The 56,305-nt window shown below is 72.2% G+C and carries 51 protein-coding genes, 3 pseudogenes and 1 riboswitch (2 of these 55 only partly in view); of the genes and pseudogenes, 28 read left to right on the top strand and 26 right to left on the bottom strand.

All coding sequences use genetic code 11. The features are described 5' to 3' along the window. From EWH70_RS28330 to EWH70_RS28315, 4 genes are all read right to left on the bottom strand, one after another. Positions 1–1,246, bottom strand: the 5' portion of a protein-coding gene (locus tag EWH70_RS28330; RefSeq protein WP_130478586.1) for an alpha/beta hydrolase. 143 nt of this gene lie to the left of the window's left edge; only the first 1,246 of its 1,389 coding nucleotides appear in the window; the start codon lies at positions 1,244–1,246; its stop codon lies off the left edge, out of view. Positions 1,247–1,316: 70 nt separating this feature from the next. Continuing rightward, positions 1,317–3,656: a PQQ-dependent sugar dehydrogenase gene (locus EWH70_RS28325; protein ID WP_240687278.1), complete on the bottom strand. Its 2,340-nt coding sequence runs from the start codon at positions 3,654–3,656 to the stop codon at positions 1,317–1,319. 234 nt (positions 3,657–3,890) lie between these two features. Further along, on the bottom strand, positions 3,891–5,006 hold the full coding sequence (locus EWH70_RS28320; protein ID WP_165436452.1) for a penicillin acylase family protein: 1,116 nt from the start codon (positions 5,004–5,006) through the stop codon (positions 3,891–3,893). 130 nt (positions 5,007–5,136) lie between these two features. Next, the gene (locus EWH70_RS28315; RefSeq protein WP_130478584.1) at positions 5,137–7,482 is read right to left on the bottom strand and encodes a penicillin acylase family protein; all 2,346 of its coding nucleotides are present in this window, start codon (positions 7,480–7,482) and stop codon (positions 5,137–5,139) included. Between the two features lie 130 nt (positions 7,483–7,612). Here EWH70_RS28315 and EWH70_RS28310 point away from each other — a divergent pair, with 130 nt between their 5' ends. From EWH70_RS28310 to EWH70_RS28295, 4 genes are read left to right on the top strand one after another with little or no spacing between them, the layout of a single operon-like run. After that, positions 7,613–8,200 carry an ArsR/SmtB family transcription factor gene (locus tag EWH70_RS28310; protein WP_205669292.1) on the top strand — a complete coding sequence of 196 codons (588 nt, stop codon included), beginning with the start codon at positions 7,613–7,615 and terminating at the stop codon, positions 8,198–8,200. A 4-nt stretch (positions 8,201–8,204) separates the two neighbouring features. Continuing rightward, complete coding sequence (locus EWH70_RS28305; RefSeq protein ID WP_130478583.1) at positions 8,205–8,939, top strand: SRPBCC family protein; 735 nt, start codon at positions 8,205–8,207, stop codon at positions 8,937–8,939. Between the two features lie 13 nt (positions 8,940–8,952). Next, complete coding sequence (locus EWH70_RS28300; protein WP_130478582.1) at positions 8,953–9,744, top strand: alpha/beta fold hydrolase; 792 nt, start codon at positions 8,953–8,955, stop codon at positions 9,742–9,744. 30 nt (positions 9,745–9,774) lie between these two features. After that, positions 9,775–10,773, top strand: a complete 999-nt coding sequence (locus tag EWH70_RS28295; protein WP_130478581.1) for a sigma-70 family RNA polymerase sigma factor — start codon at positions 9,775–9,777, stop codon at positions 10,771–10,773. A 127-nt stretch (positions 10,774–10,900) separates the two neighbouring features. Here the strand turns inward: EWH70_RS28295 and ligD are convergent, their stop codons facing one another. Both ligD and EWH70_RS28285 read right to left on the bottom strand, forming a co-directional pair. Further along, positions 10,901–11,902: a non-homologous end-joining DNA ligase gene (ligD, locus tag EWH70_RS28290; RefSeq protein WP_130478580.1), complete on the bottom strand. Its 1,002-nt coding sequence runs from the start codon at positions 11,900–11,902 to the stop codon at positions 10,901–10,903. After that, positions 11,899–12,987, bottom strand: coding sequence for an ATP-dependent DNA ligase (locus EWH70_RS28285; protein WP_205669291.1), 1,089 nt, complete (start codon positions 12,985–12,987; stop codon positions 11,899–11,901). The genes ligD and EWH70_RS28285 overlap by 4 nt, the downstream gene beginning before the upstream one ends. A gap of 84 nt (positions 12,988–13,071) precedes the next feature. Between EWH70_RS28285 and EWH70_RS28280 the strand changes: the two genes are divergently transcribed. Both EWH70_RS28280 and EWH70_RS28275 read left to right on the top strand, forming a co-directional pair. Beyond that, positions 13,072–14,136 (top strand): AraC family transcriptional regulator, encoded by a 1,065-nt coding sequence (locus tag EWH70_RS28280; RefSeq protein ID WP_130478579.1) that lies wholly within the window; start codon positions 13,072–13,074, stop codon positions 14,134–14,136. Between the two features lie 39 nt (positions 14,137–14,175). After that, positions 14,176–14,598: an SRPBCC family protein gene (locus EWH70_RS28275; protein WP_130478578.1), complete on the top strand. Its 423-nt coding sequence runs from the start codon at positions 14,176–14,178 to the stop codon at positions 14,596–14,598. Between the two features lie 43 nt (positions 14,599–14,641). Here the strand turns inward: EWH70_RS28275 and EWH70_RS36750 are convergent. After that, a pseudogene (locus EWH70_RS36750) lies at positions 14,642–15,004 on the bottom strand (SRPBCC domain-containing protein); the annotation flags it as partial. Positions 15,005–15,013: 9 nt separating this feature from the next. Continuing rightward, positions 15,014–15,322: pseudogene (locus EWH70_RS36745) on the bottom strand (ArsR/SmtB family transcription factor); the annotation flags it as partial. Between the two features lie 95 nt (positions 15,323–15,417). Here EWH70_RS36745 and EWH70_RS28265 point away from each other — a divergent pair. After that, positions 15,418–16,299 (top strand): metal-dependent hydrolase, encoded by an 882-nt coding sequence (locus EWH70_RS28265; RefSeq protein WP_130478577.1) that lies wholly within the window; start codon positions 15,418–15,420, stop codon positions 16,297–16,299. Then, a complete protein-coding gene (locus tag EWH70_RS28260; RefSeq protein WP_130478576.1) occupies positions 16,296–17,312 on the top strand; it encodes a PDR/VanB family oxidoreductase in 1,017 nt (338 codons plus the stop codon). The genes EWH70_RS28265 and EWH70_RS28260 overlap by 4 nt, the downstream gene beginning before the upstream one ends. A gap of 5 nt (positions 17,313–17,317) precedes the next feature. On the opposite strand, the gene EWH70_RS28255 is transcribed toward EWH70_RS28260, so the two are convergent. From EWH70_RS28255 to EWH70_RS28230, 6 genes are read right to left on the bottom strand one after another with little or no spacing between them, the layout of a single operon-like run. Then, positions 17,318–17,974, bottom strand: coding sequence for a class II aldolase/adducin family protein (locus EWH70_RS28255; RefSeq protein WP_130478575.1), 657 nt, complete (start codon positions 17,972–17,974; stop codon positions 17,318–17,320). Further along, complete coding sequence (locus EWH70_RS28250) at positions 17,974–19,431, bottom strand: FGGY-family carbohydrate kinase (protein ID WP_130478574.1); 1,458 nt, start codon at positions 19,429–19,431, stop codon at positions 17,974–17,976. Before EWH70_RS28250 ends, EWH70_RS28255 begins: the two co-directional genes overlap by 1 nt. A gap of 5 nt (positions 19,432–19,436) precedes the next feature. Beyond that, a complete protein-coding gene (locus tag EWH70_RS28245) occupies positions 19,437–20,468 on the bottom strand; it encodes a 2-hydroxyacid dehydrogenase (RefSeq protein ID WP_130478573.1) in 1,032 nt (343 codons plus the stop codon). Between the two features lie 37 nt (positions 20,469–20,505). After that, entirely contained in the window at positions 20,506–20,967 is a 462-nt protein-coding gene (locus tag EWH70_RS28240; RefSeq protein WP_130478572.1) for a ribose-5-phosphate isomerase, read from the bottom strand. Beyond that, positions 20,964–22,655 carry a dihydroxyacetone kinase family protein gene (locus EWH70_RS28235; RefSeq protein ID WP_130478571.1) on the bottom strand — a complete coding sequence of 564 codons (1,692 nt, stop codon included), beginning with the start codon at positions 22,653–22,655 and terminating at the stop codon, positions 20,964–20,966. The genes EWH70_RS28240 and EWH70_RS28235 overlap by 4 nt, the downstream gene beginning before the upstream one ends. Then, positions 22,652–23,332 (bottom strand): HAD family hydrolase, encoded by a 681-nt coding sequence (locus EWH70_RS28230; protein ID WP_130478570.1) that lies wholly within the window; start codon positions 23,330–23,332, stop codon positions 22,652–22,654. Before EWH70_RS28230 ends, EWH70_RS28235 begins: the two co-directional genes overlap by 4 nt. A gap of 81 nt (positions 23,333–23,413) precedes the next feature. Here EWH70_RS28230 and EWH70_RS28225 point away from each other — a divergent pair, with 81 nt between their 5' ends. From EWH70_RS28225 to EWH70_RS28210, 4 genes are all read left to right on the top strand, one after another. Beyond that, positions 23,414–24,025, top strand: a complete 612-nt coding sequence (locus EWH70_RS28225; protein ID WP_130478569.1) for a histidine phosphatase family protein — start codon at positions 23,414–23,416, stop codon at positions 24,023–24,025. A gap of 7 nt (positions 24,026–24,032) precedes the next feature. Next, entirely contained in the window at positions 24,033–24,815 is a 783-nt protein-coding gene (locus EWH70_RS28220) for a DeoR/GlpR family DNA-binding transcription regulator (protein ID WP_130478568.1), read from the top strand. A 572-nt stretch (positions 24,816–25,387) separates the two neighbouring features. Then, positions 25,388–26,686 carry an MFS transporter gene (locus tag EWH70_RS28215; RefSeq protein WP_240687276.1) on the top strand — a complete coding sequence of 433 codons (1,299 nt, stop codon included), beginning with the start codon at positions 25,388–25,390 and terminating at the stop codon, positions 26,684–26,686. Next, positions 26,683–28,122, top strand: a complete 1,440-nt coding sequence (locus EWH70_RS28210; RefSeq protein WP_130478566.1) for an FGGY-family carbohydrate kinase — start codon at positions 26,683–26,685, stop codon at positions 28,120–28,122. Before EWH70_RS28215 ends, EWH70_RS28210 begins: the two co-directional genes overlap by 4 nt. Here EWH70_RS28210 and EWH70_RS28205 read toward each other — a convergent pair. Then, complete coding sequence (locus EWH70_RS28205) at positions 28,116–28,505, bottom strand: hypothetical protein (RefSeq protein WP_130478565.1); 390 nt, start codon at positions 28,503–28,505, stop codon at positions 28,116–28,118. The two genes, EWH70_RS28210 and EWH70_RS28205, sit on opposite strands and share 7 nt — an antisense overlap. 29 nt (positions 28,506–28,534) lie before the next feature. Further along, positions 28,535–29,137: a hypothetical protein gene (locus EWH70_RS28200; protein ID WP_130478564.1), complete on the bottom strand. Its 603-nt coding sequence runs from the start codon at positions 29,135–29,137 to the stop codon at positions 28,535–28,537. A gap of 92 nt (positions 29,138–29,229) precedes the next feature. Between EWH70_RS28200 and EWH70_RS28195 the strand changes: the two genes are divergently transcribed. Further along, positions 29,230–30,216, top strand: a complete 987-nt coding sequence (locus EWH70_RS28195; protein WP_240687275.1) for a polyprenyl synthetase family protein — start codon at positions 29,230–29,232, stop codon at positions 30,214–30,216. Here EWH70_RS28195 and EWH70_RS28190 read toward each other — a convergent pair. Both EWH70_RS28190 and EWH70_RS28185 read right to left on the bottom strand, forming a co-directional pair. After that, entirely contained in the window at positions 30,200–31,225 is a 1,026-nt protein-coding gene (locus EWH70_RS28190) for a CobW family GTP-binding protein (RefSeq protein WP_165436451.1), read from the bottom strand. The genes EWH70_RS28195 and EWH70_RS28190 overlap by 17 nt on opposite strands. A gap of 5 nt (positions 31,226–31,230) precedes the next feature. After that, on the bottom strand, positions 31,231–34,092 hold the full coding sequence (locus EWH70_RS28185) for an AfsR/SARP family transcriptional regulator (protein WP_165436450.1): 2,862 nt from the start codon (positions 34,090–34,092) through the stop codon (positions 31,231–31,233). Positions 34,093–34,267: 175 nt separating this feature from the next. Here EWH70_RS28185 and EWH70_RS28180 point away from each other — a divergent pair, with 175 nt between their 5' ends. The 9 genes from EWH70_RS28180 (at position 34,268) to EWH70_RS28140 (ending at position 43,697) form a co-directional block, all read left to right on the top strand. Continuing rightward, positions 34,268–34,642, top strand: coding sequence for a hypothetical protein (locus EWH70_RS28180; protein ID WP_130478561.1), 375 nt, complete (start codon positions 34,268–34,270; stop codon positions 34,640–34,642). Positions 34,643–34,649: 7 nt separating this feature from the next. Further along, the gene (locus tag EWH70_RS28175; RefSeq protein WP_130478560.1) at positions 34,650–35,696 is read left to right on the top strand and encodes a hypothetical protein; all 1,047 of its coding nucleotides are present in this window, start codon (positions 34,650–34,652) and stop codon (positions 35,694–35,696) included. A 57-nt stretch (positions 35,697–35,753) separates the two neighbouring features. Next, positions 35,754–36,194 (top strand): MarR family winged helix-turn-helix transcriptional regulator, encoded by a 441-nt coding sequence (locus EWH70_RS28170; protein ID WP_130478559.1) that lies wholly within the window; start codon positions 35,754–35,756, stop codon positions 36,192–36,194. Between the two features lie 45 nt (positions 36,195–36,239). After that, positions 36,240–36,316: riboswitch (S-adenosyl-L-homocysteine riboswitch) on the top strand. A gap of 65 nt (positions 36,317–36,381) precedes the next feature. Further along, positions 36,382–37,842 carry an adenosylhomocysteinase gene (gene ahcY, locus EWH70_RS28165; protein ID WP_130478558.1) on the top strand — a complete coding sequence of 487 codons (1,461 nt, stop codon included), beginning with the start codon at positions 36,382–36,384 and terminating at the stop codon, positions 37,840–37,842. A gap of 747 nt (positions 37,843–38,589) precedes the next feature. Continuing rightward, entirely contained in the window at positions 38,590–38,871 is a 282-nt protein-coding gene (locus EWH70_RS28160) for a hypothetical protein (protein WP_130478557.1), read from the top strand. Further along, positions 38,858–40,312, top strand: a complete 1,455-nt coding sequence (locus EWH70_RS28155) for a sensor histidine kinase (protein ID WP_130478556.1) — start codon at positions 38,858–38,860, stop codon at positions 40,310–40,312. Before EWH70_RS28160 ends, EWH70_RS28155 begins: the two co-directional genes overlap by 14 nt. Further along, on the top strand, positions 40,309–40,968 hold the full coding sequence (locus EWH70_RS28150; protein ID WP_130478555.1) for a response regulator transcription factor: 660 nt from the start codon (positions 40,309–40,311) through the stop codon (positions 40,966–40,968). The genes EWH70_RS28155 and EWH70_RS28150 overlap by 4 nt, the downstream gene beginning before the upstream one ends. Positions 40,969–41,040: 72 nt before the next feature. After that, positions 41,041–42,516, top strand: a complete 1,476-nt coding sequence (locus tag EWH70_RS28145; RefSeq protein ID WP_130478554.1) for an SLC13 family permease — start codon at positions 41,041–41,043, stop codon at positions 42,514–42,516. A gap of 8 nt (positions 42,517–42,524) precedes the next feature. After that, positions 42,525–43,697, top strand: a complete 1,173-nt coding sequence (locus EWH70_RS28140; protein ID WP_130478553.1) for a glycerate kinase family protein — start codon at positions 42,525–42,527, stop codon at positions 43,695–43,697. A 13-nt stretch (positions 43,698–43,710) separates the two neighbouring features. Here EWH70_RS28140 and EWH70_RS28135 read toward each other — a convergent pair whose 3' ends face one another. The 3 genes from EWH70_RS28135 to EWH70_RS28125 all read right to left on the bottom strand — a co-directional run bounded on the left by EWH70_RS28135 (position 43,711) and on the right by EWH70_RS28125 (position 46,120). Further along, the gene (locus tag EWH70_RS28135) at positions 43,711–43,986 is read right to left on the bottom strand and encodes a hypothetical protein (RefSeq protein WP_130478552.1); all 276 of its coding nucleotides are present in this window, start codon (positions 43,984–43,986) and stop codon (positions 43,711–43,713) included. Between the two features lie 413 nt (positions 43,987–44,399). Then, a complete protein-coding gene (locus EWH70_RS28130; protein WP_130478551.1) occupies positions 44,400–45,542 on the bottom strand; it encodes a GDSL-type esterase/lipase family protein in 1,143 nt (380 codons plus the stop codon). After that, positions 45,539–46,120, bottom strand: coding sequence for a TetR/AcrR family transcriptional regulator (locus EWH70_RS28125; protein ID WP_130478550.1), 582 nt, complete (start codon positions 46,118–46,120; stop codon positions 45,539–45,541). The genes EWH70_RS28130 and EWH70_RS28125 overlap by 4 nt, the downstream gene beginning before the upstream one ends. 147 nt (positions 46,121–46,267) lie before the next feature. On the opposite strand from EWH70_RS28125, the pseudogene EWH70_RS28120 reads away from it, so the two are divergent. Beyond that, positions 46,268–47,107 (top strand): annotated as a pseudogene (locus EWH70_RS28120) (glycoside hydrolase family 16 protein); the annotation flags it as partial. Here the strand turns inward: EWH70_RS28120 and EWH70_RS28115 are convergent. The 4 genes from EWH70_RS28115 to EWH70_RS28100 all read right to left on the bottom strand — a co-directional run bounded on the left by EWH70_RS28115 (position 47,089) and on the right by EWH70_RS28100 (position 49,778). Further along, complete coding sequence (locus EWH70_RS28115) at positions 47,089–48,159, bottom strand: MFS transporter (RefSeq protein WP_338078619.1); 1,071 nt, start codon at positions 48,157–48,159, stop codon at positions 47,089–47,091. The pseudogene EWH70_RS28120 and the gene EWH70_RS28115 sit on opposite strands and share 19 nt — an antisense overlap. A gap of 157 nt (positions 48,160–48,316) precedes the next feature. Next, positions 48,317–48,562 carry an anti-sigma factor family protein gene (locus tag EWH70_RS28110; RefSeq protein ID WP_240687274.1) on the bottom strand — a complete coding sequence of 82 codons (246 nt, stop codon included), beginning with the start codon at positions 48,560–48,562 and terminating at the stop codon, positions 48,317–48,319. Then, on the bottom strand, positions 48,559–49,185 hold the full coding sequence (locus EWH70_RS28105) for an RNA polymerase sigma factor (RefSeq protein ID WP_240687273.1): 627 nt from the start codon (positions 49,183–49,185) through the stop codon (positions 48,559–48,561). The genes EWH70_RS28110 and EWH70_RS28105 overlap by 4 nt, the downstream gene beginning before the upstream one ends. Continuing rightward, on the bottom strand, positions 49,182–49,778 hold the full coding sequence (locus EWH70_RS28100) for a TetR/AcrR family transcriptional regulator (RefSeq protein WP_130478547.1): 597 nt from the start codon (positions 49,776–49,778) through the stop codon (positions 49,182–49,184). Before EWH70_RS28100 ends, EWH70_RS28105 begins: the two co-directional genes overlap by 4 nt. Before the next feature lie 56 nt (positions 49,779–49,834). On the opposite strand from EWH70_RS28100, the gene EWH70_RS28095 reads away from it, so the two are divergent. From EWH70_RS28095 to EWH70_RS28070, 5 genes are all read left to right on the top strand, one after another. After that, positions 49,835–50,446 (top strand): lysophospholipid acyltransferase family protein, encoded by a 612-nt coding sequence (locus EWH70_RS28095; protein ID WP_130478546.1) that lies wholly within the window; start codon positions 49,835–49,837, stop codon positions 50,444–50,446. 108 nt (positions 50,447–50,554) lie between these two features. Beyond that, positions 50,555–52,117 carry a chitinase gene (locus EWH70_RS28085; protein ID WP_240687272.1) on the top strand — a complete coding sequence of 521 codons (1,563 nt, stop codon included), beginning with the start codon at positions 50,555–50,557 and terminating at the stop codon, positions 52,115–52,117. Further along, positions 52,114–53,865 carry a chitinase gene (locus tag EWH70_RS28080; protein WP_130478545.1) on the top strand — a complete coding sequence of 584 codons (1,752 nt, stop codon included), beginning with the start codon at positions 52,114–52,116 and terminating at the stop codon, positions 53,863–53,865. Before EWH70_RS28085 ends, EWH70_RS28080 begins: the two co-directional genes overlap by 4 nt. A gap of 79 nt (positions 53,866–53,944) precedes the next feature. Continuing rightward, positions 53,945–54,841, top strand: coding sequence for an ABC transporter ATP-binding protein (locus EWH70_RS28075; RefSeq protein WP_130478544.1), 897 nt, complete (start codon positions 53,945–53,947; stop codon positions 54,839–54,841). Further along, on the top strand, positions 54,831–55,655 hold the full coding sequence (locus EWH70_RS28070; RefSeq protein ID WP_130478543.1) for an ABC transporter permease: 825 nt from the start codon (positions 54,831–54,833) through the stop codon (positions 55,653–55,655). The genes EWH70_RS28075 and EWH70_RS28070 overlap by 11 nt, the downstream gene beginning before the upstream one ends. A 1-nt stretch (position 55,656) precedes the next feature. Here the strand turns inward: EWH70_RS28070 and EWH70_RS28065 are convergent, their stop codons facing one another. Further along, positions 55,657–56,305, bottom strand: partial view of an NAD(P)H-binding protein gene (locus tag EWH70_RS28065; protein ID WP_130478542.1) — the 3' portion only. 194 nt of this gene lie beyond the right edge of the window; 649 of the gene's 843 nt are visible here — the last part of the coding sequence; its start codon lies off the right edge, out of view; it ends in the stop codon at positions 55,657–55,659.

Raw genomic sequence — 56,305 nt, 5'->3', positions numbered from 1 at the left:
GTGCCTCGCGCATCCTCAGCGCGCCGGCGTAGGGCGTGGCCTGGTCCCGCAGGTTCTGCACCAGCAGCACGTTCGACGGCCCCCGGTCGGTGATCCGGATCGGCTGGTGCGGCGGGTACGGCCAGAACGCGCACGGCGTGATGTTGGCAGGCATCCCCGCGGTCAGCGGGTACCGGGCGCGGTTGTCCGCGACGCCGCGCCGGTAGTCCTCGACCGGGCGGGGCCACGCGACGTCGTTGCAGATCGTGGCCGTCGCCACGGCGGCCAGGTTCTGCAGCGCCGCGGCCGGCGGCGGCTGTGGCGGCGCGGGCAGCGGCCCGCCGGAGGCGACCCGGACGAGCTGGCCCAGCCGGGGCAGGCCCGCGTCGGTGTTGAGCCCGCGCAAGGCCTCGCGCAACGTGTTGCCGGTGACCCATTCGCGCGGCGAACGGTCCAGTCGCGCGGCCGCGGACAGGAACAGCTCGCGGGCCGCGGCGGCGTCCGGCGCCATTCCCTGCGCGACGGCCCACCTGGCGAAGTCGGCGAACCGGTCCTCAGCGCCGACTGCGGTGTTGGCCAGCCAGCCGCGGGCCAGCCGGTCCGGGTCGGGATCGCCGAGGCTGTCCAGCACCACCCGGTCGGTCCGGCCCGGATAGCGGGTGGCGTAGGCGGCGCCGACGTAGGCGCCGTAGGAGATGCCCCAGTAGGAGATCCGCCGCTCCCCCAGCGCGGCGCGGATGCGGTCGAGGTCGTCGACCTCGGTCCGCGAGCTGATGCTGCGCACCAGGTCGCCGCCGTTGCCCGCACACGCCGCGGCGACCCGCCGTGCGGTGGCGACGTTGGCGGAGATGCCGCCGTCGGGAGCGGGCCACGGGTTGAGGCCACCGAGGTCGGCCAGCGACAGCTCGCAGCTCGCGAGCGTGCTGCCGCCCAGCCCGCGCGGGTCGAAGCTCACCACGTCGTAGACGTCGCGGACCTCCGGCGGCAGGTTCAGCGTGACCGGCCGGGCCACGCCGGTGTTGCCGGGCCCGCTGGGAATCAGCACCAGCGTGCCGCGCCGGTCGGCGGGCCGTCCCGCGGGCAGCCGGGACACCCGCAGCGACACCTGCGCGCCGTGCGGCCGGGCGTGGTCCAGCGGGACGGCGACCGACGTGCACTGAAGCGGCGCGGGGTCGCACGGTTCCCACACCGCCGCCGCATTCGCGGGTACGGCCGAACACAGGGACGCCGCGGTGGCCAGCACCGCGGCGAGGACTGGGATTCGCATGATGCCAGCCTGTCGTCGTTGCCCGGGCCGGCCCATGCGGCCTGCCCGAGCAACGACGGTGTGGTTGTCCCTACCCGTGTACCGACAGGTGGTACTGCGCGGCGATCTCGGCCTGGCTCGCGGCGCGGTCGAGGAACATCAGGTCGTCGTAACGGCAGTTGCAGGCGTTGCCCTCGCGGGTGTTCTGCGGGTAACTGCCGCCGATCTTGAAGCCCCTCGGGTTGGTCGGCGACGTGTAGTGCGGCCCCGGGGCCGACTTGACCTGCCACGGATCACCCGGCACGACGTAGAAACCGGGCACCGGCTGGCCGTTGCGGTACAACGCCATCGTGCCCTTGTCGAAGTCGAACGTGGCGGCGAGGAACACCCACTCGTTCTCCGGCAGCAGGGTACGCCAGTCGGCGTTCGCCGCGAACGTCTGCGACGCCCCGCCGTCCAGCCGCCTGCCCAGCGCAACCACCCGCAGCTGACCGTCCACTTCGATCAGTTCGAGCAGTGCGCGCACCGCGTGCCCGTTGGAGTCGCCGGAAAGCACACCGGCCAGCCCGACGGCGCCGTAGCGGTCGTCCGGATCGGCCGAACCGGAGTTGCGGGCCGGGTTGTCCGGGCCGAGCCGGAACCAGCCCATCACGGTCGTCTCGCGGACTCCGTTGAACGCGCCCAGTGTCGGTGTTCCCCCGGCGTCGTAGACACCGGCCTTCCAGTCGTCGTTGCCCGCCCGGTCCGGGTTGACCTGCCTGGTCTCCAGTGCCTGTCCGCCCCTCGGGTACGCCGCGCCGGGCACCCGCATCGCGGCACCGCCGTTGACCAGGTTCAGCTGCGTACCCGACCGGCCGAGGTCGCGTTCGCGGGCACGGTCGGCGGCGGGATGCGCGAAGTCGTAGTGCGCCACCAGGTCCGGCTCCAGGCTCGGGGTGACGGCCGAGGCCGCCGGGTCGACCGGCCGGACGCCGGTGACCCGCCAGATCTTGCCGTTGGCCTTCGACAGCACGTAAAGCTCGCCGGAGCTGTCGGTGCCGAACCGCAGGTCCACCCGGGCGTCCCCGGCCAGTTCCGGCATGCTGGTGCGTTTGCCGGACGAGTCGAAGATGGACACCTGGTGCAGCGGCGCCAGCCGTTTCGCGCCGCGGACCATCTGGCCGGACTCGGTGTAGAACACCCTGCCGTCCACCAGGTCCGCGAACAGGTACTTTCCTTGTAGCTCGGGCACCTTCGACCCGCGGTAGACGAACCCGCCCGCGATGGCGCGCCCGACGTCGCCCCGGCACTGCCAGGACGGCGGCGGATCGTGGTCGTAGGCCGCGACCGGGTAGGCGAAGCGGTTCTTGGCGTCGTCGGCGGGCAGCGACCACAGGTAGCAGCGGTCGGAACGCTTGTAGACGAACGCGCCCTCCCGCTGGCTCCAGCCGGAGTTGTCGCCCTCGCGCACGTCGTAGACGGCCTCGATGGCGTGCTCGCCGATGTGCCCGAGGTAGAGCCGCTGCCTGCCGCCGGTGTCCCAGCTGAACCGGTGCGGGTCGCGGTAGCCGTAGGAGAAGATTTCCCCGAGCACTCCCGGCCTGCCGTGGAACGGGTTGACCCGCGGCACGCCGTACTGCCCGCTCGCGCCGTCGGTCCCGGCCGGGTCGATGCGCAGCATCTTGCCCTGCGGGACCGCGAGGTTCTGCGGATCGGTGCTGCTCACCCCGCGTCCGCCGTCGCCGACGGCGAGGTAGAGCAGGCCGTAGTCCTCGTCGCCGGGGCGGGCGTTGGGGTTGAAGTCGATCTGCTGGATGGCGTGGGTGAACCCGGAGAACCCGATCCGCAGCATCTCGCGGTGGGTGCCCCGGAAGGTCGGTGCGGCCGGGTCGGCCGCGGTCCACTCGGTGACCACGCTGTGGATCACGGTGCCGGGTTGCGTCGGCAGGTGCGGCGGTTTCTCGGTCAGCGCCCGGCCGGTCTCGGTGTGGGTGGTGTAGAACTTGCCGTTGCGGGCGAACTCCGGATGGAACGTCACGAAACCGAACCCGCTGCCCAGGCCGCGGGTGGCCCAGAAGTCGGGCTCGAACGTGCCGCCGACGTCGAGATACGTCGTCGGCACCCCGTCACGCAGCAGGTAGAGCTTGCCGTTGAGGTCGGGAACGTAGAGCCGGCCCGAGCCGTCGGGCACCTCGCCGACGTAGTTGATCCGGGCCCAGCGCTGCAGGCGCTTGTCGTCGGGCGGTGGATCGGGCGCGGACCTGGGCATGGTGACCAGCTCGTCCAGCACCAGCCCGAAGCCGGCCGGGATGGCCTTCTCCGGGATCGGGTCGGGGAGCTGGACGTCCGGCGGCGGGGTGGCCGCGGCCCCTGCCGTGGCTGGGGCGACCACCACACCGGCGATCACCACCGCGGCGAGAGCGGCCCGCGAGCACCGTCTGCGTATCGACAACCTTGCTCACCACCTTGTGAGCGGGTGCGGTGGCAGGCACATCCACCACACCGGCGGACAGGACACGGCGGAAAGCGCTTTCTTGTAAGCGCTTTCCAGAGGTTACCCATCCGGCGTTTCGCGGGCAAGGCCCGTGTCCGGGTCAGGCCGGGCCCCCGCAGCCGTCAAAGCACGTGAAGGCCACCTTCACCACGTCTCACGTAATGAAGGTGGCCTTCACGTGCTTGGGGACGGTCAGGCGGGCAGCAGCGTGATCCGCTGCGCGGCGTTGCGTTCCACCTCGGCCCGGGAGTACACCAGCGGGAAGTACTGCCCGGTCCGCCACTTCTCGGCCAGCGCACGGTAGCCGGGGCTACGCGGGTCGCCCGACTGGCCGGGCGCGTTCACGACCCGGGAGGCGTCCCAGTTGCCCACGTCGAGCACCATCCGGAACGTCGCCCCGCCGACCTGCCGGTAGCTGTCGGTCAGGTAGTACGACAGGTCGACCGTGTGCCAGGACCCGCCCTTGGGGAACGGGCCGACGTTGAACGTCGGTTCCGAGCCGGACATCGGGTGCCAGAACAACGTGTGCTGCAGCGTGCCCCACTTCCACTTCGCGGGGTCGGCGCCGAGCTGCTGCTTCGTCGCGGCGAACGCCTCGCCGAGCGAGTCCAGCAGCAACTGGTCGCGGACCCTGGCGCCGTCCGGGCCGAACCACTTGACCGGGTTCTCCATGGCGTCGAGCAGCACCTGGTGGTCGGGGATGGGCAGCCACTCCAGGATCTCCTTCGGCGCCGCCGCGTACAGGAAGTAGCGGCCGAGCGGCCCGGTGAACCAGTTCTCGAACAGCGCCGCCTGGCCGGATTCCGGCCCCTCCACGTGGTTCCAGCCCTTCAGCACCTTCAGCGCGGCCGCCGTGTCGGGGTTGTCCGACGTCAGCGGTGCCAGCAGGGCCAGCAGGCGGCGGGCGGGGATGGACAGCTGGTCGTTCTGCAGCGCCGTGGGGTCGGCGACCGACGACTTGGGCTTGCTCCGCAGGACCTCGCTGATGCGCTGGTGCCGGGTCGGGTCGGCCCACTCGTGGCTGAGCTTGCGGTACAGCGGGTGATCGGCCGGGATGTTGAACTGGTTCGCGGTGGCGAGGAACCGGCCGGTTCCCTTACGCAGCCACAGATCCATCTGGAACAGCCGGTCCCGCGCCGCGTTGAACCCCTGCGCGAGGAACGCGTCGTTGGTGGTCAGCGCGTAGATGTGCGGCACGCCCCACTTGTCGACAACCAGCTGCACCGGCCGCTCCAGGCCCGCCACCCGGTGGACCGTCCGTGGTGTCTCCGGTGCCGCCGCGGCGGGCGCGGTGGCGAGTGCGAGCAACGAACTCAGGACGAGCAGGACCGCAACAGGCGCATTGGTTACCCCCAGATCGCAGGACCCCTTTTCTAGCAACCCGATCGGGTGACCTCCAAGGGTTCGCGACCACGGATTGTCCCGACAGTTTTTCTTGTCAGCGCGCGGGCAGCAGGATGATCCGCTGGGCCGCGTTGCGTTCCACCTCGGCCCGGGAGTACAGCAGCGGGAAGTACTGCCCGGTCCGCCACTTCTCGGCCAGCGCACGGTAGCCGGGGCTACGCGGGTCACCCGACTGGCCGGGCGCGTTGATCGCCAGCGAGGCGTCCCAGTTGCCCACGTCGAGCACCATGCGGAAGCTCGCCCCGGCGAACTGCCGGTAGCCGAAGGGCGGGTAGGGCAGGTAGTGCGAGATGTCGACGGTGTACCAGGAGCCGCCCCTGGGCAACGGGCCGACCCGCAACGCCGGATCCTGCCCCGCCAGCGGATGCCAGAACATCGTGTGCTGCAGTTCGCCCCACCGCCACGTCGCGGGATCGGCACCGAGCCGCTCCCTGGTCGCGCGGAACGCCTCGGCCAGCGAGCCGAGCAGCACGCCGTCCCGGATGCGGACGCCATCCGGCCCGAACCACGCCAGCGGGTTCTCCATCGCGTCCAGCAGCACCTGATGATCGGGCACCGGCACCAGCGGCAGGAGCTCCTTCGGTGCCGCCGCCCGGAGGAAGTGGTGGCCGAGCGGGCCGCTGAACCAGTTCTCGAACAACGCCGCCGGCCCGGACTCCGGGCCGGTCACGGCGTTCCAGCCGTTCAGTACAGCCAGCGCGGCGGCGGTGTCGGGATCGTCCGACGACAGCGGCGCCAGCAACGCCAGCAGGCGGCGGGCGGGGATGGACAGCTGGTCGTTCTGCAGCGCCGCCGAGTCGGCGACCGACGACTTCGGCCTGCTCCGCAGGACCTCGCTGATGCGCTGGTGCCGCGACGGATTGGACCACTCGTAGCTCAGTCCCCGGTGGTGGGGATGGTCCGGCGGGATGTTGAAGTCGTTTGCGGTGGCGAAGAACCCCTCGCGCGGGTCGACCGTGCGGGGCAGCTCGCGCTTGCTCACGAAGCCGTCCCATTCGTAGCGGCCGTCACCGGGGACGGGGTACAGCCCGTCGTAGCCCTTCCGCCGCGGCGCGAGCCCCGCCACCGCCCACGCGGTCGTCCCGCTGGTGTCGGCGTAGACGTGGTTGACCGTGGGGATGTTCCAGTTGTCCAGCGCCCGGTGGAACTGGCCGAAGTTCTTGGCCCGCAGGTAGCTCAGGCTGCCGTAGTACGGCGACCCGCCCGGCTCCAGCCACGCGGCGCGGACGGCGTACGCGCGGCCGGCGCCGGCCTTGATCACCGGACCGTGCCGGGTGAACCGCAGCGTCACCGGCCTGCTCGTCCCACCCGCGACCGGAACCTGCTCGGTGACCGTGCGGATGTCCTCCCAGCCGTCGCCGTAGCGGTAGCGGTCCGGGTCGGCCGGGTCGAGTTCGTAGACGTAGAGGTCCTCCTGGTCGACCTCGGACACGGTCAGCCCGAACGACGCGGTCCCGTTGTGCCCGATGGAAATGCCCGGCGCGAACGGTTCCCCCGCCCCGATGACGTCGAACTCCGGGCCGGACACGTGCGCCAGGTAACGCACCGACGGCGCGAACATGCCGCGGTGCGGGTCGTCGGCCAGGATCGGCCGCCCGGTGGTGGTCCGGCTCGGCGAGACGACCCAGTTGTTGCTGCCCTGCGGCGCCATCGCGCTGCCGGAGGGACCGCCCAGTACGTACGGCGGCGAGGTGGCCAACTCGAACACGGTGAGCAGGTCAGCCGGCAGCGAACAGGGATCCAGGCCCGCCGGGACGGCCGGCTGGTGTGCGGGTTGCAGGTGGACCCGGAACCGGTCGGCCGCCGGGCCGGCGGCGCAGGTGGTCCGGGACCGGGTCACCTCGTTGTGGAGGTTACGGCTCAGGCCGTGGGTACGGATCCGCACGACGTCCTCGGGCGTCCAGCGGGCCGGCCGGTAGTTCAGCTTCTGGAACTCGACCGGCAGCGCGCCCGGGTTCTGCTGGAGCCAGTCGAGGTAGGCGTTGACGCCCGTGGCGAACCGGGTCGCGGCCGCCCTGCCCTCCGGGCCGTAGGCGGCCCACTCCCGCTCCATGTCGCCGCGGTAGAGGAACAGCCGCGACGCCCGGTCCTGCTCGACGTAGCTCTCGCCGAACACCTCGGCGAGACGGCCGGTTCCCTTACGCAGCCACAGATCCAGCTGGAACAGCCGGTCCCGCGCCGCGTTGAACCCCTGCGCCAGGAACGCGTCGCCGGTGGTCAGCGCGTAGATGTGCGGCACGCCCCAGGTGTCGACCACCAGCCGCACCGGCCGCTCCAGGCCGGCCACCCGGTGGACCGTGGGCGACGCGGCCGAGGCGGGCGCGGTGGCGACCGCGGTCAGGGAACTCAGGACGAGCAGGAGCGTGACGAGCCGGCGCATGAGCACCCCCAGGTCGGAGAGCTCGTTTCTAGCAACCGTTTTGCCCGTTGTGCGAGGTCTCACTTCGGTGGACAGCACCGACAATTTTTTCTTTCTTGACAACTCATGTTTTCGGTGCGAAGGTTGTCGCATGTTCGACGTGACGGTGATCGAAGACGCGGCGGCCGCCGAGGTGTCCCTGGACCCGGTACGCGCCCGCCTGCTGGCCGAACTGGCCGAACCCGGCTCGGCCGCCATGCTGGCGTCGCGGGTGGATCTGCCCCGGCAGAAGGTCAACTACCACCTGCGCGCGCTGGAGCGGCACGGCCTCGTCGAACTCGTGGAGGAACGCCGCAAGGGCAACGTGACCGAACGGATCCTGCGGGCCACCGCGGGTTCCTACGTCATCTCCCCCAGCGCGCTCGGCCCGGTGCAGCCGGACCCCGACCGCGCGCCGGACCGGCTGTCCGCCCGGTGGTTGCTGGCCGTCGCGGCACGCATGGTCCGCGAGGTCGGCGCGCTGGTCACCGGCGCCACCAGGGCGGGCAAGCGGGTCTCCACCTTCGCCGTCGACGGCGAGGTCCGGTTCGCCTCAGCGGCCGACCGGTCCGCGTTCGCCGACGAGCTGGCCACCACCGTCACCCGGCTGATTTCCCAGTACCACGACGAGAACGCCGGGGGCGGGCGACCGCACCGCGTCGTGCTCGCCATCCACCCCATCACCCCGAAAGCAGACTGACCACATGGGACACAAGTTCGAGAACACCGACGAGTTCACCGTCGACGCCACGCCCGAGCAGGTGTGGGACGCCATCGCCACCGGGCCGGGCATCACGTCCTGGTTCATGGGCCGCAACGAGGTCTCCCCCGGGCCCGGCGGCAGCGTCAGCACCCTGTTCGGCCAGTACGCCCCGGTGCAGCCGATCACCGCGTGGGAGCCGGGAAAGCGGCTGGCCTACGGTGAGCAGCCCGACGAGGACGGCCGGTTCATCGCCTACGAGTTCCTCGTCGAGGGCCGCGACTCCGGCAGCACCGTCGTCCGGATGGTCACCTCCGGCTTCCTGCCCGGCGACGACTGGGCCGACGAGTTCGACATGATGTCCAAGGGCGGCGCGATGTTCTTCGCCACGCTGGCCACCTACCTGCGGCACTACGCGGGCCGCCGGGCCGCGGCGTTCACCGCGTTCGGCCCGCCGGCGCCCGACTGGGCCGCCACCCGCGACCGGCTGGCCACGGCACTCGGCCTGCCCGGCTGGCCCTCGGCGGGCGACGCGGTGCGCTTCGACGCCCCGGAAGGCCCGGTGGAGGGCACGGTCTACGCCGTCAACGACGACACCCTGGGCATCCGCACCCCGGACGCGATGTACCGGTTCATGAAGAGCTTCGGGCCGTCGATCCTGGCGATGCACCTGTTCTACACCGACGACCACGCCGGCGAGCCCGCCTGGCAGCAGTGGCTCACCACCCACCTGTCCTGAAGGAGACGCCCCGATGAAGACCACCACGTCCGCCGACGGCACGACGATCGCCTACGAGGTCACCGGCAGCGGCCCGCCGCTGGTCCTGGTGGACGGCGCGCTCTGCTACCGCGAGCAGGGCCCGGCCCGGGCACTGGCCAGGGAACTGGCCGGCCGGTTCACCGTCTACGCCTACGACAGACGCGGCCGCGGCGACAGCGGCACCGGCGAACTGACCGTGGAGCGTGAGGTCGAGGACCTGGAGGCCGTGGTCAAGGAAGCGGGTGGCGCGGTGTCGCTGTTCGGCTGTTCCTCCGGCGCGGTCCTGGCGCTGGAGGCCGCCGACCGCGGGGTGGCCGCCGACCGGCTGGCCCTGTACGAGGCGCCGTTCATCGTCGACGGCACCCACCCGCCCATGCCGGCCGGCTTCGTCGCCCGCGTCCGGTCCGAAGTGGACGCGGGCCGCGGCGGCGAGGCGGTGAAGATGTTCATGCGTTACGTCGGCGCGCCCGGCTTCTTCGTCGCGCTCATGCGGTTGTTCCCGGTGTGGCGCAAGCTCACCGCCGTCGCCCCGACACTGCTCGCCGACCTGGCGATGATCGAGCCGCACCAGAAGGGCGAGCCGCTGCCCGCGGGCCGGTGGAGCTCGGTCACCATGCCGGTGCTGGTGGCCGACGGCGGGAAGAGCCCGGAGTACATGCGCAACGCGCAGCGCGCCATCGCGGCCGTCCTGCCCGACGCGACGCATCGGACGGTGCCCGGCCAGACCCACATGGTGAAGGCGCCGGTACTGGCGCCGGTGGTCGCCGAGTTCCTGACGGCTTGATCTGTCGGTGGGGTGGCCTAGGCTCGGTCCATGACGACGAGCACGGTCGGCGAGGAGTTCCTGACCAGGGCGGATCCGTTCCGCGGTGAGCTGCTCGCGCACTGTTACCGGATGCTCGGATCGGTGCACGACGCCGAGGATCTGGTGCAGGAGACCTACGTGCGGGCGTGGCGGTCGTACGAGGCATTCGAGGGCCGGTCGTCACTGCGGACGTGGCTCTACCGCATTGCCACCAACGTGTGCCTGACCGCGCTGGAGAGCCGGGGCCGCCGCCCGCTGCCCTCCGGGCTGGGCGGCCCGTCCGAGCCGGGAATGCCGCTGGTCGAACAGCACGACGTCCCGTGGCTGGAGCCCGTACCGGACGCGCTGGTCGGCGACGCGGCCGACCCGGCCGCCGTGGTCACCGCGCGGGAGAGCGTCCGGCTGGCGCTGGTGGTGGCCTTGCAGCAGCTGCCGCCGAGGCAGCGGGCGGTGCTGATCCTGCGGGACGTGCTGGCCTGGCGGGCTGCCGAGGTCGCCGAGTTGCTGGAGACCACCGTCGCGTCGGTGAACAGCGCGCTGCAGCGGGCCAGGGGGCGGCTGGCCGAGCTGTCGGCCGCCGAGGACGGTGTGTCCGAACCGGACAGTCCGGAGCAGCGGGAGCTGCTGGACCGCTACGTCACGGCGATGGAGCGCAAGGACGTCGGCCGGATGGTCGCGTTGTTCACCGCCGACGCCGTCTGGGAGATGCCGCCGTTCACCGCCTGGTACTCCGGTCCGGAGCGGATCACCCGGCACCTGGAGGTCCAGTGCCCCGCCGGGCCGGACGACCAGCGGCTGCTGCCGGTCCGGGCCAACGGCCAGCCCGGGTTCGCGCTCTACCTGCGTGCGGCCGACGGTGTGTTCCGGCCGTTCACCCTGCAGGTGCTGACGGTCCGTGACGGCGTGATCGCCCGCGTGGTCAACTTCTTCGACCTGCGCCTGTTCAGCACGTTCGGCGTGCCCGACGCGCTGCCGCCCGGCACCCCCGCGCACGCCCCAAGCACGTGAAGGCCACCTCACCACCATCCGGACCACGGGCTACCCGCCCACGTGTCCGCGGCAAGCATGCCGTGAAGGGGGCACTCACGGCATCAGACGCCGTGAAGGCCCCCTTCACGGCATCGAGGAAGCCCGGCTAGGCACGCTTCGCGCGGCTGGGGGCGACGCGGGGCGGCTCGCCGGGCATCTTCGGGTACACCGGCGGCCAGGGGGCGTCCATCAGGCCGTCGGCCAGGTCCCGCTCCGACCACGCCAGCAGCGGGGCCAGCGACTGCGGCCGGTCCGCGTAGCCCGCCCACGGGTCACCGCGCTCGGCCAGCCGCGCCGGGACGGTCGACAGCGTCAGGTCGTCGGGCACGACGTCGGCCAGCTCGTCCCAGCCGATCGGCGTCGACACCTGCCCGCCCACCCTCGGCCGCACGCACCACGCGCCGAACACGGTCTTGTGCGGAGCGTTCTGGTTGAAGTCGACGAACACCCGCTCCCCGCGCTCCTCCTTCCACCACTTGGCCGTGATCAGGTCCGGATGCCTGCGCTCCAGCTCGCGCGCCAGCGCGACGGCCGCCGCCCGCACCTGGTAGCCGTCGGCGGGGACCACCGCGACGTAGACGTGCAGCCCGCGTGAGCCCGACGTCTTCAGGTGCGCCTCGATCCCGACCTCGGCCAGCAGCTGCCGGGTCAGCCCGGCGGCCTCGCGCACCTCGGCGAACCCGACGCCGGGCGACGGGTCGAGGTCGATCCGCAGCTCGTCGGTGACCTCGGGGCCGTGGTCGCGGAACGGCCACACGTGAAACCCCAGGCAACCGAGGTTGACCGCCCACAGCACGTGGGCGAGGTCGGCCGCGACCAGCGCGTCGCTGGTGGTGCCGTTGGGCGTGGCGACGACGCGGGTGGTCAGCCAGTCCGGGATGTCCTTCGGCACCCGCTTCTGGAACCACGACTTGCCGCCCGCCCCGCCCGGGTAACGCTCCAGCAGCAGCGGCCGGTCGCGCAGTGTGCCCAGCAGCGGCCCGGCGACGGCCTGGTAGTAGCGGACCAGGTCCAGCTTGGTCTCGCCGTTGCGGGGGAAATACACCTTGTCCGGATTGGACACCGTGACCTCGACGCCGTCGACGTCGAGTACCAGCTTCCCGGTCACCTGGCCTCCTCGGCGAGCAGCCCGGCCAGTTCGGCCGGGGCGACCTGTTCCAGCTGGGCGTAGGTACACGACTCCGGCGTACGGTCCGGGCGGAACCGCACCAGCCGCCCGCCGTGCCGGAACCGCCCGCCCTGGACGTGCTCGTAGCGCACCTCGGCGACCCACTCCGGCCGCACCGGCTCCCACTGCAGGCCCTTCTTCGGGTTCCACCGGCTCTGCCCGCCGGGCACCAGGCCCTCGTGCTCGGCGTGCGCGTCGGCCCAGGCCCGCCACGGATGCCCCTCCAGCGCGTTCTCCCGCAGCGGTGCCAGCTCGGTGACCAGCTCCCGCCGCCGCGCGGCGGTGAAGCTGCTGGCCACGCCGACGTGGTTGAGCGTGCCCGCGTCGTCGTACAACCCCAGCAGCAGCGACCCGATCCCGTTGCCGTCCACGTGCCAGCGGAACCCGGCCACCACGCAGTCGGCGGTCCGCCGGTGCTTGACCTTCCACATGGTCCGGCGGTCCTGCTCGTACGGCGCGTCACCGGGCTTGGCCATCACGCCGTCGAACCCGGCGCCCTCGAACCGGGTGAACCAGTCCTGCGCGCGGTCCGGGTCGCTGGTCATCGGTGTCAGGTGCAGCCGCGACGGCCGGTCGGCGCGGCCGGCGGCGACGGCCTGCTCCAGCAGCTCGCGCCGGGTGTCGAACGGCTCCCCGGTCAGGTCCCGGTCGCCGAGTGCGAGCAGGTCGAACGCCACGAAGCTGGCCGGTGTCTGCTCGGCCAGCAGCCGTACCCGCGACGCCGCGGGGTGCAGCCGCAGCTGCAGGGTCTCGAAGTCCAGCCCCTCGTCGGTGACCAGGATGACCTCGCCGTCCACGACGCAGCGTGGCGGCAGCGTCTCCCGCAGCAACTCGACCAGTTCGGGAAAGTACCGGGTGAGCGGCCGGTCGTGCCGGGAGCCGAGGACGACCTCGTCGCCGTCGCGGAACACGACGCAGCGGAAGCCGTCCCACTTCGGCTCGTAGCGCAGCCCGTCCGCCCGGGGCAGCTCGTGCACGGCCTTGGCCAGCATCGGCTTGACCGGCGGCATCAGTGGTAGATCCACGGCCAGATCCTAGCCCGGAAACGGGCTGTAGATTTCGTCCAGAATGTCCACCTAGGCTCCCCGCCGGGTACGGCAGGAGTTGCGGTGACGGGTTCGACGGTGGGCGTTCATGTCGCCCGGCTGGTGCACGAGCAGGTGCTGCTGGCCGGGATCGACAGGGCCGAGGTCGACCGGCTGCCCGGCATCGCCCCGTCCGCGCTGTCCGACGAGCTGGTCCGGGTGCCCACCGGCAGTGTCGCCCGGATGTGGGAACTGCTGGCCTGGGCCGCACCCGAGGCGGGAACCGGCCTGCGGATCGCGGACGAGGCGAGCCTCGGCGCGCTGGGAATCTGGGACTACCTGGCCGTCCACAGCCGCACCGTCGGCGAGGTGCTGCGCAACGCCCTGCGGCACCGCACCGTGGTCGCCGACCCGGACACGAACGTCGCGTACACCGTCAACGACGACGAGTCGGTCACCGTGCGCTGGCGCGGCGCCATCGAGTGGACCGACGCCGCCGCGCTCAACCACGAGTTCGTCCTCGGCCGCCTGCTCGGCTCGGCCCGGCACGCCGCCGCGGCGCCGCTGGTCCCGCTGCGGGTGAGCTTCACCCACCGGGCGCCGGAACACCACCGCAGGCTCACCGGGGAATGGAACGCCGCGGAACTGGAGTTCGACGCCCCGGACTGCTCCATCACGCTGTCGGCCGCCGACGCGGCGCTGGCCACACCGGGTGCCGACCTGCGGCTCGGCGAACTGCTGCGCGGCAGCATGGCCGTGATCGTGGCGAGCGCGCCGAGCACGGTGCTGCCGTGGCTGGACCGGTTCCGCGGCAGGCTCGCCGAGACGCCCGCCGTGTCACTGGACGCGATGGCCACGGCGATGGCGATGAGCGGGCGCACCCTGCAACGGCGCCTGGCCGAGGCGGGCACCAGCTGGCGCGAGGAGGCCGACCGGGTGCGCTACGAGCACGCGTTGCGACTGCTGCGTCACGACGAGCTGACGGTGCAGTCGGTCGCCACCCGGGTCGGCTTCACCGACGCCAGGGCACTGCGCAAGGCGTTCCGGCGCTGGGGCGGCACGGCTCCCGCCGCGGTGCGCGCGACCTTGGCGCGTGTGGACCGCACCGTGTCGCGTGTGGACCTCGGCGACGGCCGGCGCGCCTCATAACGTCGTCCCGTCCCTGTCTCTACGAGAAAAAGGCACGACATGACGAGCACAGTTCCCGAATCCGTGACCATCACGGTCAGCCGGACCTTCGACGCGGCAGCCGCCGACCTGTTCCGGCTGTGGACCGACCCGGCCAAGTTCGCCGGCTGGTTCGGCTCGGTACCCGAGCGCACGACGGTCGACGCCAAGGTCGGCGGCGACTGGAACGCGGTCATGATCTACGAAGGCAACGAGATGGTCTTCGGCGGCAGATTCCAGGAGATCGACGAGCCCAGCCGGCTGGTGCTGACCTTCGGCGACGACCCGTCGTCCGAGGGCTCGCCGCTGACCGTCGAGCTGGCCGAGGCCGCCGGGAAGACGACGCTGACCGTCACCCAGGTCGGCCCGCTGCCGGAGGATCAGATCGAGCCGGCCACCGAGGGCTGGAACCACTTCCTGGAGGCCATGGAGTCGCAGGTCTAGCACCGTGCCGGGTGCCCGCCGTGGGCGGGCACCCGGCGACGGCTCACCCCCTCGGCATCGGTGCGCCGGTCTCCAGCAGGGTCTTGATATCGCTGAGGATGCGAGCCCAGCCGCCGCCCGCGCCCTCGCTCTCCATCGCACCACTGACCACCTTCGCCAGCTCCGGAGCGCCGTCCAGCTCGTGGGTGACGGTCAGTTTCACCACACCGTCTCCCGCGGGCTCGACCTCGTAGGTGAGCTTGGTGAAGCCCTCGGCGGCGAGATCGTCGTCCATGAGCATGCGCCAGGTCTGCACGAGTCTGCGCGGTGGATCGACCTCGAGGATCTCCCCGTCCGCACAGACGTCCGGCGCGCCGTGCTCCTTCAGTTCCTGGCTGGCCAGCCCGCGGAACGCACCCCCGGGCCGCAGGTCGTAGTCGAGGGTTCCCTTGAGGTCGGCCAGTGCCGACACCTGTCGTTCGGTGTACTTGTCGATCCACCGGTCGTGGACCAGCCGGATGGGTACGGCGTTGAGGTAGTGCAACTTCTCCCGCCCGGAACGCCGGGCGATGACGAGTCCGGCGTCCTCGAGCACCTTGAGGTGCTTCATCACGCCGAACCGTGTCATCTCCAGCTCCGACTCCAGCTCCGTGAGGGTGCGCCCCTCGCGGGCGAAGAGCAGGTCGAGCAGGAAGCGCCGGCTCGGGTCGGCCAGCGCCTTGAACACCCGGTCGTCGCTCACCAGGCCAACATAGGTGACCAAAAGGTCACATGTCAACCCTGCCTCACCGTGCTAACTTCAGTAACCGTTACTTCAGGTAACACTTAAAGGAGGCGGCGATGCCCAGCGACGAACTGCGCGGCCCCGACGAGGTGGCGCTGCACGCCCGCGACGTCCGGTTCGACTGGTCGGAACTGCCCATGCACTGGGTGCCCGGCGAGCCGTTCGCCACCCACCTGATCAACGTCCTGCACCTGCTGCTACCTGAGGGCGAGGAGTGGTTCGTCCGTGTGTTCGGCCAGGCCGTGCCGCTGATCAAGGACGACAAGCTGCGCGAGGACGTGCTGGGGTTCATCGGCCAGGAGGCCATGCACGCCAAGTCCCACCAGGGCGTGCTCGACCACTTCGACGCACACGGCCTGGACACCCGGCCCTACGTGCGGCAGCTGGAGCACCTGTTCGGCAGGGTGCTCGGCGACCGCGACGAACCCGACGAGCGGCGCCGGGAGGAGTGGCTGGTGGAGCGGGTCGCGCTGGTGGCCGGCGTCGAGCACATCACCGCGTTCCTCGGCCAGTGGATCCTCGACGCGAAGGCGCTGGACGCCGCCGGTGCCGACCCGACGATGCTGGACCTGCTGCGCTGGCACGGTTCGGAGGAGGTCGAGCACCGCTCGGTGGCGTTCGACCTCTACCAGCACCTCGACGGCCGTTACCTGCGCCGCATCCGGCTGTTCGCCGTCGCCGCGCCGTTCTTCCTGTGGCTGTGGATCCGGGGCGTCAAGTACCTGATGGCCAGCGACCCGTCGCTGCGCGGGGCGAAGCCGCGCTGGCGGGACCTGCGGCGCAGTGCCCGCCGTGGTCTCGTGCCCGGCTTCTGGCAGGTGCTGCGGCTGCTCGCGCCCTACTTCCGCCGCGGCTACCACCCCTCGCACCACGGGTCGACCGAGCAGGCGGTGGCCTACCTGGCCAGCTCGCCCGCCGCGCGGGCCGCCGAGCAGTGACCACGCCGTTCCTGCGCACCCTGGAACGTGCCGCGGCGCTGTTCGAACTGCTGTCACGGCTGGACCGGGGCCGCCCGCCGGTGACGCCGGTGGACCGGACGCTGCGGCTCGTGGTGCGACGCGCCGACGTCGTCGCGGCCGACGTGCTGGCGCTGACGCTGGCCGCGGCCGACGGCACCGCGCTGCCGCCGTGGCATCCGGGCTGTCACCTCGATCTGGTGCTGGCCTCGGGCCGGGTGCGGCAGTACTCGCTGTGCGGCGATCCCGCCGACCGGTGGCGGTACCGGATCGCCGTACGCCGCGTCCCCGGCGGTGCCGGTGGCTCGGCCGAGGTGCACGAGACGCTGCGGGCGGGGTCCCGGGTCGACGCACGCGGGCCACGCAACGCCTTCCCGTTCATCCCGGCACCGGCGTACCTGTTCGTCGCGGGCGGCATCGGCATCACCCCGATCCTGCCGATGGTGCGGGCCGCGGCCCGGGCGGGCGTGGACTGGCGCCTTGTCTACTGTGGACGGTCCAGGGAGTCGATGCCGTTCCTGGACGAGCTGGACGGCGACCGGGTGTGGGTGCGCCCGGACACCGAGTACGGCATCCCGGCGTCCGGAGCCGAACTGCTGGAGCGGGCGCCACGGGGCGCGCGGGTGTACTGCTGCGGGCCGCCGCCGATGGTCACCGGGGTCCGCCTGGACCTGCCCGCCCACGTGGCCGGGCTGCACTCCGAACGGTTCTCCGCTCCCCCGGTGGTCGGCGGCAGGCCGTTCGACCTGCGGCTGGCCCGCAGCGGCCGGACACTGCGGGTGCCGGCCGACCGCACCGTGCTGGACGTGGTGCGTGAGGCCGAGCCGGGGGTGGCCTACTCGTGCAGGCAGGGCTTCTGCGGCACCTGCCGTACCGGGGTGCTGGCGGGCGAGGTCGAGCACCGGGACCGGTCGCTGACCCCGGCCGAACGCGCGGGCGAGATGGCGATCTGCGTCTCCCGCGCCGCGGGCGGCACCCTGACGCTGGACCTGTAGCGGTGCTACCGGCGGGGCTGGCCGTAACCGCGCAGGCGGTCCACCACGTGCTCGATCTCCTCGCCGGGCAGCAGCGCCGGGTCCCCGGCGGCGCGGGCGGTCAGCCACACCCGGCACACCCACTCCAGCTGCTCGGCCCGCGAGTAGGCGGCGGCGAGATCAGCGCCGTAGGTGACGGTGCCGTGGTTGGCCAGCAGGCAGCCACGGCGCCCCTCCAGCGCGGCCAGCATCGACTCGGCCAGCTCCGCGGTCCCGTAGGTGGCGTAGCGGGCCACCCGCGCGCTCGGCCCGATGGCCGCGACCATGTAGTGGATCGGCGGCACCTCCTCGGCCAGTGCCGACACGGCCGTGGCATGGGTGGAGTGGGTGTGCACCACGGCACCGACCGGCGCTCCGTCGGGATCGGCCGCCCGGGTGTAGACCGCCAGGTGCATCGGCAGCTCGCTGGTCGGCCGTAGTTCGCCGTCTGCCACGTCGCCGGCCAGGTCGACGACCGGGACGTCGGCGGGCTCCAGCCGCGCGTAGTCCACGCCGGTCGGCGTCACGGCGACGAGGTCGCCCGAGCGCACCGAGATGTTGCCCGACGTGCCCACCACCAGCCCGTCCGCGGACAACCTGCGCGCGTACTCGCAGACGTCCGCGCGCTCATGTGCCAATAGCATTAGATCCTCCACAGTGGACGGGCGCCGTCCAGTGCCGCCAGGTAGTCGCGGTAGCCGCGCTCGTAGGTCTCCGCGTTGTCCGGCCGGACGGCCACCGTGTGCGCCCCCCGCGCCCACACCTCGGCGTCGAACGGCTCGCCCAGCGCCGCGCCCGCGGTGAACACCGCACCCCGCGCGCCGACCCCGGGGTCGCCGGGGATGACGATCCCGGTACCCAGCACGTCGGCGAAGATCCGCGTCCACTCCGCCGAGCGCACCCCGCCACCGCAGGCGTACAGCCTGCCCGACAGCCCGGCCGAGGCGAAGCAGTGCCGGGCCGCGTAGGCGACCGACTCGCACAGCGCCCGCACCAGGTCGGCCCGCGTGGTCTCCAGGCTGAGACCGGCGAACTGCGCCCGCGCACCGGCGTCGACGAACGGCGCCCGCTCCCCCGACGCGGACAGGAACGGCAGCGCCCGCACCCCGTTCGCGCCGGGCGGGCTCTGCGTCAGCAGCTCGCCGATCTGCTCGACCCGGATGCCCAGCAGGCCGCACACCCAGTCGATCCCGGCCGTGCCGACCATGGCGGGCATGGCCCGCAGGTAGTCCTCCGGCGACGGGGTGGCCAGGAACATCCCGGCGGGCTCGCCGTCGCGGTCCCAGCTGACGTCGCGGGTCAGCACCTGGCAGGCCAGCGTGGTGCCCGCGGTGAGGATGCCGTCGCCGGGCTCGCGGACCCCGGCGCCGATGGCGCTGGCGGGCAGGTCGAACGGGCCGGCCGTCACCGGCAGCCCCTCCGGAAGGCCCAGCAGCGCGGCACCCGCGGCGTTCAGCCGGAACACCGCGCCCGCCGGTGCGGGCTCGGCGAGCAGGCCACGCCGGTGGCCCAGCCCGCACGCCTCGATGGCGGCGGCCGAGTAGGTCCGGGTCACCGGGTCGAGGAAGGGCAGCGACGCGTCGGAGACGTCCACGGTGATCTCGCCGGTGAGCCGCTGCAGCACCGCGTCGACGCAGTAACCGGCGACGACGGCCCGGTCCAGCGACTCCGGCTCGTGTTCGTCCAAATAGGACAGCAGCGCGGCGTGGCAGCCGGGGAAGATGCCCGACCCGGTGTGCCGGAACACCTCCTGCGACACCCCGCTGGCCTGCCATTTCGCCACCACCGAGTTGGCCCGTCCGTCCAGCCAGGACAGTGCGGGGCGCACGGCGGCGCCGCCGGCGTCGCGCAGCCACAGGCCGTCGCCCTGCCCGGTCAGCGCCAGCGCGGCGACCGGCTCGTCCAGCCGGGCCGCGACCTCGCGCACCACGGTGACGACGGTGCCGATCACCTGGTCCAGGTCCTGCTCCACCCGCCCGCCGGGCAGGTGGTGCACCGTCGACGGCGTGCACGCGTCGGCGATCGACACGCCCGCGTCGTCGAACACGACCGCCTTGGTCAGCGAGGTGCCGATGTCGACACCGATGATCCGGCCGGCCATGGCGGTCAGCCCAGCACCGCGGGGTTGGCCACGTGGGCCTGCGGTTCGCCGCGGACGTAGCGGCCGACCTCGGCGGCGACGATCCGCGCCGCCCGCTGCGCGGTCTGCCTGCTGGCGCCGGCCAGGTGCGGGGTGGCGATGACGTTCGGCACGTCCCGCAGCGCCCAGTCCGCCGGGGGCGGCTCGACGTCGTAGACGTCCAGTGCCAGCGCGCCCAGGCGGCCCGACCGCAGCAGGTCCGGCAGCGGCGCGTAGTCCAGCAGCCCGCCGCGGGCGGTGTTGACCAGCACCGCGCCGTGCGGCAGCAGCTCCAGCTTCGCCGCGTCGATCAGGTGCCTGGTCTCCTCGGTCAGCCGCGCGTGCAGGCTCACCACCGCGCTGCCGCGCAGCAGCTCGTCCAGCTCCACCAGGCGCGCGCCGTCCGCGGTGACCGCCGCGGGGTCGGCGTAGGGGTCGGCGACCAGCACCCGCGCGCCGAACGCGACCAGCACCCTGGCCACCCGTGCGCCGATGGCGCCGTAGCCGACCAGGCCGACGGTGGTGCCGTCCAGTTCCACCCCTGCCTGGTCGTAGGCGTAGTAGTCGCCGCGCCAGGTGCCCGCCAGCAACTCGGCCGACGACGTGGCGATCCGCCGCATCGCGGCCAGGATCATGCCGACGGCGAACTCCGCGGCGGCACCGGCGTTGCGGCCCGGCGCGTAGGTCACGGTGACCCCGGCCTCGGTGGCGGCCTCCAGGTCGACGTTCACCGGCCCGCCCCGGCACACCGACACCAGCCGCAGGTCCGGCGCGGCCGCGAACACGGCCTTGGTGAACGGCGCCATCTGCGTGACCGCGACCTCGGCGCCGGCCAGCGCGGCGATCACGTCGGCCTCGGTGCCGCTGGCCTCGACCACACCGCCGACCGGCCCGAACGGCACGACCGGCCACGGCAGCGACAGCTCGGCGAACTCGTGCCCGCCGCCTGCCTCCGCCCGTACCGCCTCGGTCAGCAGTCCGGTGCCGACGAACTCGTCTCCCGCAGCCAGGATCCGCACGGTTCCTCCTCGAACCAGTATCTGTGTCCAGTTTGCGTCAGGCGCCGTGCGCCCGCTCGTACTCGGTGATCCGCGCGACCTTGGTCGCGCTGGCCGACTCGGGGTCGAACCGGTAGTCCAGCCACTCCCCGACGATCTTCTTGGCCAGCTCGGCGCCGATCACCCTGGCGCCGAAGGTGATGATCTGGCAGTCGTTCGACTTCACCGACCGCTCGGCCGAGTAGGAGTCGTGCACGACGGCCGCCCGCACACCGGGCACCTTGTTGGCCGAGATGGCCACGCCGATGCCGGTACCGCAGACCAGCACGCCCCGGTCGGCCTCGCCACGCGCGACCGTCTCGGCCGCGGCCAGCCCGAGGTCGGGGTAGGGCCGCTCGTCGGAGGCGTCGGGCACGCCGAGGTCGGTCACCTCGGCGACCCTGGCGTCGGCCCGCAGCAGGTCCCGTAGCTGGTTCTTCAGTTCCACACCGGCGTTGTCGGCGGCGACGACGATCCTCATACGGTTTCCTTCTCGTTGAGCGCGGCTGCGACGGCGGTGACCAGCAAGGCGAACGACGTCGCGCCGGGGTCGGGGTGGCCGAGGCTGCGCCGCGCCAGGCGGGCGGCGCGGCCGCGGGCGGGCAGCAGGTCGGCGGTGGCGGCCGCGGCGGCGGTGGCCCGCTCGGCCGCGGCCGTCCAGGCGGCCGCCGGATCGGCACCGGCGGTCACCTGGTCGCGCAGGGTGTCGGCGAACGGGCCGATCGCGTCGAGCATCGTCTTGTCCCCCGGCTGGGCACCGCCCAGCTCGACGAACGCGGCCACCGCGCCGTCGACGGCGGCGGTCAGGCTCTGCGCGGTGATGCCGTCACGCAGGCCGGCGCCGGTCTCGGCGAGCAGTACGCCGTAGAGGGCACCGGACGCGCCACCGGCGGCGTCGGCGAACGCCGTTCCCGCGGCGAGCAGCCCGCCGGGCACCGTGTCGCCCGCCTCGGCCGAGCGGGCGGCGGCGACGGCGGCCCGCATGCCGCGGGTCATGCCCAGTCCGTGGTCGCCGTCGGCGGCGACCGCGTCCAGCCTGCCCAGCTCGTCCTCGTTCGCCTCGATGACCTCCAGCGCGGCGGTGAGCGCCCGGTCGACCAGCCGCGGTCCCGCCGGCCCGTCCGGCCGCGCCAGCGTGTCGTCCACTGTGGACTCCAGCGCCACGGGCGCGAGCACGGCGCCGGTGCTGCGGTAGCCGGGGCTGTCGCACGGCGCGGCGTAGAGCCCGGCCAGCTCGTCGTCGAGCACCATGACCGACAGCGACATGCCCGCCATGTCCAGCGACGTCACGAACTCGCCGACCTGGGTGTCGACGACCTCCAGCCCGGCCGCTCCGAGCCGGGAGTGAATGCGGCCGTAGGCGGTGAACATCTCCTCGTACTTGGTGCGGCCCAGCCCGTTGACCAGCACCGCGACCCGGCCCTGCCCGGGCAGTTCGGGCAGCAGCCCGTCCACCAGCTCGTCGGCCAGCGCGGTGGCGTCCAGCCTGCCGACCGTGCGGACGCCGGGCTCGCCGTGGATGCCGAGGCCCAGCTCCATCTTGTCGCCGTCGACGGTGAACAGCGGCGCGTCGGCGCCGGGCAGGGTGCAGCCGCCGAAGGCGACGCCGAACGTGCGGACCGCGGCGTTGGCACGCATCGCGGCGGCGTACACGCCGTCCAGGTCGTCCCCACGCTCGGCGGCGGCACCGGCGATCTTGAACACCAGGAAGTCGCCCGCGACGCCGCGGCGGCGCGCCGTGTCACCGGCCGGGCCGCTGGCGACGTCGTCGGTGACCAGGATGGTGCGGCTGTCGATGCCCTCGGCGGCCAGGCGGCGGGCGGCGAGTCCGAAGTGGAGCACGTCGCCCTGGTAGTTGCCGTAGCCGAAGAGCACACCCGCGCCGCCGTCGGCGGCCCGCGCGGTGCGGTAGACCTGCTCGGCGCTGGGGCTGGTGAACACGTCGCCGACCACGGCGGCGTCGGCGAGGCCGGGGCCGACCAGCCCGGCGAAGGCCGGGTAGTGCCCGCACCCGCCGCCGATGACGACGGCGACCTTGCCCTGCCGCGGCACGTGCCTGCCCACGACGCCGTAGGCGCCGGGCACCTTGCGGACGTGCCTGCCGTAGGCGGTGACGTAGCCGTCGACCCAGTCGCGTTTGAACGTGGCCGCCGTTCCGAGGGTGGTCATCGCCGCGCCACCGCCTCCCCGGCGAGGTAGGCCAGCAGCGTGGCGCGGACCTCGTCGTTGTCGGCGGCCACGACCGTGGCCAGGGCCAGCGCGTCGGGCTTGGGCGGGTAGGCGGGGTTGGGCAGCGCGACGACGGTCAGCCCGGCAGCGGCGGCGGCGCGGATGCCGTTGCTGGAGTCCTCGACGCCGAGGCACTCCGAGCCCGCCCGGCCGAGGCGGCTCGCCGCCTCCAGGTAGACGTCGGGGCTGGGCTTGCCGCGGGCCACCTCGGCACTGCTGACCGTCGCGGTGAACTCCCCGGTCAGCCCGTGCGTGCGCAGGACGGCGTCGATGACCCGGCGGGCCGCCGAGGAGGCCAGTGCGACCGGGGCGGTGGCGGCGACGTCGCGCACCATGGCGTCCGCACCGGGCAGCAGCGGTGCCCGGCCGGCCTCGATGGCGGCGATCATGCCGTCGACGACGGCATGCTCCACCTGCTCGGCGGTCTCGTCGGTGCCGCTGCGGGTGGCGAGGTAGGCCGCCCACTCCGGGGCGCTCATGCCCTGCACGGTGCCGGTGTCCTCGGCGGTCCACTCGACGCCGTACCGGGCGGCGTAGGCCACCCAGTTCTCCTCCCAGAGGTGTTCACTCTCGACCAGGACACCGTCCAGGTCGAACACGACAGCGGCGAGCGCCATGGAGAACTCCTTTCACATCGTGCATGTTAAATTAACATCCGATTTGCGATATGTCATCACCCCACGACGAGAGGAACCGCGATGGGCACCCGGCTCCTGCTGACCCGGCACGGGCAGACGGTCTGGCACGCGGAGAACCGCTACGCGGGCAGCAGTGAGGTCGCACTGACCCCCGAGGGCCACGAGCAGGCCCGGCGGCTGGGCGAGGCGGTGGCCACGCTGCCGGTGACGGCGCTCTACTGCTCCCCGCAGGAACGGGCGCGGATCACCGCGGCCCCGGCGGCGAAGACGCTGGGGCTGGAGCCGGTGATCGTCGACGACCTGCGGGAAGTCCACTTCGGCGTGATGGAGGGCCGCACGCTGGACGAGCTGCGGGCCGACGATCCGGAGGCCGCGCGGCGGTTCGTCGCCGATCCGGTGACCGGCACGTTCCCCGGTGCCGAGCCCGCCGCGGAGGCGGCCCGGCGCGGTGCCGCGGCACTGACCGCGATCGCCGGGCGGGAGGACGGGCCGGTGCTGGTCGTCGCGCACAACACGCTGCTGCGGCTGAGCCTGTGCGCGCTGCTCGGCATCCCCCTGCGCGACTACCGCACGGTGCTGCCCGGGCTGCGCAACGCCGCGTGCACCGAGCTGGAGTTTCGCGGGGGGCGCGCCGGGCTGCTGCGCCTCAACGCCGGGTGGGACGTCGGATAATGGGCCGATGAGCGAGCACGCCCGGTCGCGCACCGCACGCCAGCAGCTGATCGCCGAGCACGTGATGAAGCACGGCTCGGCGTCGCAGGCCGAGCTGGTCGAGCTGACCGGCGTCAGCCACATGACCGTGCACCGCGACGTCGACGAGCTGGTCCGGCGGGGCCTGCTGCGCAAGTTCCGCGGTGGCGTGTCCGCGCAGCCGTCGTCGGTGTTCGAGAGCAACGCCGAGTACCGGCTGGCCGCCAACACCGAGGCCAAGCAGGCCATCGCCCGGCAGACCCTGCGCCACATCGAGCCCGGCATGTCGGTGCTGCTGGACGACTCCACCACGGCGCTGGCCGTCGCGGCGCTGCTGCCGGAGGTCGGGCAGCTGACCGTGGCCACCAACTACCTGCGCGCCCTGCAGGAACTGAAGACCAGCGACGACCTGCGGCTGATCTGCCTGGGCGGGGATTACTCGGCCACGCACGACTCGTTCCTCGGCATGGCCTGCCTGGAGGCCGTCGAGCGGCTCACCGTCGACGTGGCGCTGGTGTCGACCTCGGCGATGACCACGGAGATGACCTACCACCAGGAGCCGGAGATCGTCATGGTCAAGCGGGCCATGCTGGCCAGCGCCCGCACCCGGCTGCTGCTGATGGACCACAGCAAGCTGCCGCGCACGGCACTGCACCGGCTGGCGCCGGTCGCCGACTTCGACCGGCTGATCGTCGACGCCGGCACCGAGCCGTCGCTGGTCGAGGACCTGCGCGGGCACACCAAGGTCGACGTGGCCGGCACCGCTTCCTGACGCTCCCCCGGCCCGCGCGCGAAGGCCACCTTCAGCACGTGAGACGTCAGGGGCCCGGCAAAGTCGGGTGGTCCGGAGCGCGTCATTCGCGTTCCGGAAGGCGAGACTCGCGTTCCGGCCCGGCAGGGCCGCGCGAGCGGCCCGTTCGGCCAGGCGAGAACAGGGTTGGGTCTCGCGATCTGGAACTGGCATACCGGCCAGTGGGACCAGGCAGGCGGGAACGTGCAACTCGCGGGTCCGGAACGGACGACTCGCGCGTGAGAACGTACGACTCGCGCGAGTGGACCGTTCACGCGGGCGACCGGCACCAGGTGAGAACCCGGTCCACATGGTGAGTTCTGCGCTCACGCACGCGAGTTCTGCGTTCCGGCCCGCGAGTTCTGCGTTCAGGGCCACCCACCTGGCCCTGCCGCATCCCGGACTTTGCCGGGGCCCTGACGTGAGACGTGGTGAAGGTGGCCTTCACGTGCTTGGGGGACCACCGCAGCGCGCCGAGAAAAAGTTGAAATCACATCTTGCGTGTTAACTTAACGTCGCTCATGATGCTTCGGTAACACATCATGGAGGCATTCATGGATCAGGCAACATCGAGGTTGTCCCGCCTGCTGACCCGCTGGGGGCTGCCCGCCCCGCTGTTCCTCGGCTACGTCGGCCTGCTGCTGTTCATGATCGGCGACGGCGTCGAGTCGGGCTTCATCGCGCCGTACATGGCCGCGAACGGCGCCGGCGACGACATCAGGGCGTCCTACATCATCACCGTCTACGGCGTCGCGGTGATGCTGGCGTCCTGGCTGTCCGGCGCGCTGTCCGAACTGTGGGGCCCGCGCCGGGTGATGCTGGCGGGCCTGGTCATCTGGCTCGTGTTCGACGTGCTGTTCCTGCTGTCGGCCGCCGGCGGCAACTACACGCTGATGCTGGTGTCCTACGGCCTGCGCGGCTTCGGCTACCCGATGTTCGCCTTCGGCTTCCTGGTGTGGATCACCGCCGTCGCGCCGGTCGCCCGGCTGGGCGCCGCCGTCGGCTGGTTCTACTTCGCCTTCACCGGCGGCCTGCCCACCCTCGGCTCGTTGGTCGCCAGCTTCACCAACCCCATCCTCGGCCACTACGGCACGCTGTGGCTCTCGGTCGGCATCCTCGCCCTGGGCGGCCTGGTCTGCCTGCTCGGCGTGCGCGAGCGCACTGGGTACCAGCGCCTGGCGCCGCCGGAGGTCAAGCCGGTGCAGAGCCTGGTGTCCAGCCTGTCGATCGCCTGGCGCAAGCCACGCATCGGCGTCGGCATGATCGTGCGGGTCATCAACACCGCGCCCGAGTTCGGCATGCTGGTGTTCTTCCCGACGATCTTCATCAGCCAGATCGGATTCGGCGAGAGCCGCTGGCTGCTGCTGGTGTCGGTCATCTACGGCACCAACATCTTCTTCAACCTGATCTTCGGCGTGCTCAGCGACCGGATCGGCTGGCAGCGCACGATCTTCTGGTTCGGAGCCATCGGCTGCGCGATCTCCATCCTGCTGCTGTACTTCGTCCCGCTGGCGCTGGGCGCGGACTACTACTGGGTCGCGCTGCTCGTCGGCGCGCTCTACGGCGCGACGCTGGCCGGGTTCGTCCCGATCTCGGCGCTGCTGCCGTCGCTGTCGCCGGAGCACAAGGGAGGCGCGATGGCCCTGCTGAACTTCGGCGCAGGCGCGGCGGCGTTCGTCGGGCCCGCGATCGTCAGCCTGTTCCTCGGCCCGGTGGGCGCCGCCGGCGTGGTGATCATCTTCGCCGCGCTGTACGTGGTGGCCGCCGTGCTCACCCGGTTCCTCACCCTGCCCGAGGAGACCGAGCGCGCCATCGCCGAGGACGCGAGCCTGCAGGAGGTCAGCACCAGGTGAGCACACTCACCGTCGGCCTGGACGTGGCGACCGCGGGGGTCCGTGCCCTCGCGGTCGCCGCGGACGGCCGTGTCGTGGCATCGGCGTCGGCGGACCTGCCCGCGCCGCGGCGCACCGCCGCCGGGCACAGCGAGCAGGACGCGACCACCTGGTGGCCTGCCGCGTGCCGGGTGCTGCGGGAGGTGACCGCCGCGGTCGCCGAGCCGGTCGGCGCGGTGGCCGTCGCGGCGACGTCCGGCACGATCGTCGCGGTCGACTCCGCGGGCGAGCCGCTGGGCCCGGCGCTGATGTACGACGACCGGCGCGGCGCCGCGTACAACGCCGCGGCGGGCCGGGCCGGGGCGAAGCGGTGGGCCGAGCTGGGCCTGACGGTGTCCGCCACGGCCGCGCTCGGCCGCATCGCCTGGCTGCGTGAGCACGTGCCCGGCGCCGCCGGGGTACGGCACACACCCGAGATCATCGGCGCGAAGCTGACCGGCGGCCCGGTCGCCGCCGACTGGTCACACGCGCTGAAGAGCGGCTACGACCCGCTCACCGGGCAGTGGCCCGGCGAGGTCTTCGACGAGCTGGGCGTCCCGGCGCACTGGCTGCCCGAGGTGGCCGCCCCGGCGACGGTCCTGGGCACCGTCGCCGCCGCCGAGACCGGGCTGCCCGAGGGGTGCGCGGTCGTCGCGGGCATGACCGACGGCTGCGCGGGACAGATCGCGGCCGGCGCGGTGTCGCCCGGGCAGTTCGTCGGCATCCTGGGCACCACCTACGTGCTCAAGGGCGTCACCGAACGGCTGGTGCCCGATCCCACCGGCGCCGTCTACAGCCACCGGCACCCGGACGGCTGGTGGCTGCCCGGCGGCGCGTCCAGCACCGGCGGCGAGTCGGTGGCGGGTACCCCCGGCCTGGCCGGGCTCGACGCGGCGGCGGCCGCCCGCGGCCCGGCCGACGTCGTGGCCTACCCGTTGCGGCGCACCGGGGAGCGTTTCCCGTTCGCCAGCCCGGGCGCCGCCGGTTTCGTCGCGGGCGAGCCCGCCGACGAGGTGGAACTGCACCGCGCCCGCCTGGAGGGCGTGGCGTTCGTCGAACGGCTGGCGCTGGATCACCTGCGACGGCTGGGAATCACCGTCACCGAGCCGCTGTTCGCCGCGGGCGGCGGCAGCAGGAGTCCACTGTGGACCCGGATCCGGGCGACAGTGACCGGGCTGGGCATCCGGGTGTCGCCACACGCCGAGACCGGCTACGGCGCAGCACTGCTGGCCGCGGGCGGGCTGCTGCCGGGGGGCGTGACCGAGGCCTGCGCCCGCGCGGACACCACGGCGACCCTCGTCGAACCGGACCCGGCCGAGCGGGACCGGCTGACCGCGTCCTACCACCGGTTCTGCCGCGAACTGCGTGCCCGCGGCTACATCGACGACGAGCTGTACGAGGTCGCCACCGGTCACTGACCGGGTGCCCGCAGGTTGCACTTCTCGATCGCGTGCTGGGTGATCGCGGTGCCTGCCTCGCCGTTCTTCCTGACGTCGTCAGGGGTGACCTTCGAGATGTCGCCACCCGAGGCCTTCACCCGTTCCGTGTAGCCGACCAGGAAGTCCCAGTGGCCCCGCAGTTCTTCCGGCGCCATGTCCGCCATCTGCCTGGCCTTCGCCGCCCACGCCTCGTACCGCGCGGGGTCGGTGGCGCCGCCCATCGCCCCGGCCATCGTCTGGAAATAGCCCTGGAGGTTGGCGCAGTAGTCCCCGCCCGGCGCGTTGCCACCGGGCTTGTCCGGCTCACCCGAACACCCGGACAGCCCGATCACGATGGCGACGACAACGCTGGTCCGCTTCACGGTTCCTCCTGAGCCGGATGCGGCAGAGTCTAGGCCGTCAGCGCCGTCCTGCGCCGCTCGACGGCCTCGCGGATGGCGTCGGCGGCGGCACGCGGCTCGTCGGCGCGGAACCGCAGCACCCGCACGAGCAACGGCTCCCCGTTCGAGCGCGTCGTGGACACCGGATCGGAAAGTTCCAGCGTGAGGTCGGTCTGGTTGCCCTGCACGAGGCAGAGTTCGTCGCCGCGGACCTGGTAGGTGCTCGTGCCGTCGTGGTGCTTCAGCTCCGCGCGGACGGAAACCACCAGCTCCAGCGGGACGTCGACGTGGATCATCGGGCCGCTGCGCACCACCAGCGTGTCCGCACGCAGGACGTGCGGCCGCACCTTCAGGCTGGCGATCGCGGCGAGGACCTGCACGACCGCGATCCCGTCCAGGACGTGGATCCACCACCAGGGCAGCAGGAACCCGACGACGGTGGTCTCCACGACGATGACACCCAGCAGGGCGAACATGATCGGTGCCTGCTCGCTGGCGTAGCCGAACGCCCGGTCGCCGGGACCGACCCCGTGGTCGCGCCGCCTGATCCAGTGCCAGAGGCTGATCGCGTCCTGCTTCTGGTGCCGCACCACGTGCCCCAGCAGCCTCCCCATGTCCCCACGTTACCGGCTCTCCCGCCGCCGGGGGAGGCGATTCCCCCTCGGGAACCAGGCGCGGGCCACCGGTGTCCCGGCACGGTCGGGTCGTGACCTCCCTGACGACACAGCTGGCCGCATCACCGTTCACCGCCGAACTCGACGCCCGGCTCGCCGCCGTGGAGACGTCACTGCGTGACGTCCTGCGTCATCCCGGCTCGGCGTTTCTCACGCAGGCCGCCGGGCACCTGATCAACGCGGGCGGCAAACGCTTGCGGCCGACCGTGGCGCTGCTGGGCGCCGCGTTCGGCCCCGAACCGGACGGGGACGCCGTGGTGACCGCGGCGACGGTGGTGGAGCTGGTGCACGTGGCCACGCTGTACCACGACGACGTCATGGACGAGGCACGCCTGCGGCACGGGGTACCCAGCGCCAACGTCAGCTGGGGCAACCGGACCGCCGTGCTGCTGGGCGACTACCTGCTGGCCAAGGCGGCCGAACTCGGCGCGGGCCTGGGCGAGCAGGCCCTGCGGCTGCAGGTGCTGACGCTGTCCCGGCTGGTCCGCGGGCAGGTGCTGGAGACCGTCGGGCCGCGCCGGACGGTGGTGGCACCGGCGGAGTGCCTGGCGGTGCTGGCCGACAAGTCCGCGTCGCTGATCGCGATGGCCGCGCGGCTGGGCGCGATGGTGGCCGGCGCGCCCGCGTGGGTCGCCGGCACGCTGGGCGAGTACGGCGAGCTGCTCGGGCTGGCGTTCCAGATCCACGACGACGTGCTGGACGTCTGCGCTCCCACGGCGACGCTGGGCAAGCAGGCCGGAACCGACCTTCGCGAGGGTGTGGTGACCCTGCCGGTGCTCTACGCGCTCGAACGCGACGACCGGCTGCGCGGCCTGGTCACCGGCGGCTCACTCGACGACCCGCAGTCCCTGGCCGAGGCGCTGGCGCGGGTGCGGGCGTCGGACGGCCCGGCGCGGGCCGCCGCCGAGGCGGCGGGCTACGCCGGGCGGGCCCGGCGGCTGGCGGAGAGCCTGCCCGCACATCCCGCCCGGGACGTGCTGTGCCGGCTGAGCGAGTTCGTGGTCAGTCGCTCTCACTGAGGTTTTCCGGCAGGAACCGCAGGATCCCCAGCATGGCCTGCTCGTCGACCGCCGCGGGGTCGGCTTCCTCGCAGGCACGCAGCCGGGCGAGCAGTCCGGCGGTGTCGATCCCGGTGCCGATCAGCACGAGCTGGGTCCCGGGCAGCCCGGCACCCCGGTCCAGCCGCAGGAACGAGCCGACGGTGTGCAGGGTGTACCGCAGGCCGCCGCCGGGCTGTCCGAAGTGGACGAACCCCTTGACCCGGTACAGTCCGGCCGGCCGGTCGGCGAGGAAACGCTGGAACCGCCGGGGATGCAGCGGGACCCCGGTGGTGAACTCGACCGTGTCGTAGGCGGCGTGGGCGTGTCCGGCGTGGTCGTCCTCCTCGGCCAGCAGGTCCTGGAAGGACAGTTGCCGCGCCTCGTCGTCGCGGCGGCCGGCCGGGATGTCGAACAGCAGCGCCGGATCGACCCGCCCGTGCTCGACGGGCAGCACCGGGACGCCACCGGCCAGCTCGCCGACCGTCGCGGCCAGCTCGGCGCGGCGCGGGCCGCCGATCCGGTCGGTCTTGTTCAGCACCACCAGGTCGGCGAACTTCAGGTGCTCGGCGAGTTCGGGATGCCGCTGCCGGGTGGCGTCGAACTCGGCCGCGTCGACGACCTCCAGCAGGCCGCCGTACTCCAGGGCGGGGTTCTCCGACGCCAGCAGCATGCGGATCAGGCCACGAGGCTCGGCCAGCCCGCTCGCCTCGATCACGATCACGTCCAGGTCGGCGTCGGCGAGGGTGGCGAGCATGGCGTCCAGCCCGCGGGCGTCGACCGCGCAGCACAGGCAGCCGTTGGCCAGCGACACCGTGGAGTCGACCTGCCCGGCCACCGCCATGGCGTCGATGTTGATGCTGCCGAAGTCGTTGACCAGCACCCCGATGCGCACCCCGGAGGCGCTGGTGAGCAGGTGGTTGAGCAGCGTGGTCTTGCCCGACCCGAGAAAGCCGGCGACGAGGACGACGGGTATCGGCTTGCGCGGCATGGCCGTCATCGTACTGACCCGGGGCCGACCCCCAGGCCGGCGCGGACGGTGCACGCGACCTTCCAGTGGTGCCGGGCCCGGCGCCGGTCACCGAGATCGTCGTAGGCGTCGCCGAGCCGGTGGTGCGCGACCGCCTGCTCGAACGGCTCCCTGGTGGTGACGCTGGTGGCCAGCGCGCGGTGGTGGTACTCGACGGCGGTGCCGGCGTCGCCGGTTCCCCGGCTGAGGTCACCGAGGTTGTTGAGCGTCTCGGCCTCGTGGCTGCGGTTGCCCGCCGTGCGGGCCACGTCGAGCGCGTGCTGGAGGTGCTCGCGGGCCACCGGCAGGTCGCCGAGCCGGTGGTGGGCGACACCGAGGCCGTTGAGGGCGTTGCTCTCCACATAGCGGTTGCCGCTGCTGCGGGCCAGTGTCAGCGCGCGGGTGAACATCTCGCGGGCCCGGGCGGGTGCGCCGTCCCGGCAGTGGATGAGGCCGAAGTTGTTCAGGGCGTGGGCCTTGACGTGCAGGTTGCCGGCGCGCTCGGCCAGTTTCAGGCCCTGCTCGCTGAAGTCGGCGGCGCGGCCCAGGTCGTCGAGGTACCAGTAGACCATGCCCAGGTTGTCCAGGTTGCAGCCTTCGATGTCGCTGTCGCCGATCTCGCGGGCCAGGGCGAGGCCGCGCCGGTGGTGCTCGACGGCGTCGGTGTAGCGGCCGAGCCGGGTCGCGGTGCAGCCGAGGAGGTGCTGGGCGTAGCCCTCGATGTCGACGTGCCGGTGCCGGTGCGCCACCTCGGCGGCGGCCTCGAACCGCCGCGCGGCGTCGACGTACCAGCCTCGCCGCCAGGACACCAGCCCGAGCGCGTGCAACGCGCCGGCCTCACCGCGGTCGTCGCCGGCGTCCCGTGCCGAGACCAGCGCGGCCGTGTGCAGGCAGCGCGCGTCGTCGTGGTACCCGCGCAGGTCCAGGTAGTGCCGCAGGGTCTGCGAGAGCTGCCCGCCCACCTGCAGCCGGTCGTCCTGGGCCAGGGCGAGCAGGTTGCGGCGCTCGGTCTCCAGCCACGACAACGCCTCGGCGTAGGTGCTGAACGGGCTGTGCTCCCCGCCCAGCAGCGTGTCCGCCGCCCCGGCGGCAGTCCGGAGGTAGAAACCGGCGAGCCTCCGCACCGCGGTGTCCACAATGGACTGATCGGCGTGCTCGGCGGCGTGCAGCCGGACCAGGTCGTGCAGCTGGTAACGGCCCGGTTCGCGCTCGTCGACCAGGTGCACGGCCAGCAGGTCACGCAGCAGGACGTGGGCGCGTCCCGGCGGCACGTCGAGCAACCGCCCGGCGGCGGCGACGCCGATGTCCGGGCCCGGCGTCACCCCGAGCAGGCCGAGCAGGGTGGCCGCGGGCCCGTCGAGCACGCGGCACGATCCGGCGAGGACCCGGCGCACGCTGCCCGCCGGTTCCCCGGTGGCCAGCGCGTCGAGCCTGCCGGACTCGTCGGCGAGCTCGGCGGCCAGCGCCGCCAGCGGGAACGCCGGATGTGCCGCGGCCCGCGCGGCCGTGATCCCGAGCGCCAGCGGCAGCCGCCCGCAGCGTTCGACCAGCTCGGCGGCGGCCTCCGGCTCGGCGTCCACCCGGCCGGCGCCGGCCCGCCGGCGCAGCAGCTCCAGCGCCTCGGACGCCGGCAGGACGCCGAGGTCGACCAGGCCGGCACCGTGCCCGGTGGCCAGCCCGGTGAGCTGGTGCCTGCTGGTCACCAGCACGACGCAGGTGGGGCTGCCCGGCAGCAGGGGCGCCACCTGTGCGGTGTCGCGGGCGTCGTCCAGCACGATCAGCATGCGCTTGCCGCTGACCAGGCTGCGGTACAGCCCGATCCGGGCCTGCTGCTCGTCCGGGACCGCCGCCGGTGCCACGCCGAGCGAGTGCAGCAGCCCGCGCACCGCCACGGCGGGCGGCAGCGGCCTGCCGGAGAACCCCTCCAGGTCGACGAACAGCTGCCCGTCCGGGAACGCGTCGAGATGGTCGTGTGCCCAGCGCGACACCAGCCAGGTCTTGCCGACGCCACCCCCGCCGGTCACCGCGATCACCGGCGTGCCAAGGGCGCCGATCCGGGCCAGCGCGTCCGCCCGCCCGGTGAACCCGTTGGGCGGCGCGGGCAGCTGCCGCGGCGTCGGCAGGGTGGCCGCCGCCCGGGGTGCGGTGAGCAACGCGGGGTCGGCGACGAGGATCCGCTGGTGCAGCTCGCGCAGCTCGGGTCCGGGGTCCGTGCCGAGGTCCCCGACCAGCCTGGTGCGGAACCCGCGGTAGAACTCCAGGGCGTCGGCCTGCCTGCCGCCTCGGGTCAGCGCGACCATGTACTGCCCGGCGACCCGCTCGTCCAGCGGCAACCGCGCGGTACGGGCGGCCAGCTCCGCCAGCACCTCGGTGTGCCTGCCGTGCCGGAGTTTCAGGTCGACCAGGTCGCAGGCCGCCGTGACGCGTTGCTCGTCGACTGTGGCGCGGACGGAGGCGAGCCAGGGCGTGTCCGTCCCGGCGCAGAAGTCGTCCCTGGCGAGGTCCGCGGCCTCCTCCAGCAGTCCCATCGCCGTGTCGTCGTCGGCCCGGCCCGCCTGGACCAGCAGGTGCCGCATCCGGTGGATGTCCACGCTGAGCGGGTCGACCAGCAGCGTGTAGCCGCCCGCGCGCCGCCCGATCCGCACGTCCGGCGCCCCGGCCAGCGCCTTGCGCAGGCGTGAGAGGTAGGTGTGCAGTGTGGCGCGGGCGCCGTCGGTGGCCTCGTCCGCCCACACCCGCTCGATCAGCCGCTCGGCCGGGACGGGGTGATTGGCCTCGTACAGCAGCACCGCCAGCACGCATCGCTGCCGCGGGTGCCCGACCGCCACCGGCCGGTCACCGAGCCTCATCTCTACATGTCCGAATGTCACGAACGCTGTGCTCATCGCGGTCCCCTCAGACCCACCGACCTGGACTTTGTAGCACCTCCGCGACACCGGTACACCCGAAACGGCCCAGTTCACGCGATCAGGAACAAGATCGAGTTCAAGAATCCGGTAAGAACCACGGCTTAGCCTCACCGCCATGTCCCAAGGATTCGCGGTCGACACCGACGCGGTGAGCCGCTACATCGCGAAGGTCGAGAAGGCGCTGGTTCTGCTCCGGCCGTCCTACCAGGCGCTCGTCGACCACGACCCGCAGAAGACGGCCACCTGGCTCGAGGACCTGGCCGGGAAGCCGCCGGAACACAGCGGCGGGCCGCAGGATTTCCACCGCGCCTGTGAGGCCTTCGTCCGGGAGTCCGTGCAGCTCTACTTCGAACTCATGGAGAAGTTCGGTTACGCGCTGGGCAACCTGGAAAAAATCGTGTCGGCAGGCAACCAGGCGATGGCCGCCTACCGGCAGCGCGATCAGGAGGCCGCCGAAAGGCTGAACAAGATCCTCCGGAAACTGGATTGAGGTCACCATGACTCCACCCCCGAATCGGGACGGCAAGCCCCGGCGTGCCGAGTACCTCGGCTACCTGGGCCGCCCGGACGTCAATCTCCTCGGCAACGAGAAGCTCGCCGCGGCGCCCGAGCTCGGCTCGTGGATCGAGTGGCTGCTCTATCCCGAGGAGCACATCGGCGCGCGCACCGTCATCGACGAGGAGGGGGTCCGTTCGGAGCAGGACTGCAACATCCCGACGCTGAAGACCGAAACGTCCCCGCCGCCGCCCAACGAGCACGACCCGTCGACCATGCCGGACCGGAACGGCAGGCTTCCCGGCTGGAACGTCGCGCACTACTACCCGTACGAATCGGTGATCGAACGCTGGGAGTTCTCCCCGTTCTTCGGCTATCAGAGCGCGGTGTCCACCCAGAAGGTCGAGAGACCGGACGCCCTGTTCAAGAGGGCCGCCATGGGGCTGGCCGCCGCGAAATGGAGCACCGACGATTTCAACCACCAGATCACCGGGGTTCCCGAGGACGGCTGGAAGGGGCACAACGGCGGCACGTTCGAGATGCTGGCCGGCGAGGCCGCGGACATTCTCGCCAAGATCCCGGAGATACTCAACGGCCGGTTCCTTCCCGCCCTGGCCGAATACACGGTGACCATCGCGAAGACCAGGGATTCCCTCAACCGGTCGACCGGAGACGTGATCAAGGCCTTCGACAGCAAACTGCCGAAAGAATCCGACGGGTCGGCTCTCGCGTTCGCCATCGCGTTCATCGCCGGCGAGGTGAAGGGAAAGATCTTCGACAAACTGCCTGCCTGGCTGGCCGGACCGCCCGGGGTGATAACGAAGGCACTGATGGACGAGGTGTGGACCACCGTCCTCGGCGCGGTGACCCCGAAGAAGGAGACGAACGGCGAGACGGCTCGGGACAGGTCGGGCGACCCGTGGAGCGAGATCGCCACCAGCTACCACCGCGGCCAGGCCGACATCCTCGCCGTGGCGACCAGGAAGATGGAGGAACTCACCACCGCGGTGAACTCGGCTCGCCTCGAGCTGGGCAACGTGGTGCTGTGACGGCACGCTGGCGGGACAGTTGACCTCCAGCTTGGTTCAGCTTCTAGCGTCGCCGGTATGAGGAGTTACCCCGACGCCGAGATCGCCGGTCAGCCGGCCGGATACTGGACCGGCGTGGCGCACCGCGCCGTCATCGGCCACATCCGGGCCGCGCTGGCCAGGGAGGACCTCACCCAGCCGCACTGGTGGGTCCTCAACCAGGTGGCCGCGTCGCCCGGAACCTGGACCAGGGCGACGCTCGCCGAGCGGCTGGCCGGCTTCGCCGACACCGACTTCACCGCCGTCGCCGGCAATCTGGTCGACCGCGGCTGGCTCGCCGACACCGGGACGCTGCGCCTGACCGAGGCGGGCGAAGCCGGCCGGGCACGGGCGAAGGCACACACCGCGGACGCACTGGACCGGATCCACGCGCACATCAGCACCACCGACTACGTCACCACGGTGAACGTCCTGCGGCGCATGGTGGACAACCTCGGCGGTGACTCGAACCTGCCCTGAGTCACGTTGACAGCCGACGCGCGGCTTTGACACCCTGGCCGTACCGGGGCCGAGAGGCGCTGCGACGGGCACCGCCCGCCACGCTCGGCCCGGATCCCGATCGACAAGGGCGCCTCCTGACCCAGGAGGTGCCCTTTCTTCGTTCCCGCCACCGTCCTGGCCATTCGAGCACGATCGGAGAATCCTGATGAGCGCGACCCTGCGCACCAGTAACAACGTCGAGTACGCCGTCGCGGACCTGTCGCTGGCCGAGTACGGCCGCAAGCAGCTTCGCCTCGCCGAGCACGAGATGCCCGGCCTGATGGCGATCCGCCGCGAGTACTCGGCCAGCAAACCCCTTTCCGGCGCCCGCATCGCCGGCTCGCTGCACATGACGGTGCAGACGGCCGTGCTGATCGAGACGCTGGTCGAACTCGGCGCCGAGGTGCGCTGGGTGTCCTGCAACATCTTCTCCACGCAGGACGAGGCCGCCGCGGCGGTCGTCGTCGGCCCGGACGGCACCCCCGACAAGCCCGAGGGCACGCCGGTGTTCGCCTGGAAGGGCGAGACGCTGGACGAGTACTGGTGGTGCACCGACCAGCTGTTCCAGTTCTCCGGTGGCCGGGGACCGAACATGCTGCTCGACGACGGCGGCGACGCCACCCTGCTGGTGCACAAGGGCGTCGAGTTCGAGAAGGCGGGCGCCGTTCCGCAGCCCGCGGCGGACGACCCCGAGGAGTACGGGATCATCCTGCGCACGCTGCGCGACAGCATCGCCGCCGACCCGAAGCGGTTCACCCGGATCGCCGAGGAGATCCGCGGCGTCACCGAGGAGACGACCAACGGCGTCAAGCGGCTGTACAAGCTGGCCGCCGACGGCACGCTGCTGTTCCCGGCCATCAACGTCAACGACTCGGTCACCAAGTCCAAGTTCGACAACAAGTACGGCATCCGGCACTCGCTGGCCGACGGCCTCAACCGGGCCACCGACGTCATGCTCGGCGGCAAGCTGGCCGTCGTCTGCGGCTACGGCGACGTCGGCAAGGGCGCGGCGGAGTCGCTGCGCGGCCAGGGCGCCAGGGTCGTGGTAACCGAGATCGACCCGATCTGCGCGCTGCAGGCGTCGATGGACGGCCTGGAGGTCGTGCACCTCGACGACGTGGTGTCCCGGGCGGACATCTTCATCACCACGACCGGCAACACCGACATCATCATGGCCGAGGACATGGCCAAGATGAAGCACAACGCGATCGTCGGCAACGTCGGCCACTTCGACAACGAGATCGACATGGCCGGGCTGGCGAAGATCGACGGGATCCGCAAGGTCGAGATCAAGCCGCAGGTGCACGAGTGGGTCTTCCCCGATGGTCACGCCATCCTGGTGCTGTCCGAGGGCAGGCTGATGAACCTGGGCAACGCCACCGGGCACCCCAGCTTCGTGATGTCGAACTCGTTCGCCAACCAGACCATCGCGCAGATCGAGCTGTTCACCAAGCCGGGTGAGTACGAGCGCGAGGTCTACCGGCTGCCCAAGCACCTCGACGAGAAGGTCGCCAGGCTGCACCTCGACGCGCTGGGCGTCCGCCTGACCACGCTGACCAAGAAGCAGGCCGAGTACCTCGACGTCGACGTGGCCGGCCCCTACAAGCCGGACCACTACCGCTACTGACGCACCAACGGCCCACGGCACGTGAAGTCCACCTTCACCACGTCTGACGTCAGGGTTCCGGCAAAGTCCGGGTGCTGTGTGTCCCCAATGTGGCATTGGGGGAGTTCAAGTTCCCCAATGCCACATTGGGGAACTTTGCTGGGTCTCTTTCGTGGTGACGGCTGCGTCTGCTGGGCCGGGTGTGACTGGTGAGGCCGCGACGGCGGGGCGGGATGTTCGTGAAAGCCACCTTCACGGCATCAGACGCCAGGGCCCCGGCAAAGTCGTGGGCAGCGTCGGCCTGGGGCCGTCGGCAGGGGTGCTGTGGTTGCGTGTCGCGCAAGTATGGTGCCGTTGGTGGCGGCGGGGTGCGGGGGTGTTGTCTCGTTCGTGGCGACGGGTGGGGTGGGTGTGCTGGCTGGTGCCGGTGTGACAGGTGTGCCCGCGTGACGGGTTCGCGTCAGGTAGGTGAAGGCCACCTTCATCACGTCTGGCGAGAGGAACTCGGCTTTCACGCGATCCCAGGTGTCCCGCTGGCATCGCCAGTCACGGCAGCCCCACCAGCCACACCCGTAAGGCAGCAAGGGAGCTTTACTTCCCTTCTTCGCTAGTAAAGCTCCCTTGCTCACCCCGGCGCCCGACTTTGCCGGGACCCTGACGTCTCACGTGGTGAAGGTGGCCTTCACGTGCTTCCCGGTGGCGCGATCATGAAAGTTTCCTCATCATCACTTCATCCGGCTCTTTCGTGCCGGGTGGAGGGTGGAGCACATGAGTCGCACACCGCGGATCCTCGCGCTGGTGGCCGCGCTCGCCCTGCCGGTCGGCGCCGTCGTGGCGCTGCTGCTCGCCGACCCGGAACCGCCGAAGCAGCCGCCCACGGTGCGCATCGGTGAGTCGGCTGGCCCGGCACCGTCCACCGTGACCTCCGGTCCGCCGCCCCCACCGAGCACCTCGACGTCCAGCCCTGCCCCTCCCCCGCGCACCGTGCTGCCGCCACCCCCGCCGGTCGACGATGACGACGACGATGACGGTGGCGATGACGACGGCTGAACGACCCCGCCGTCCCGGCACCCGGATCCCGGCGCGGGTCCGCATCATGGGGTGGTTCGTCCTGGTCATGGCCGCCGGCCTGACCGCGCTGGTGCTGCTGGTCGCCGAGTTCGAGTACGACGCCGTGGACGACCGCGTCAACCGCAGCCTGGAGCAGGACGCCGAGGAGTTCCGGCAGTTCGCCAGCAACGGCAACGACCCGGTGACCGGCCAGCCGCTGCGGGACCCGGAGACGGTCCTGAAGCGGCACCTGGCCACCCAGTACACCGACCCCGCCGAGGTGCTCACCGGCGCGGTGGCCACACCCGCCGGGCTGCGCAGCTTCAGCCAGGGCTCCGCGGGCAAGGGCGTCGACGTGCCGGTCGAGCAGATCATCACCGCGCCCGCCTCGATCGGCACGGTGTCCACGACCGCGGGCGAGCTGCGCTGGTCCAGGGTGGACGTGCTGCCACCGGGCAGCGGCGGCCATCCGGTCGGCTGGTTCATCAGCGGGTACTTCACCGACGCGGCGCAGGCCGAGGCCGCCAAGACCGTGCGCACGCTGATCGGCATCGGCCTGGTCGCGCTGGTGCTGGGCGCGGGCATCTCCTGGTTCGCCGCCGGGCAGATCCTCGCTCCCGTCCGGACGGTCCGGATGGCCGCGGCCCGCCTGACCGAGGACGACCTCACCCACCGCATCCCGGTCGACGGCCGCGACGACATCGCCGCGCTCGCCGAGCAGTTCAACGCCATGCTGGACCGGCTGGAGACCGCGTTCCGCACCCGGCAGGAGTTCCTCGACGACGCCGGGCACGAGCTGCGTACCCCGATCACCATCGTCCGCGGTCACCTGGAACTGCTCGGCGACGACCCGGCCGAACGGGCCGAGGTGGTGCGCCTGTGCACCGACGAGCTCGACCGCATGGCCCGCATCGTCAACGACCTGCTCCTGCTGGCCAAGGCCGGCCAGCCCGACTTCGTCAGTCCGGAGTGGACGTCCGTGCCCGACCTCACCTCCGACCTCTACGCCAACGCCAGGGCCATCGCCACCCGCGACTGGACACTGGAGGCGATCGGCGAGGGCGAGGCGTGGCTGGACCCGCAGCGGGTCACCCAGGCGGTGCTCCAGCTTGCCCAGAACGCCGTGCAGCACACCGAGGAGGGCGCCGCCATCCGGATCGGGTCGGCGCTGACCCGGGGCGCGGTGTCGTTCTGGGTGACCGACACCGGGCCCGGGGTGTCGCCGGAGGAGGCGCCGAAGCTGTTCGAGCGGTTCAAGCGCGGCGAGTCCTCGGCCCGCGGCAGCGCGGGCGCCGGCCTGGGCCTGGCCATCGTCAAGGCCATCGCCGACGCCCACCACGGCCGGGTCCGCATCCTGTCCGAACCGGGCGCGGGCGCGACGTTCGGCATCGAACTACCGGCCGCCCCGGCCGGCGTACTGGAAGAGGTGACACCTTCGTGAGCCGGATCCTGATCGCCGAGGACGAGCAGCGTATCGCGTCATTCGTCGAGAAAGGACTGCGCGCCAACGGATTCACCACGACGGTGGTGGCCGACGGCGACTCGGCGCTGGCCAACGCCGTCGGTGGCGAGTTCGACCTGGTGGTGCTCGACCTCGGACTGCCCAAACGGGACGGTTTCGCCGTGCTGCAGGCCATGCGCCGGTCCGGCGTGTCGACGCCGGTGATCATCCTCACCGCCCGCGACTCGGTCGGTGACACGGTCGCCGGGCTGGAGGGCGGCGCCGACGACTACATGACCAAACCGTTCCGGTTCGAGGAACTGCTGGCCCGGGTACGGCTGCGGCTGCGCTCCTCCGGTGCCGCACCGGAGCTGACGGTGTTGCGGCACAACGGAATCTCGCTGGACCTGCGTACCAGGCGGGCACAGACCTCCGAGGGCACCACCGACCTCACCGCCCGTGAGTTCTCCCTGCTGGAGCTGTTCCTGCGTCACCCGGGGCAGGTACTGTCCCGCGAGCAGATCCTGTCCCACGTGTGGGGCTACGACTTCGACCCGGGGTCCAATGTGGTCGACGTCTACGTCCGCACGCTGCGGCGCAAGATCGGCCAGGACCGCATCGCCACCGTGCGGGGGATGGGTTACCGGCTGGCCTGACCGGCGGGCAGATGAAGACCACCTCATCTGCGATTCACGGGTGGTTCAGCAGCCGGCCGCACTCTGGTTTCCATGACCAGGACCGCCTACGCCACCCAGCCGCTGCCCCGGCCGGTACAGCCGCGGCGTCCGCATCGGACGGTGCACCGCTGGCTCGTACCGCTGGCGGCGTTCGCCGGTGCGCTCGGACTGCTCTACGCCCTGCTGCCGGGGCCGCAGTCCGGCCTGCCGCATGCCGGGAAGATCACCCTGGTGGTGTTCGCCGCCGCGGTGCTGGCGTGGCTGTCGGGCAAGGTCGACGACACGTTCGTCGGGCTGGCCGCGGCCGTCGCGCTGGTGCTGGCCGGTGTGCTCAGCTCGGGTGACCTGTTCGCCGCACTGGGCGGGGAGACCATCTGGCTGCTCATCGCCGCGTTCGCCCTGGCGGCGGGACTGACGGCGACCGGGCTGCCGACGCGGGCGGCCATCCTGCTGTGTGCCCGCGCCCGGTCGCCACGCCGGCTCGTCCACCTGGTCACGGCGGCGCTGGTCGGCACCGCGCTGGCCGTCCCGGCGACCTCAGGGCGAGCCGCGCTGGCGCTGCCGGTGTTCCTGGCGCTGGCCACGGCGCTGGCGGACCGGCCGAAGCTGGTCAAGGCGCTGGCGCTGACGTTCCCGACGGTGATCCTGCTGTCGGCGGTGGCGAGCCTGATCGGCGCCGGTGCGCACGTGATCACCAGCACGGTGCTCGCCACGCTCACCGGCAGCGGGATCTCCTACGGCTGGTGGCTGCTGCTCGGGCTGCCGTTCGCCGTGGTCAGCTCCCACCTGGCAGCCGAGCTGGTGCTGCTGCTGTTCACCGACCGCGCCACGCGGGTCCGGCCCCTGCGGCTGGACGCCGACCAGCTCGCCGCCGCGACCGGCGTCGGCGTCCGCGGGCCGCTCACCGGTGCGCAGTGGCGGGCGCTGGCCGTGCTGGCCGGGGTGGTGCTGCTGTGGTGCACCGAGTCGGTGCACAACCTGTCCCCCGCGCTGGTGGCGTTGCTCGGTGCCGTGCTGGTCACCGCTCCGAAAGTGGGGACGGTGACGGTGTCCGACGCGGTGGACGCGGTGCCGTGGTCGCTGCTGCTGTTCATGACCACCACGACGGTGCTGGGTGCGGCACTGAGCACCTCGGGGGCCGCGGCGTGGCTGGGGGACGCCGTGTTCGGCGGCGCCGCCGGGTCGCCGCTGGCGGTGCTGGCACTGGTCGTCGGGGTGAGCACCGCGGCGCACCTGGTGCTGCAGTCGCGGTCGGCGCGGTCGTCGGTGATCGTGCCGCTGGTGGTGCCGCTGGCGATGGCCGCCGGGATGAACCCGGTCGCGCTGGCGTTCGCCTCCACCGTGGCCGCGGGCTTCTGCCACACCATGCCGTCCTCGGCCAAGCCGGTGGCGATGTTCGCCGGAACGTCGGCCTTCGGCAAGGCCGACCTGCTGCGGGTCTCCGCCGTGCTCGCTCCGCTGTTCGTCCTGCTCGTCCTCGGGTTCGCGCTGGCCGTCTGGCCCGCGTTCGGCCTTGCTCTGCGATAGGAGAAACCATGACCACCACCACTCCCCTGCGGTTCGTGATCGCGCCCAGCGGGTTCAAGGAGTCGCTGGCCGCCGAGGACGTCGCCGCCGCCATGGCCGCCGGTGTGCGGCGGGTCGTGCCGGGGGCCATTGTGGACACCGTGCCGCTGGTCGACGGCGGCGAGGGATCGGCCCGCACGCTCGCCGAGGCGACCGGCGGGCGGCTGGTCCCGGTCGTGGTCACCGGGCCGGTGGGCGAGAGAGTCCCGTCGCACTTCGCCGTGCTGGGCGGCGACGGCCCGCGCACGGCCGTCGTGGAGATGGCGGCGGCGGCCGGGCTGCGGCTGGTGCCGAGGGACCGGCGCGACCCCGGGCTCACCACCACCTACGGCGTCGGCGAGCTGATCCGCGCCGCGCTGGACGCGGGCTGCGAGCGGGTGCTGGTCGGCTGCGGCGACTCCGGCACCTGTGACGGCGGCGCGGGCGCGTTGCGTGCCCTGGGCGCGCGGATCCTCGACGAGGCGGGCAACGAGCTGGGGCACGACGGTTACGACCTGGTGCGGGCCAAGGAACTCGATGTGTCCGGTGTGGACCCCCGGCTGGCCGGGACCGAGGTGCTGGTGGCCTGCAACCCGCACAACGTGCTGACCGGCGAGTCCGGCGTGGCCGAGGTGTTCGGCCCGCAGAAGGGCGCCGACGCCGAGCAGGTCGCGGCGCTGTCGACGGCGATGCTGCGCTGGGCCGAGGTGCTCAGCGCCCACGCCGGCACCGACCTGACGCTGGCGCCCGGCTCGGGGGCGTCCGGCGGGCTGGGCGGCGGGCTGGCCGGGGTGCTCGGTGCCCGGCTGCTGCCGCGGTTCGACGTGCTGCTCGACCACGTCGACCTGGACGCGCGGCTGGCCGCGGCCGACCTGGTGCTCACCGCCGAGGGCGCCATCGACTACCAGACGCCCCGCGGCAAGGTCCCCGCCGAGGTGGCGCGGCGGGCGAAGCGGCACGGCAAGCCGGTGATCGCGCTGGCTGGCACCATCGGCCGCGGCGCGCGGCGTACCCACGACACCGGCATCGACGCCTTCGCCGGCATCCTGGCCGCGCCGATCGAGCTGGCCGAGGCGATGGAGCGCGCGGCCGAGCTGGTCACCGACGCCACCGAGCGCGCCCTGCGCCTGGTCCTGGTCGGCGCCGCCCTCGCGGTGTCGTAGGTGCGCCGGGCAGTCAGAGCGTCGCGATCTTGCAGGCGGTCTTGGCGTGGTCGCCCGTGACTCCGAGGCTGACGAGCTTGACGATGCAGCCGGTCTGGCCGCCGGCACCCCCGCCTGCCGCGCCGTCGCACGCGCCCACTACCCCTTTGCCGATGACGTAGCCCTGATTCCGCAGGAACTTCACGCATTGGCCGGCGGTCGCCTGCGCCGGTGCGGCGGCGGCGAGCGACAGGCCCGCGGCGGCCAGGACAGTGGCGGCGGCAGCCGCGATCCGCTTCGTGGTGAGCAAGGTGGTCCCCCTTGTGACTTCCGGTCGTGAACTTGATCAGGGCACGACGCTAGCCATCCGCTCTGGACAGGATTCTTGAGCGAATCTGGAAGTTGATCATTGCCCGCACGGCGAAGTCGGGTCGCGCTCAGGCGAGGTGGCTGGTCTCGAGCGTGGAACTCGTGTACCGGAACGTAGAACTCGCGTGCCGGAGTGCAGAACTCGCGTGCGTGAGCGCAGAACTCACGATGTGGACGCCGGTTCTCACGTGGTGCCGGTCGCCCGCGCGAACGGGCCGCTCGCGCGAGTTGTCCGTTCCCGCCCCGCGAGTCCACCGTTCCCACCCCGCGAGTTGACCGTTCACACCCGCGGGAGTGGTCAACTCGGGGGTGCGGAGGGGTGGACTCGCGGGGTGTGGGCGGTGGACTCGCGCGTCAGCGGGGAGCCAGCGGGGCGCCGGGGGTGAACGCCAGCTTGGCGAAGCGTTCGCCCATGCGGCGGTGGGTGGCCGCGTCGGGGTGGAGGTTGTCGGGCAGGGGCAGCTCGGCGAAGTCCGCCTCGCCGTACAGCTCGCGGCCATCCAGGTAGTGCAGCGCCGGGTCCGCCCGCTGATCCACGATCCGCTCCAGCTCCTCGCGGACGACGGCCAGCGTCAGCTTGCCGCCGGCCACCTCGGCGGGGTCGCCGGTGGCCCGGAACACCACCCGCTCCCCGGTGAAGTCCGGCACGATCGGCCCCGGCGTGTCCTCCTGGATCGGGCAGTACACCGGCGAGACGACCAGCAGCGGCACGTCCGGGTGACCGTCGCGGATGGTGTCCAGGAACCCGTGCACCGCAGGGCCGAACGCCCGCAGCCGCATCAGGTCGGCGTTGACCACGTTGATGCCCAGCTTGACGCTGATCAGGTCGGCGGGCGTGTCCCGCATCGCGCGCGCCGTGAACGGGTCGAGCAGCGCGCTGCCGCTCATGCCCAGGTTGACCAGGTCGACGCCGCCGAGCGACGCCGCGAGCGCGGGCCACGTCGTGGTCGGACTGGCGGCGTCGGAACCGTGGCTGATCGAGCTGCCGTGGTGCAGCCACACCGGGCGGTGCCCCGGCACCGGCTCGACGGGCGCGTCCGTCCGCAACGCGCCGAGTTCGGTGGATTCGTTGTGCGGCAACCAGATCTCGACGTCCTTGACCCGGCCGGGCAGACCGGCGAACCGCACGGTGCCACCGCTGCCGGGACGCAGCTCGAACGTGCGCGCGGCCATGTCGATGACCAGCGCGTTGCCGCCGGGCACGGTCTGCTGCCCGGTCAGCTCGCCGTCGACGAGCAGGTCGTACACGCCGTCCGGCCGCGGCGGAACACCGGCGTAGACCCGCTTGGTGGGCAACGTGTCCAGCTCGACGACGGTGGCCCGGGTCCGCAGCACGAGCCGGACGCCGGACGGCTGGGACTCGGCCATCGCGAGCTGCCCGTCGGCGCACTGCGCGCGGGCACGGGCCGGCAACCGGTGCGGCAGCAGGCCGAAATCGGTCTGCTCCAGCTCCAGCGCTCCACGCAGGAGGCCGGGTGTGATGGGGGTGGTGATCATGTCTCGGTCCGTTGGTCGGGCCAGTTGCGTAACAGGGCGTCGAGCGCGTCGAGGATCCTCGTCCACGTCTGCTGGGTGTCGGGGGCGCTGTGGTCGAACCCGCCTCCGAGTTCCAGGCTGACGTAACCGTGGAAGACGCTGCCCAGCAACCGGACGGCGTGGGTCTGGTCCGGCCCGGTCAGGTCGTAGCCGCGCAGGACCGCCCTGGTCAGCTGCGCGTGCCGCATGCCGGCGCTGGCGGCGGCCGTTTCCGGGTCGAGCCTGAGCTGGGCCGCGGCGTAGCGGCCGGGGTGCTGCCGGGCGTAGTCGCGGTAGACGCCGGCCAGCGCGGCCAGTGCGTCCTTCCCGGACCGGCCGGCCAGCGCGTCTGACGCCCGGTCGGCCATCTCCTCCAGCGCGAGCAGCGCGATCCGGGTCTTGAGGTCACGCGAGTTCTCCACGTGGGAGTACAGGCTCGCGACCTTGACGTCGAACCGCCGGGCCAGCGCCGAGACGGTGACCTGGTCGAACCCGACCTCGTCGGCCATCTCCGCACCGGCCCGCGTCAGGCGTTCCGCGGTGAGTCCAGCTCGTGGCACCCCTCAAAGCTAACACCTTTAGGAAACTGCCGCCATCTTTTAGGCGCCGGAAAGTTTCCATCCGGAAGCCTTGTCTCCACGTGAACCGCTCTGCATACTTTTGTTTCCGGCGACAACAAAGGTCCCCGTCCCCATGAGGTGAGGTCAATGACGACGTCCCCTGCCCGTACCCGCCGCTGGACCCGGCTCCGGCGCGCCCTCGCCCCCGCGCTGGTCGCCGCCGCGGCCGTCACACTCGCGGCACCGGCCGCGCAGGCCGCGCCCGCGGTCACCTTCGCCGACGAGTTCAACGCCGGCGCGGGCGCCCCGGTCGACGGCAGCAAGTGGCAGCTGGAAACCGGCGACAACGTCAACAACCGCGAGCTGCAGTACTACACCAACAGCACCAGCAACGCCGCCCACGACGGCAACGGCAACCTGGTGATCACCGCCCGCAAGGAGAATCCGGCCAACTACAACTGCTGGTACGGCCGGTGCGAGTACACCTCGGCCCGGCTCAACACCGCGGGCAAGTTCACCCAGACCTACGGCCGGTTCGAGGCCCGCATGAAGCTGCCCCGCGGCGCGGGCATGTGGCCCGCGTTCTGGGCGCTGGGCCAGGACATCGGCAGCGTCGGCTGGCCCAACTGCGGCGAGATCGACTTCATGGAGAACATCGGCCGCGAGCCCAACACCGTGCACGGCACGCTGCACGGCCCCGGCTACTCCGGCGCGGGCGGCATCGGCGCCGCCTACCACGGCCCGGTGTTCGCCGACGGCTTCCACACCTTCACCGTGGAGTGGCGGCCCAACCAGATCCAGTGGTTCGTGGACGGAAACCACTACCAGACCCGCACTCCGGCGGATCTCAACGGCAACCGCTGGGTGTTCGACCACCCGTTCTTCATGATCCTCAACCTGGCGGTCGGCGGTAACTGGCCGGGCCCGCCCGACGGCAACACGCGGTTCCCGCAGCAGCTGGTCATCGACTACGTCCGCGTGACCAACTGAACCTCCGGTAGCCGGGTTCGCGGTTTCAGCACCACCAGCAGAACCGCCAGCGCGGCGACGCAGCCCGCGAGCAGCCAGCCGGCCGCTCGCGGGCCCGCGTCCCGGACCAGTACCCCCGACAGCAGCGCGACCGGCAGGAACACCAGCCAGCTCAACGCGCTGACTCCGGACGCCACCCCGGTCCGCACGGTCGACGGCACCGCGTCGTGCAGCAGCCGCAGCACGTGGATGGTCACCACGGCCGTCGCCAGGACGAGCACGACCTGCGCGACGGTGAACCACACCGCGCCGCCACCGGTCACCAGCACCGCACACGCTCCGGCCAGCAGGGCGAGCAGCCCGGCGAGCACCGGAAGCCGGTGCAGCGCGAAACGTCCGGCCAGCAGGCCGCCGAGCCCCAGCATCGACTCCAGCACCGCCCAGTACGGCCCGTACAGCACGGCGGGCAGTGCCACGGCGACCAGCCACAGTGGACCGAACTCGAAGACCAGCTGGGTCACCGTCGCGCTGAGCATCGCGGCCAGCACCACCGGAACCAGCCGCCCGCCACCAGCCATCGCCCGCCAGGTCGTACCGAGATGCGCACGCAGCGTCCCGCGTTCGGACCGCCTGTGCAGCACCGGCTCGGCGAACCGCAGATAGGCCACAATGGACAGCAGCGCGAACGGCACGCTCAGGAAGTAGGTCACCCGGGGCGAGGACAGCTCGGCGACCCAGCCACCCGCCAGCGAGCTGGTGACCAGCGCGACCGCCTCCAGCGACCGCACCCTGCCGACGCGACGCTCGAACTCGCCGCTGCCGCCCGTCTCCTCCAGCACCGTGTCGTAGACGACGGCGTCCACCGTCCCGGAGAACAACGCGAAGTACACGCCGAGCGCGAGAACGCTGGCGATGTAGCTGGTCACGCCGGTGCTCAGCCCGCCGGCCAGCGTGCACACCGACAGTGCCACGCTGGACAGCACCAGCACGCCGCGGCGGCTCCACCGGTCGGCGAGGATCCCGGAGAACACCTCGACCACCGGCACCACCGCGGCGTAGGCGGCGGCCATCAGTCCGATCTGCGCCGCGTCGAAGCCGATCTCACTGAGGAACAGCTTCTCCACCGGCAGCCACAGCATGAATCCTTGCGCCAGCACCCCCAGGTGCAGCGGCAACAGCCTGCTTGTCAACGTCATGGCGGTGCAGTGTCAGCGGCACCGCCGGGCGTTACGCGTCGCGGCCGGATTTCTTCCGGAACGCGGACAGCAGCGTGGCGCGGGCGGGTTCCGGCAGGTGATCCTCGGGCAGCTCACCCAGCGCCGAGACGGTGGTCCGCACCTGGTCGAGGTAACGCCCGCAGCCGTCGCACTCGGCGAGGTGGTCGACGAACTCCCGCTCGGCCCGCGGGTCCAGTGCCCCGTCGAGGAACTCGGTGACCAGCTCGACGAACTGCTCGCAGCGCAGCTCGCTCATCTCGGCCTCCCTTCCCCTGCCGCCGCGAAGTACGTGGCCAGCTCCGCCCGCACGGCGGCACGGGCCCGGTGCAGCAGCACCCGCTGGTTGGCCGCCGACAGCTCCAGTATCGCGCACACCTCGGCGGAGGTGTGGCCCTGCACGTCCCGCAGCACGAGCACGGCGCGCTGACGTTCGGGCAGCCCGGCCAGCGCCGTGGCGATCCGGTCGCGCACCTCGGCGCTCAGCGTGTGCTGCTCGGGGGTGGGCCACGGCGCGGGGAGCTCGCGCCAGTGCCCGGAAAACGGCTCGCCCGGCCCGGCGAAGGCCGCGGGGTCGACCGTCGGGCCGAGGCTGCTCAGCGGCACCGTGCGGGACTCCCTGCCGCCCCGGCGTTTGGCCGTGTTGATCAGGATCCGGTACACCCAGGTCCGCAACGACGAGCGGCCCGCGAAGCCGTCGAGCCCGGCGATGACCGCCAGCCAGGTCTCCTGCACCACCTCGGCGGCCGACTCGGGGGTCGACACGTAGACCCGCGCCAGCCGCAGCATCCCGGCCGACCAGGCGTCCAGCACCAGCGCGAACGCGTCGTCGTCGCCTGCCCGCAGCCGGGGCAGCAGGGTCTCGTCGGGAGGGACGCTCACTCGAGCAACCGGGCGATCGCCGTGCGCGCCCTGGCCGGCGCGGCGGGGTCGCGGTGCAGCCGCAGCGCGTAGTTCAGCGCCAGCAGGTGCCCGGACAGCTCGAACACCACCTGGTCGGAGTCGGTCCCGGCGGGCAGCTCCCCCGCCGCGACGGCGAGGTCGACCTGCCGCCGCAGATCCCGCTCCCACACCCACGCGAGCCCGGCGACGGCGTTGCGGACCGGGCCGGAGCGGTCGTCGAACTCCGAGGCCGCCGCAGTGAAGAAACACCCGCCCGGCAGCACTCCACGCTCCACATAGGACACCCAGGACTCGACCAGCGCCCGCAGCCTGCGCAACCCCTCGGGGGCACGCTCGGCGCGGCCGACCACCTCCCTGCCGAACAGCTCGGCCGCCGCGTCGACGACCTCCAGCTGCAGGGTCTCCTTGGACCCGAAGTGGCCGAGCACGCCGGACTTGCTCAGTCCCAGGTCGGCGGCGAGCCTGCCGATGGTCAGCCCCTCCAGACCCTCGACCGAGGCGATGCGCAGGCCGGCCTCGACGATCGCCTCCCGGGTCTGCCGGGCGTGGGCGAAGGAGCTGCGTGGACTCACCGGGTCAGTATATCCATGGAATAGAGTCCGACCGTTCGGACGCTATAATTCGGCGTATGTTGCTGAACGCCCTGGTCGGGCCCGCCCTGCGTCTCACCTGCCGTCCCGCCGTCACCGGCCGCGAACACCTGCCGGACGGCCCGGTGATCCTGGCCGCCAACCACCTGTCGTTCGCCGACAGCGTCGTACTGAAGGTGCTCAGCCCGCGCCGGGTCACGTTCCTGGCGAAGGCCGAGTACTTCCGCGGGCCGGGCCGCCTGCTGTTCGCCCGGTTCACCGACCTGCCCATCGACCGCGGCCGCTACCGCGCCGCGCGGGCGGCACTGGACGCCGCCGCCGGGGTGCTGGCCGACGGCCGGGTCGTCGGCATCTACCCGGAGGGCACCCGGTCACCGGACGGCAGGCTGTACCGCGGGCGGACCGGCGTCGGCTGGCTGGCACTGGCCACCGGCGCGCCCGTGGTGCCGGTGGGACTGGGCGGAACCGACCGCCTGCTGCCGATCGACCGGGTGCTGCCGCGGCCGCACCGGGTCACCGTCCGGTTCGGCACGCCGCTGACGTTCACCGGCGACGCCGCCTCGGGGCGGGACCGGCGCGCGGTGACCGACGAGGTGATGGCCGCGATCGGGCGGCTGTCCGGGCAGGAGAGCGCGGGCAGGTACGCGTAACCCCGCAGGTGCCCCGCGTCAGGGTTATATACAAAGCCAGGGCGATTGGTCTAGACAAATAGACACCTCGCGGCAACCCCCTGCACGCCGCGCCTTCCGGAGGTCGTCATGGCCCGTCGACGTGTCATCGCCCTATCCCTCCTCCTGCTCGCCATGCTCGGCACCGCCGTCCCGGCGGCCGCGGCAGGCGAAACCGCCACCTTCACGAAGGTCTCCGACTGGGGATCCGGCTGGGAGGGGCGCTACACCATCACCAACAGCGGCACCGCGCCGATCACCGGCTGGCGCGTAGAGTTCGACGTCCCGGCCGGCACCACGCTGGGCAGTTACTGGGACGCCCTGCTCACCTCGAACGGCACCCACCACACGTTCACCAACCGCGAGTACAACGGCACGATCGCCCCCGGCGCGTCGGTCACCTTCGGCTTCCTCGGCAGCGGCCCGGGCAGCCCGGCGAACTGCCGGGTCAACGGCGCCGACTGCGGCGGCGGCACGCAACCCGGCGTGCCCGCCGCGCCGGACGGTGTGCGGGTCACGGCAACCACGGACGCCAGCATCACGCTGGGCTGGACCGCGAGCCCCGCCCCGGTCACCGGCTACCGCGTCTACGAGGGCACCGCGCTGCGCACCACGGTCACCGGCACGTCGGCCACGTTCTCCGGCCTGCCCGCGTGTGCCAGCCGCACCTACACGGTCGCCGCGTACAACGAGCACGGCGAGTCGCCACGCAGCCGGCCGGTCACCGGCACCACCACCGGCTGCCAGCAGGGTGACCTGCCGCGCCACTTCCTGACCGGCTACTGGCACAACTTCGTCAACCCGGCCACCGAGTTGCGCCTGTCCGCCGTGCCCGGCGAGTACGACCTCGTGGCCGTGGCGTTCGCCGAGGCCACCAGCACCCCCGGCGCTGTCACGTTCGGCGTGGACCCCGGCCTGTCCAGCGCGCTCGGCGGGTACACCAACGACCAGTTCAAGGCCGACGTCGCGGCGCTGAAGTCCCGCGGCAAGAAGGTGATCCTGTCGGTCGGCGGCGAGGCGGGCCGGGTGACGGTCGGCGACTCGGCGTCGGCGACGGCGTTCGCCAACAGCGTCCGGTCGATCATGGCGGAGTACGGCTTCGACGGCGTGGACATCGACCTGGAGAACGGCCTCAACCCCACCTACATGGGCCAGGCGCTGCGTAACCTGCGCGCCCAGGTCGGCTCCAGCCTGATCATCACCATGGCGCCGCAGACCATCGACATGCAGTCGACGGCGGGCTCGTACTTCCGGCTGGCGCTGGACATCCGCGACATCCTCACGGTCGTGCACACCCAGTTCTACAACTCCGGCTCCATGCTCGGCTGCGACCAGGCGCAGGCCTACGGTCAGGGTTCGATCAACTTCCTGACCGCACTCGCCTGCATCCAGCTGGAGAACGGCCTGCGGCCCGACCAGGTGGCGCTCGGCCTGCCCGCCGGACCGGGTGCCGCGGGCGGCGGGGTGGTCGCACCGTCGATGGTCAACAACGCTCTCGACTGCCTGGCCCGCGCGACGAACTGCGGCACGTTCCGCCCGCCCCGGACCTACCCGGAGATCCGCGGTGCGATGACGTGGTCGATCAACTGGGACGTCAGCAACGGCAACAACTTCGCGCGCACCGTCGCGCCGCACCTGGACACGCTGCCATGAGGCGCGCGCTCGCGGCGATCGCCGCCCTCGTCCTCGCCGCCATGGTGGCACCCCCGGCCGGTGCCGCGAACCTGCTGACCAACGCCGGTTTCGAGACCGGCAGCCTGGCGGGCTGGTCGTGCTCGAACGCCTCGATCGTGACCAGTCCCGTGCACTCGGGCAGCCACGCGCTGGCCGCCACCGCCACCGCGTCGGACAACGCGCGGTGCACGCAGACCGTGCCGGTGCGGCCGAACACGGCGTACACGGTGTCGGCGTGGGTGAGCGGCAACCCGGTGTACCTGGGCGTGACCGGCGGGCCGTCGACCTGGACCGGTTCGCCGGGCTACACCCAGCTCTCGCTGAGCTTCACCAGCGGTGCCGGGCAGACCAGCGCGGAGCTCTACCTGCACGGCTGGTACGGCGCGGGCACCTACCACGCCGACGACGTCGTGCTCGACGGTCCGGGCGGCAGCGACCCGGGAACCCCTGCCGCGCCGGGGAATCCGTCGGCCGGCGCGGTGACCGGCTCCTCCGTCACGCTGTCCTGGCCCGCGGTCACCGGCGCCACCGGGTACCGGGTGTACGAGGGCGACACCGTGCGGGCGACGGTGGCGGGCACCACGGCCACGATCTCCGGGCTCGCCGCCTGCTCGACCCACACCTACACGGTCGCCGCGTACAACACGGCGGGCGAGTCGGCGCGCAGCGCGCCGGTCACCGCGACCACCTCGGGTTGCCAGCAGGCGGACCTGCCGCGGCACGCGCTCATCGGCTACCTGCACGCGAGCTTCGCCAACGGCTCCGGCTACGTGCGGATGGCCGACGTGCCCGCCGCGTGGGACGTGGTGAACCTCGCGTTCGGCGAGCCGACCACGCCGACCTCCGGCGACATCCGGTTCTCACTGTGCCCGGTGGCCGAGTGCCCGAACGTCGAGACGGAGGCCGAGTTCACCGCCGCCATCCGCGCGAAGCAGGCACAGGGCAAGAAGGTGCTGATCTCCATCGGCGGCGCCAACGGCCAGGTGCAGCTCACCACGACGGCGGCACGCGACGCGTTCGTCCGGTCGGTGTCGGCGATCATCGACCGGTACGGCCTGGACGGGCTGGACATCGACTTCGAGGGCCACTCGCTGTACCTGAACCCGGGCGACACCGACTTCCGCAACCCGACGACGCCGGTGATCGTCAACCTGATCTCGGCGCTGCGCACGCTGAAGTCCCGCTACGGCAGCGATTTCGTGCTGACCATGGCGCCGGAGACGTTCTTCGTCCAGGTGGGTTACCAGTTCTACGGCGGCGCGGGCGGCGGCGACAACCGCACCGGCTCCTACCTGCCGGTGATCCACGCGATGCGCGACGCGCTGACCGTGCTGCACGTCCAGGACTACAACTCCGGTCCCGTGATGGGGCTGGACAACCAGTACCACAACATGGGCGGCGCGGACTTCCACATCGCCATGACCGACATGGTGAAGGCCGGCTTCCCGGTGGCCAGGACGGGGCACACGTTCCCCGGCCTGCGGGAGGACCAGATCGCGTTCGGCCTGCCGGCGGCGGTCAGCGCCGGTAACGGGTACACGCCGCCCGCGCAGGTGCACCAGGCGCTGAACTGCCTGGCCCGCAACCAGAACTGCGGCGGGTACACGTTGCGCGGCGGGGCGTCGCCCGCGATCCGCGGCCTGATGACGTGGTCGATCAACTGGGACCGTTACTACGGATGGGAGTTCCAGAACAGCCACCGGCCGTTCCTCAACGGCCTGCCGTGACGTACGCCCGGTGACGTAGCGCCACGGCGCGCCTGTGAGCGGATGTGGTGACGGCGGGGACCCGGCGACGATTCCGGGCATGACAGTCCCCGTCGAAACCACAGCTCTCACCAAGCGCTACGGCGACACGCTCGCCGTCGACGCGGTGAACCTGACCGTGCGCGCGGGCGAGGTGTACGGATTCCTGGGACCCAACGGTGCCGGGAAGACCACCACGCTGCGCATGCTGCTCGGCCTGCTGCGCCCGACCTCCGGCGAGGTGGCGCTGTTCGGCCGTCCACCCGGAGACCTGCGCGAGGTGGGCGCGCTGATCGAGTCGCCGGGCTTCTACCCCTACCTGTCCGGGCGGAACAACCTGTCCGTGCTGGCCCGCTACGCGCGGGTCGGCACGGACCGGGTGGACACCGTGCTGGACCTGGTCGGGCTGTCCGAGCGGGCCGGTGACCGCTACTCGCGTTACTCACTGGGCATGAAGCAGCGGCTCGGCGTCGCCGCCGCGCTGCTGAAGGATCCCCGGCTGCTGGTGCTGGACGAGCCCACCAACGGGCTGGACCCGGCGGGCATGTCCGACATGCGCGACCTGCTGCGGCGGCTGGCCGGGCAGGGCCGCACCGTGCTGCTGTCCAGTCACCTGCTCGGCGAGGTCCAGCAGATCTGCGACCGGGTCGGCGTGATCTCCCGGGGCAGGCTGGTCGCCGAGAACACGGTGGCCGAGTTGCGTGGCGAGGCCGTGCTGCACGTCGTCGCCGAACCGGCTGGGCGTGCCGAGACCGTGGCCACGGAGCTGCTCGGCGCCGCCCGGGTGCGGCGGCAGCGGCGTGGCCTCGAGCTGACCGTCGAGCCGGAGAAGGCCGCGTGGGTCAACGGCGAGCTGGTCGCCGCCGGTCTCGCGGTCAGCGAGCTGCGCTACCGCGAGCGGGATCTGGAACAGGTGTTTTTCGAACTGACCGGAGGGGAGTCGACCCATGTGGGCTAGCACGGTGGCCGAACTGGCCAAGATGGCGCGGCGGCCGGCGAACTGGCTGCTGCTGGGGATCGGCCTGGCACTCGCGCTGACGTTCACCTACCTGCTGCCGCTGGCCGGGGCGTCCGGCTCCGGCAGCGCGGCACCGAACACCGACCGGCCGCTGGAGGAGATCATGCCCGCCGCCCTTGTCGGCAACTCGGTGGGCGGGCTGCCGGTCTTCCTCGGCGCGATCGCGCTGGTGGTCGGTGTGCTGGCGGTGGGATCGGAGTACAGCTGGAACAGCTGGAAGACCCTGCTCACGCAGGGCCGGTCGCGGATGACCGTGTACGCGGGCAAGCTCGCCGCGCTGGCCGTGGCGATGCTGGTGCTGGTGCTGGCCGTGTTCGCCATGGGCGCGCTGGCCAGCTGGCTGGTCGCGGTCAGTTCGGATGGTCCGATCATCTGGCCCGGCGTCGCCGAGCTGGGCCGGGGCGTGGCCGCAGGCTGGCTGATCGCGATGACCTGGGCGGCGATGGGTGCCGTGCTGGCGATCGCGTTGCGCGGGGTGGCGCTGCCGCTCGGGCTGGGCCTGGTGTGGATGCTGGTGGTGCAGAACCTGCTGCTGGGCATCGCCGCGCCGCTGGTCGGCTGGATCGGCGACCTGCAACGTGGCCTGCCCGGCGCCAACGCCGGTTCGCTGGTCCGCGCGCTGGGCGCGTCACCGGCCACGCCGGGGGTCGCCGACGTGGCCGGGCCGCTGCAGGCCGCGCTCGTGGTGGCCGGTTACCTGGTGCTGTTCGCCGGCGTCGGCGGCTGGTTGCTGCGCCGCCGCGACGTCCTGTGACTCACCGGAACGCGCCGGCGTGCTCGGCCACCCACCGGGTGAACGGGCGCGCCGGCGTTCCGGTGACCTCCTCCACCGTGGGCAGCACGGTGTACACCTCGGCTGGCGGATCGGTGGCCAGCCGCAGCAGGCCGGCGACGGTCTCCTCGGGATGGCCGTCGGCCCGGAGCCGGCCGGCCAGCTCGTCGAGCGGACGTTCCTCCACCGGGATGTCCCTGCCGATCGCGGCACCGATGGTGGCGACCGACTCGGCGACCGTGATGGCGGCGGGCCCGGTCAGCGGATAGGACCGGCCGGCGTGGCGGCCGTCGAGCAGCGCCTCGACGGCCACGGCCGCGATGTCGGCCTCGTGGATCTTCGCGCTGGGCTGGTGGACGCCGAACTCCCGGACCGTCCCGCCCGCGCGGATCGTGTCCGCCCAGCCGAGTGCGTTGGCCATGAACTCGACCGGCTGCAGGTGCGTCCACTCGACGCCGGACCGTTCGACGGCCCGCTCCACCGGTCCCTCCTCGTACCCGGTGAGCACCGTGACCCGCCGGGTCCCGGCGGCGACGGCGAGGTCGAGCACCTCCGGCGCGGTGACCAGCGGGGCGTAACCGTCGCCGGCGAAGGAGATCAGGTGCAGCTTGGTCACGCCGGCCAGGGCCGGG

Source organism: Amycolatopsis suaedae (genome assembly GCF_004214935.1).
GTDB classification, from domain to species: domain Bacteria; phylum Actinomycetota; class Actinomycetes; order Mycobacteriales; family Pseudonocardiaceae; genus Amycolatopsis; species Amycolatopsis suaedae.
The sequence above is the reverse complement of the archived record's forward strand: the minus strand, read 5'-3'. Positions and strand labels throughout refer to the sequence as shown.

Excerpts from the sequence above, each read along its gene's own strand:
- EWH70_RS28315 (WP_130478584.1), bottom strand. The coding sequence starts at position 7,482 with ATGCGCCGGCTCGTCACGCTCCTGCTCGTCCTGAGTTCCCTGACCGCG.
- EWH70_RS28310 (WP_205669292.1), top strand. The coding sequence starts at position 7,613 with ATGTTCGACGTGACGGTGATCGAAGACGCGGCGGCCGCCGAGGTGTCC.
- EWH70_RS28305 (WP_130478583.1), top strand. The coding sequence starts at position 8,205 with ATGGGACACAAGTTCGAGAACACCGACGAGTTCACCGTCGACGCCACG.
- EWH70_RS28300 (WP_130478582.1), top strand. The coding sequence starts at position 8,953 with ATGAAGACCACCACGTCCGCCGACGGCACGACGATCGCCTACGAGGTC.
- EWH70_RS28295 (WP_130478581.1), top strand. The coding sequence starts at position 9,775 with ATGACGACGAGCACGGTCGGCGAGGAGTTCCTGACCAGGGCGGATCCG.
- EWH70_RS28275 (WP_130478578.1), top strand. The coding sequence starts at position 14,176 with ATGACGAGCACAGTTCCCGAATCCGTGACCATCACGGTCAGCCGGACC.
- EWH70_RS28265 (WP_130478577.1), top strand. The coding sequence starts at position 15,418 with ATGCCCAGCGACGAACTGCGCGGCCCCGACGAGGTGGCGCTGCACGCC.
- EWH70_RS28255 (WP_130478575.1), bottom strand. The coding sequence starts at position 17,974 with ATGCTATTGGCACATGAGCGCGCGGACGTCTGCGAGTACGCGCGCAGG.
- EWH70_RS28250 (WP_130478574.1), bottom strand. The coding sequence starts at position 19,431 with ATGGCCGGCCGGATCATCGGTGTCGACATCGGCACCTCGCTGACCAAG.
- EWH70_RS28240 (WP_130478572.1), bottom strand. The coding sequence starts at position 20,967 with ATGAGGATCGTCGTCGCCGCCGACAACGCCGGTGTGGAACTGAAGAAC.
- EWH70_RS28235 (WP_130478571.1), bottom strand. The coding sequence starts at position 22,655 with ATGACCACCCTCGGAACGGCGGCCACGTTCAAACGCGACTGGGTCGAC.
- EWH70_RS28230 (WP_130478570.1), bottom strand. The coding sequence starts at position 23,332 with ATGGCGCTCGCCGCTGTCGTGTTCGACCTGGACGGTGTCCTGGTCGAG.
- EWH70_RS28225 (WP_130478569.1), top strand. The coding sequence starts at position 23,414 with ATGGGCACCCGGCTCCTGCTGACCCGGCACGGGCAGACGGTCTGGCAC.
- EWH70_RS28220 (WP_130478568.1), top strand. The coding sequence starts at position 24,033 with ATGAGCGAGCACGCCCGGTCGCGCACCGCACGCCAGCAGCTGATCGCC.
- EWH70_RS28215 (WP_240687276.1), top strand. The coding sequence starts at position 25,388 with ATGGATCAGGCAACATCGAGGTTGTCCCGCCTGCTGACCCGCTGGGGG.
- EWH70_RS28200 (WP_130478564.1), bottom strand. The coding sequence starts at position 29,137 with ATGGGGAGGCTGCTGGGGCACGTGGTGCGGCACCAGAAGCAGGACGCG.
- EWH70_RS28190 (WP_165436451.1), bottom strand. The coding sequence starts at position 31,225 with ATGCCGCGCAAGCCGATACCCGTCGTCCTCGTCGCCGGCTTTCTCGGG.
- EWH70_RS28185 (WP_165436450.1), bottom strand. The coding sequence starts at position 34,092 with ATGAGGCTCGGTGACCGGCCGGTGGCGGTCGGGCACCCGCGGCAGCGA.
- EWH70_RS28180 (WP_130478561.1), top strand. The coding sequence starts at position 34,268 with ATGTCCCAAGGATTCGCGGTCGACACCGACGCGGTGAGCCGCTACATC.
- EWH70_RS28175 (WP_130478560.1), top strand. The coding sequence starts at position 34,650 with ATGACTCCACCCCCGAATCGGGACGGCAAGCCCCGGCGTGCCGAGTAC.
- EWH70_RS28170 (WP_130478559.1), top strand. The coding sequence starts at position 35,754 with ATGAGGAGTTACCCCGACGCCGAGATCGCCGGTCAGCCGGCCGGATAC.
- ahcY (WP_130478558.1), top strand. The coding sequence starts at position 36,382 with ATGAGCGCGACCCTGCGCACCAGTAACAACGTCGAGTACGCCGTCGCG.
- EWH70_RS28160 (WP_130478557.1), top strand. The coding sequence starts at position 38,590 with ATGAGTCGCACACCGCGGATCCTCGCGCTGGTGGCCGCGCTCGCCCTG.
- EWH70_RS28155 (WP_130478556.1), top strand. The coding sequence starts at position 38,858 with ATGACGACGGCTGAACGACCCCGCCGTCCCGGCACCCGGATCCCGGCG.
- EWH70_RS28145 (WP_130478554.1), top strand. The coding sequence starts at position 41,041 with ATGACCAGGACCGCCTACGCCACCCAGCCGCTGCCCCGGCCGGTACAG.
- EWH70_RS28140 (WP_130478553.1), top strand. The coding sequence starts at position 42,525 with ATGACCACCACCACTCCCCTGCGGTTCGTGATCGCGCCCAGCGGGTTC.
- EWH70_RS28130 (WP_130478551.1), bottom strand. The coding sequence starts at position 45,542 with ATGATCACCACCCCCATCACACCCGGCCTCCTGCGTGGAGCGCTGGAG.
- EWH70_RS28115 (WP_338078619.1), bottom strand. The coding sequence starts at position 48,159 with ATGGCCGCCGCCTACGCCGCGGTGGTGCCGGTGGTCGAGGTGTTCTCC.
- EWH70_RS28110 (WP_240687274.1), bottom strand. The coding sequence starts at position 48,562 with ATGAGCGAGCTGCGCTGCGAGCAGTTCGTCGAGCTGGTCACCGAGTTC.
- EWH70_RS28095 (WP_130478546.1), top strand. The coding sequence starts at position 49,835 with ATGTTGCTGAACGCCCTGGTCGGGCCCGCCCTGCGTCTCACCTGCCGT.
- EWH70_RS28085 (WP_240687272.1), top strand. The coding sequence starts at position 50,555 with ATGGCCCGTCGACGTGTCATCGCCCTATCCCTCCTCCTGCTCGCCATG.
- EWH70_RS28080 (WP_130478545.1), top strand. The coding sequence starts at position 52,114 with ATGAGGCGCGCGCTCGCGGCGATCGCCGCCCTCGTCCTCGCCGCCATG.
- EWH70_RS28075 (WP_130478544.1), top strand. The coding sequence starts at position 53,945 with ATGACAGTCCCCGTCGAAACCACAGCTCTCACCAAGCGCTACGGCGAC.
- EWH70_RS28070 (WP_130478543.1), top strand. The coding sequence starts at position 54,831 with ATGTGGGCTAGCACGGTGGCCGAACTGGCCAAGATGGCGCGGCGGCCG.